50 protein-coding genes (2 of these 50 running past the window's edge) are annotated in these 57162 nt (G+C 60.0%); 22 read left to right on the top strand and 28 right to left on the bottom strand.

Annotated elements, in window-relative coordinates; translation table 11 throughout:
• Positions 1-670 carry the 5' portion of an HpcH/HpaI aldolase/citrate lyase family protein gene (locus ACM5SV_RS06850; protein ID WP_113546688.1) on the bottom strand. 251 nt of this gene lie to the left of the window's left edge, so only the first 670 of its 921 coding nucleotides appear in the window; the start codon lies at positions 668-670; its stop codon lies off the left edge, out of view.
• A gap of 138 nt (positions 671-808) precedes the next feature.
• Here ACM5SV_RS06850 and ACM5SV_RS06845 point away from each other — a divergent pair, with 138 nt between their 5' ends.
• From ACM5SV_RS06845 to leuD, 3 genes are all read left to right on the top strand, one after another.
• Positions 809-1042 carry a hypothetical protein gene (locus ACM5SV_RS06845; protein WP_012759501.1) on the top strand — a complete coding sequence of 78 codons (234 nt, stop codon included), beginning with the start codon at positions 809-811 and terminating at the stop codon, positions 1040-1042.
• Between the two features lie 112 nt (positions 1043-1154).
• Positions 1155-1577 (top strand): VOC family protein, encoded by a 423-nt coding sequence (locus tag ACM5SV_RS06840; RefSeq protein ID WP_012759502.1) that lies wholly within the window; start codon positions 1155-1157, stop codon positions 1575-1577.
• 134 nt (positions 1578-1711) lie between these two features.
• Positions 1712-2320 (top strand): 3-isopropylmalate dehydratase small subunit, encoded by a 609-nt coding sequence (gene leuD / locus ACM5SV_RS06835; protein ID WP_012759503.1) that lies wholly within the window; start codon positions 1712-1714, stop codon positions 2318-2320.
• Between the two features lie 60 nt (positions 2321-2380).
• On the opposite strand, the gene ACM5SV_RS06830 is transcribed toward leuD, so the two are convergent.
• The gene (locus ACM5SV_RS06830) at positions 2381-3313 is read right to left on the bottom strand and encodes a pyridoxal-phosphate dependent enzyme (RefSeq protein WP_222016914.1); all 933 of its coding nucleotides are present in this window, start codon (positions 3311-3313) and stop codon (positions 2381-2383) included.
• 165 nt (positions 3314-3478) lie between these two features.
• Between ACM5SV_RS06830 and leuB the strand changes: the two genes are divergently transcribed.
• Together leuB and lpxE are read left to right on the top strand one after the other, a co-directional pair.
• Positions 3479-4591, top strand: a complete 1113-nt coding sequence (leuB, locus tag ACM5SV_RS06825; RefSeq protein ID WP_017995561.1) for a 3-isopropylmalate dehydrogenase — start codon at positions 3479-3481, stop codon at positions 4589-4591.
• Positions 4592-4866: 275 nt separating this feature from the next.
• On the top strand, positions 4867-5601 hold the full coding sequence (gene lpxE / locus ACM5SV_RS06820) for a lipid A 1-phosphatase LpxE (protein ID WP_222016916.1): 735 nt from the start codon (positions 4867-4869) through the stop codon (positions 5599-5601).
• Between the two features lie 120 nt (positions 5602-5721).
• Here the strand turns inward: lpxE and ACM5SV_RS06815 are convergent, their stop codons facing one another.
• The 5 genes from ACM5SV_RS06815 to ACM5SV_RS06795 form a co-directional block, all read right to left on the bottom strand.
• Positions 5722-7608, bottom strand: coding sequence for an MFS transporter (locus ACM5SV_RS06815; RefSeq protein ID WP_222016918.1), 1887 nt, complete (start codon positions 7606-7608; stop codon positions 5722-5724).
• Positions 7609-7855: 247 nt separating this feature from the next.
• A complete protein-coding gene (locus tag ACM5SV_RS06810) occupies positions 7856-9163 on the bottom strand; it encodes an ABC transporter permease (RefSeq protein ID WP_222016920.1) in 1308 nt (435 codons plus the stop codon).
• A complete protein-coding gene (locus ACM5SV_RS06805) occupies positions 9160-9852 on the bottom strand; it encodes an ABC transporter ATP-binding protein (RefSeq protein ID WP_012759509.1) in 693 nt (230 codons plus the stop codon). The genes ACM5SV_RS06810 and ACM5SV_RS06805 overlap by 4 nt, the downstream gene beginning before the upstream one ends.
• A gap of 6 nt (positions 9853-9858) precedes the next feature.
• Positions 9859-10326: a hypothetical protein gene (locus ACM5SV_RS06800; RefSeq protein ID WP_222016923.1), complete on the bottom strand. Its 468-nt coding sequence runs from the start codon at positions 10324-10326 to the stop codon at positions 9859-9861.
• Positions 10327-10421: 95 nt separating this feature from the next.
• Positions 10422-12176, bottom strand: coding sequence for an alkaline phosphatase (locus ACM5SV_RS06795; RefSeq protein WP_222016926.1), 1755 nt, complete (start codon positions 12174-12176; stop codon positions 10422-10424).
• 68 nt (positions 12177-12244) lie between these two features.
• Here ACM5SV_RS06795 and ACM5SV_RS06790 point away from each other — a divergent pair, with 68 nt between their 5' ends.
• The 3 genes from ACM5SV_RS06790 (at position 12245) to ACM5SV_RS06780 (ending at position 14720) form a co-directional block, all read left to right on the top strand.
• A complete protein-coding gene (locus ACM5SV_RS06790; RefSeq protein WP_017995567.1) occupies positions 12245-12475 on the top strand; it encodes a hypothetical protein in 231 nt (76 codons plus the stop codon).
• 111 nt (positions 12476-12586) lie between these two features.
• Positions 12587-13621 (top strand): aspartate-semialdehyde dehydrogenase, encoded by a 1035-nt coding sequence (locus tag ACM5SV_RS06785; protein ID WP_012759513.1) that lies wholly within the window; start codon positions 12587-12589, stop codon positions 13619-13621.
• 277 nt (positions 13622-13898) lie between these two features.
• Positions 13899-14720: a lytic murein transglycosylase gene (locus tag ACM5SV_RS06780; protein WP_222016928.1), complete on the top strand. Its 822-nt coding sequence runs from the start codon at positions 13899-13901 to the stop codon at positions 14718-14720.
• A gap of 58 nt (positions 14721-14778) precedes the next feature.
• On the opposite strand, the gene ACM5SV_RS06775 is transcribed toward ACM5SV_RS06780, so the two are convergent.
• The 3 genes from ACM5SV_RS06775 to pdxY form a co-directional block, all read right to left on the bottom strand.
• The gene (locus ACM5SV_RS06775; RefSeq protein WP_221970053.1) at positions 14779-16386 is read right to left on the bottom strand and encodes a GGDEF domain-containing protein; all 1608 of its coding nucleotides are present in this window, start codon (positions 16384-16386) and stop codon (positions 14779-14781) included.
• Between the two features lie 96 nt (positions 16387-16482).
• On the bottom strand, positions 16483-17124 hold the full coding sequence (locus ACM5SV_RS06770) for a carbonic anhydrase (RefSeq protein WP_113546681.1): 642 nt from the start codon (positions 17122-17124) through the stop codon (positions 16483-16485).
• Positions 17125-17195: 71 nt separating this feature from the next.
• Positions 17196-18071 carry a pyridoxal kinase PdxY gene (gene pdxY / locus ACM5SV_RS06765; RefSeq protein ID WP_113546680.1) on the bottom strand — a complete coding sequence of 292 codons (876 nt, stop codon included), beginning with the start codon at positions 18069-18071 and terminating at the stop codon, positions 17196-17198.
• On the opposite strand from pdxY, the gene ACM5SV_RS06760 reads away from it, so the two are divergent.
• The 3 genes from ACM5SV_RS06760 (at position 18043) to ACM5SV_RS06750 (ending at position 24539) form a co-directional block, all read left to right on the top strand.
• Positions 18043-18252 (top strand): hypothetical protein, encoded by a 210-nt coding sequence (locus tag ACM5SV_RS06760; protein WP_260690371.1) that lies wholly within the window; start codon positions 18043-18045, stop codon positions 18250-18252. The two genes, pdxY and ACM5SV_RS06760, sit on opposite strands and share 29 nt — an antisense overlap.
• 95 nt (positions 18253-18347) lie before the next feature.
• Complete coding sequence (locus ACM5SV_RS06755; RefSeq protein WP_419425167.1) at positions 18348-23123, top strand: NAD-glutamate dehydrogenase; 4776 nt, start codon at positions 18348-18350, stop codon at positions 23121-23123.
• 27 nt (positions 23124-23150) lie between these two features.
• Complete coding sequence (locus ACM5SV_RS06750; protein WP_113546678.1) at positions 23151-24539, top strand: MFS transporter; 1389 nt, start codon at positions 23151-23153, stop codon at positions 24537-24539.
• Positions 24540-24591: 52 nt separating this feature from the next.
• Here the strand turns inward: ACM5SV_RS06750 and purH are convergent, their stop codons facing one another.
• From purH to htpX, 4 genes are all read right to left on the bottom strand, one after another.
• Positions 24592-26208, bottom strand: a complete 1617-nt coding sequence (gene purH / locus ACM5SV_RS06745; protein WP_113546677.1) for a bifunctional phosphoribosylaminoimidazolecarboxamide formyltransferase/IMP cyclohydrolase — start codon at positions 26206-26208, stop codon at positions 24592-24594.
• A 204-nt stretch (positions 26209-26412) separates the two neighbouring features.
• Complete coding sequence (locus ACM5SV_RS06740; protein WP_113546676.1) at positions 26413-28086, bottom strand: heparinase II/III family protein; 1674 nt, start codon at positions 28084-28086, stop codon at positions 26413-26415.
• A gap of 217 nt (positions 28087-28303) precedes the next feature.
• Positions 28304-29692 (bottom strand): RsmB/NOP family class I SAM-dependent RNA methyltransferase, encoded by a 1389-nt coding sequence (locus ACM5SV_RS06735; protein ID WP_041935602.1) that lies wholly within the window; start codon positions 29690-29692, stop codon positions 28304-28306.
• The gene (gene htpX / locus ACM5SV_RS06730) at positions 29683-30645 is read right to left on the bottom strand and encodes a zinc metalloprotease HtpX (protein ID WP_012759524.1); all 963 of its coding nucleotides are present in this window, start codon (positions 30643-30645) and stop codon (positions 29683-29685) included. Before htpX ends, ACM5SV_RS06735 begins: the two co-directional genes overlap by 10 nt.
• A gap of 110 nt (positions 30646-30755) precedes the next feature.
• Here htpX and ACM5SV_RS06725 point away from each other — a divergent pair, with 110 nt between their 5' ends.
• Positions 30756-30980, top strand: a complete 225-nt coding sequence (locus tag ACM5SV_RS06725) for a DUF1674 domain-containing protein (RefSeq protein WP_222016933.1) — start codon at positions 30756-30758, stop codon at positions 30978-30980.
• A gap of 247 nt (positions 30981-31227) precedes the next feature.
• On the opposite strand, the gene acs is transcribed toward ACM5SV_RS06725, so the two are convergent.
• Complete coding sequence (gene acs / locus ACM5SV_RS06720) at positions 31228-33183, bottom strand: acetate--CoA ligase (RefSeq protein ID WP_222016935.1); 1956 nt, start codon at positions 33181-33183, stop codon at positions 31228-31230.
• 231 nt (positions 33184-33414) lie between these two features.
• Between acs and ACM5SV_RS06715 the strand changes: the two genes are divergently transcribed.
• Complete coding sequence (locus ACM5SV_RS06715; protein WP_007632151.1) at positions 33415-34119, top strand: DUF1013 domain-containing protein; 705 nt, start codon at positions 33415-33417, stop codon at positions 34117-34119.
• Positions 34120-34198: 79 nt separating this feature from the next.
• Here ACM5SV_RS06715 and ACM5SV_RS06710 read toward each other — a convergent pair whose 3' ends face one another.
• From ACM5SV_RS06710 to ACM5SV_RS06700, 3 genes are all read right to left on the bottom strand, one after another.
• Positions 34199-35134, bottom strand: a complete 936-nt coding sequence (locus ACM5SV_RS06710; RefSeq protein WP_222016938.1) for a flagellin — start codon at positions 35132-35134, stop codon at positions 34199-34201.
• Between the two features lie 257 nt (positions 35135-35391).
• A complete protein-coding gene (locus ACM5SV_RS06705) occupies positions 35392-37302 on the bottom strand; it encodes a propionyl-CoA synthetase (protein WP_222016940.1) in 1911 nt (636 codons plus the stop codon).
• Between the two features lie 82 nt (positions 37303-37384).
• Positions 37385-38044 (bottom strand): YggS family pyridoxal phosphate-dependent enzyme, encoded by a 660-nt coding sequence (locus tag ACM5SV_RS06700; protein WP_222016941.1) that lies wholly within the window; start codon positions 38042-38044, stop codon positions 37385-37387.
• A gap of 200 nt (positions 38045-38244) precedes the next feature.
• Between ACM5SV_RS06700 and leuS the strand changes: the two genes are divergently transcribed.
• Genes leuS through holA form a run of 3 tightly spaced genes read left to right on the top strand, consistent with a single transcriptional unit; the run spans position 38245 to position 42437 of the window.
• Positions 38245-40875, top strand: coding sequence for a leucine--tRNA ligase (gene leuS / locus ACM5SV_RS06695; protein ID WP_222016943.1), 2631 nt, complete (start codon positions 38245-38247; stop codon positions 40873-40875).
• Positions 40865-41386 (top strand): LPS assembly lipoprotein LptE, encoded by a 522-nt coding sequence (gene lptE, locus ACM5SV_RS06690; protein ID WP_012759531.1) that lies wholly within the window; start codon positions 40865-40867, stop codon positions 41384-41386. Before leuS ends, lptE begins: the two co-directional genes overlap by 11 nt.
• 10 nt (positions 41387-41396) lie before the next feature.
• Positions 41397-42437, top strand: a complete 1041-nt coding sequence (holA, locus tag ACM5SV_RS06685) for a DNA polymerase III subunit delta (protein ID WP_222016945.1) — start codon at positions 41397-41399, stop codon at positions 42435-42437.
• Between the two features lie 176 nt (positions 42438-42613).
• Here holA and ACM5SV_RS06680 read toward each other — a convergent pair whose 3' ends face one another.
• The 8 genes from ACM5SV_RS06680 to hemE all read right to left on the bottom strand — a co-directional run bounded on the left by ACM5SV_RS06680 (position 42614) and on the right by hemE (position 51396).
• A complete protein-coding gene (locus ACM5SV_RS06680; protein ID WP_017995580.1) occupies positions 42614-43495 on the bottom strand; it encodes a ParB/RepB/Spo0J family partition protein in 882 nt (293 codons plus the stop codon).
• A 31-nt stretch (positions 43496-43526) separates the two neighbouring features.
• Positions 43527-44321: a ParA family protein gene (locus ACM5SV_RS06675; RefSeq protein WP_012759534.1), complete on the bottom strand. Its 795-nt coding sequence runs from the start codon at positions 44319-44321 to the stop codon at positions 43527-43529.
• 19 nt (positions 44322-44340) lie between these two features.
• Positions 44341-44958, bottom strand: coding sequence for a 16S rRNA (guanine(527)-N(7))-methyltransferase RsmG (gene rsmG, locus ACM5SV_RS06670; protein WP_017995581.1), 618 nt, complete (start codon positions 44956-44958; stop codon positions 44341-44343).
• 25 nt (positions 44959-44983) lie between these two features.
• Positions 44984-46861 (bottom strand): tRNA uridine-5-carboxymethylaminomethyl(34) synthesis enzyme MnmG, encoded by a 1878-nt coding sequence (mnmG, locus tag ACM5SV_RS06665; protein WP_222016947.1) that lies wholly within the window; start codon positions 46859-46861, stop codon positions 44984-44986.
• Positions 46862-46937: 76 nt separating this feature from the next.
• Complete coding sequence (mnmE, locus tag ACM5SV_RS06660; protein WP_017995583.1) at positions 46938-48257, bottom strand: tRNA uridine-5-carboxymethylaminomethyl(34) synthesis GTPase MnmE; 1320 nt, start codon at positions 48255-48257, stop codon at positions 46938-46940.
• Between the two features lie 105 nt (positions 48258-48362).
• A complete protein-coding gene (gene rho / locus ACM5SV_RS06655) occupies positions 48363-49628 on the bottom strand; it encodes a transcription termination factor Rho (protein WP_012759538.1) in 1266 nt (421 codons plus the stop codon).
• 197 nt (positions 49629-49825) lie between these two features.
• Entirely contained in the window at positions 49826-50362 is a 537-nt protein-coding gene (hemJ, locus tag ACM5SV_RS06650; RefSeq protein ID WP_029874613.1) for a protoporphyrinogen oxidase HemJ, read from the bottom strand.
• Between the two features lie 2 nt (positions 50363-50364).
• Positions 50365-51396 carry a uroporphyrinogen decarboxylase gene (hemE, locus tag ACM5SV_RS06645; RefSeq protein WP_017995585.1) on the bottom strand — a complete coding sequence of 344 codons (1032 nt, stop codon included), beginning with the start codon at positions 51394-51396 and terminating at the stop codon, positions 50365-50367.
• Between the two features lie 401 nt (positions 51397-51797).
• Here hemE and ACM5SV_RS06640 point away from each other — a divergent pair, with 401 nt between their 5' ends.
• The 5 genes from ACM5SV_RS06640 to dnaQ are packed head-to-tail and all read left to right on the top strand — an operon-like array spanning position 51798 to position 55428.
• Positions 51798-52619, top strand: coding sequence for a pyruvate, water dikinase regulatory protein (locus tag ACM5SV_RS06640; RefSeq protein ID WP_011649834.1), 822 nt, complete (start codon positions 51798-51800; stop codon positions 52617-52619).
• A gap of 33 nt (positions 52620-52652) precedes the next feature.
• Positions 52653-53252: a Maf-like protein gene (locus tag ACM5SV_RS06635; protein ID WP_017995586.1), complete on the top strand. Its 600-nt coding sequence runs from the start codon at positions 52653-52655 to the stop codon at positions 53250-53252.
• Positions 53245-54102 carry a shikimate dehydrogenase gene (locus ACM5SV_RS06630; protein ID WP_017995587.1) on the top strand — a complete coding sequence of 286 codons (858 nt, stop codon included), beginning with the start codon at positions 53245-53247 and terminating at the stop codon, positions 54100-54102. The genes ACM5SV_RS06635 and ACM5SV_RS06630 overlap by 8 nt, the downstream gene beginning before the upstream one ends.
• Positions 54102-54713, top strand: a complete 612-nt coding sequence (gene coaE / locus ACM5SV_RS06625; RefSeq protein ID WP_017995588.1) for a dephospho-CoA kinase — start codon at positions 54102-54104, stop codon at positions 54711-54713. The genes ACM5SV_RS06630 and coaE overlap by 1 nt, the downstream gene beginning before the upstream one ends.
• Positions 54706-55428: a DNA polymerase III subunit epsilon gene (gene dnaQ, locus ACM5SV_RS06620; protein ID WP_131612295.1), complete on the top strand. Its 723-nt coding sequence runs from the start codon at positions 54706-54708 to the stop codon at positions 55426-55428. The genes coaE and dnaQ overlap by 8 nt, the downstream gene beginning before the upstream one ends.
• Positions 55429-55494: 66 nt before the next feature.
• Here the strand turns inward: dnaQ and secB are convergent, their stop codons facing one another.
• Positions 55495-55977: a protein-export chaperone SecB gene (gene secB / locus ACM5SV_RS06615; protein ID WP_017995590.1), complete on the bottom strand. Its 483-nt coding sequence runs from the start codon at positions 55975-55977 to the stop codon at positions 55495-55497.
• 101 nt (positions 55978-56078) lie between these two features.
• Positions 56079-56585 carry an FxsA family protein gene (locus ACM5SV_RS06610; RefSeq protein ID WP_032996743.1) on the bottom strand — a complete coding sequence of 169 codons (507 nt, stop codon included), beginning with the start codon at positions 56583-56585 and terminating at the stop codon, positions 56079-56081.
• 132 nt (positions 56586-56717) lie between these two features.
• Here ACM5SV_RS06610 and ACM5SV_RS06605 point away from each other — a divergent pair, with 132 nt between their 5' ends.
• Positions 56718-57162, top strand: the 5' portion of a protein-coding gene (locus ACM5SV_RS06605; RefSeq protein WP_012759547.1) for a Tim44/TimA family putative adaptor protein. It continues 260 nt past the right edge of the window; the window shows 445 of its 705 coding nt (coding positions 1-445); the start codon lies at positions 56718-56720; its stop codon lies beyond the right edge, outside the window.

Raw genomic sequence — 57162 nt, 5'->3', positions numbered from 1 at the left:
AGCCCATGGCCCGGCCCTGCAGACATTCGGCATCAAAACCCTGTTCGTCCCTGAAATCGTTGAAGACGCTGTCGATCGCATCGAGCCCGTAGGCGCTGACAGCAAGGACGACCTGCATCAGCCACGGCACGAGATAGTTCCTCCCTGGCTGTGGAAGCACGCCGGTTTCCTTGCGCAGGTCGTTGAGCCCGACGACCAGGCAATCGAGCCGCGAGCCCGGCGTGCGCCCGGCTTCGGTGATAACAGCCGCATTGAGGATGCCGCGCGGCGTCTCGATCATCGCCCAGATGCGCAGATCTTCCGGCGCATCCGCCTCGGAGAGAAAGTCACTGAGCGCCATGACATCCTGCGGTTCGTCGACCTTCGGCAGCAGCACGGCATCAGGAGCAAGCGCCGTCACCAGCTCCATGTCCGCCAGGCCGAAATCGGTGGACAGGCTGTTGATACGGATGATCCGCTCCTTGCCTTCGAGCGGTCGAGCCGAAAAGAAATTCCTCAGGTTTTCCCGCGCTTCCGCCTTCTTTTCCGGCGCCACGGAATCCTCGAGATCGAAGATCACCGCATCGCAATCGACCGCATGGGTTTTTTCGAGGGCGCGGGGATTGATGGCAGGCACGCTCAGCACCGAACGGCGCAGGCGCATGGAGCGGGTCGTGGGGTTTCGGCTCATGGCGAATTAGTGCCAAGCTTTGAAAGCCGAAGCAAGCAGCCCACCCCAGAACATCTAGCAGAACAACAAAAAGCCATGCTTGCCTTGCAGAGAGGAAGGAGAAGGACCACATTCCTTTCCGAAGAAAGGTCTCTAACCATGCAGAACATTCGCTCCATCTTCCTCATGCTTGCCGGCGCCACCGTTTTCGTGGCCATGCTGCTTTTCACCTTTTCGGTGACGCTCGCCGTCGGCGGCATCCTGACCGTGCTCATGGTCGGACGTGCGCTTTCGATGAAGATGAAGCCCGTTCCGGTCCGCGCCAAGGCAAACAACGGTAAGCGTGAGATGCGCGTGTGGAACGACGGCCGCGGCACGATCATCGATCTCTGATCACCGGATTTTCCAAAAATTTTGACCGACACTGTCGGCTCCAGATTCCATCATGCGTCCTTGAAACAGCCAGGCATTCCGCCGGCTCGTGAAAAACGTATGGAGGACGAGCATGGATACGACGACAGAGAGCAACTCGACCAAGATGCCGCCGGTCAAGAATGGCCTGCTGCCTTATCTGACGGTCGATGGCGCGGTGAAAGCTGCGGAATTCTACAAGAAGGCTTTCGGCGCCGAAGAGGCATATCTCGTGCCGGTCGACGAGAGCGGCAGAACGATGCATGTGCATCTCTACATCAACGGCAGTTCCCTGATGTTGTCGGACGCCTATCCCGAATACGGCCATGCCTTCAAAGGCCATGAAGGCTTTGCCATCCAACTGGTGATCGATGATATCGATTTCTGGTGGGATCGCGCGGTTGCCGCCGGCGCCGAAGTCGTCATGCCGGTCGAACTGATGTTCTGGGGCGATCGCTATGGCCAGCTTCGTGATCCGTTCGGCGTCCTCTGGGGGTTGAACGCACCGTCCAAATAAGGGACAGGCCGCAATCGGCGGACCGCGCGAAACGTCGCGTGGCCGCCATCTGTGAAAGATTCTCCTTCATTTCGGCGAAAAACTGGATTAGATGCAAATTCAGAAAGTAGATTTGCTGAAATGGAGCATAGGTCATGGATAAATTCGTGAAGCTCACGGGCGTTGCAGCGCCGCTGCCGGTTGTCAACGTCGACACCGACATGATCATTCCGAAGGATTATCTGAAGACGATCAAGCGCACCGGCCTCGGCACCGGCCTCTTCGCGGAGGCTCGTTATAACGAAGACGGCTCAGAAAACCCGGATTTCGTGCTGAACAAGCCGGCCTATCGTGATGCCAAGATCCTCGTTGCCGGCGACAATTTCGGCTGCGGCTCCTCGCGCGAGCACGCGCCCTGGGCGCTTCTCGATTTCGGCATCCGCTGCGTCATCTCGACCAGCTTTGCCGATATTTTCTACAACAACTGTTTCAAGAACGGCATCCTGCCGATCAAGGTCAGCCAGGAAGATCTCGACAAGCTGATGGACGACGCCTCGCGCGGCTCCAACGCCGTCCTGACCGTCGATCTTGAGAATCTTGAGATCACCGGCCCCGATGGTGGTTTGATCAAGTTCGATCTCGACGAGTTCAAGCGTCACTGCCTGCTGAACGGCCTCGATGACATCGGCCTGACGCTGGAAAAGGGCAAGGCGATCGACAGCTTCGAAAAGAAGAACGCTGCTTCGCACCCCTGGGCAGCCTGAACCTATCCAATCGGTTACCGATCAAGCCGGGCCTTTCGCCCGGCTTTTTCTTTGGTTGGGTCAAAGAAATTTTTCTTTCCAGCCCCTGAGTTTTTCGAGCGACACGCCGATGCCGCCGCAGACTTCGATAAGCGGATTATCGAAGCGCTGAAGCAGCCCGGCATGTACATCGGCAACCGCAAGGGCCGCACCGCAAGCCGGCTCGACCAGAATGCGCTGCGCATCAGCAAATTTCAGGCAGGCGGCAACGGCATCGGCGTCGCTGACGACAACACTTTCGATCGGATGCTGCTTCGGCAAGTCGAAGACATGCTGCGCCACCTGCCGCGCCCCGAGCGAATTGGCAATCGAAGTAATGGCGGGAAGGGCGATACGCTCATTCGCCTTGAGGCTGGCGTTCAGCGAGGCCGCCCCCTCCGTTTCGACGGCGATAACAGGCACATCGGAAAGCCCGTTGCGCTTCAATCCCTCGACAATGCCGGCAAGGAGCCCGCCGCCACCGACGCTGGTGATGACGCAATCGAATTTTGCCCCCTTCGCCACCACCTCGTCGATCAGCGTGGCATGGCCATCCCACAGAAGCGGATGGTCGAAGGGGTGAACATAGGTTGCCTTGCGGCTCCGGGCGAGTTCGACTGCATGAGCATTGGCCTCATCGAAAACCGAACCATGAACGAGGACATTCGCACCCGTTGCGGCAATCGTCTGCCGGACATCGGCCGCCGTCGTCTCCGGCACGACGATCGTGACCGGCACACCGAGCGCCCGGCCGGCATAAGCCGCGGCAATGCCGGCATTGCCGCCGGAAGCGCAGAAGATCTCGCGCGCCCCATTTTCCACCTCGTGCTGGCAAAGCCGGCCGACGCCGCGCAGCTTGAAGCTGCCGGAAGGCTGCAGAGCATCGAGCTTCAGCCAGAGAGGTTTGCCGCTGGCGCTATAGCCAGGTGCCGTCTGAACCAAGGGCGTGTCGAGATGGAGAGGTACGAAAGGCATGGGAACCATCCAGGATAAAGATAGGGTAACCGTTTAATCCGTTTGCGGACGCAGGAGCAACCGTCACTGCTCAGAGCGAAGCGTACCGATTCACCGCTTCTGTCGCTTGAAATGCCCAATTCCGGGGTCTAAGAAACCGCAACTTGTTTTTCCCAGGAGGGTTTCATGACAGCGCGCAATCTTTTCCTGCTGCCGGGTGACGGCATCGGTCCCGAGGCCATGGGCGAGGTCCGCAAGATCATCGCCTATATGAACGAGGCGATGAATGCCGGTTTTGTCACCGACGAAGGCCTTGTCGGCGGTTGCGCCTATGATGCGCATGGCGCTGCGATCTCGGAAGCCGACATGCAGAAGGCGATTGCCGCCGATGCCGTTCTGTTCGGCGCCGTCGGCGGTCCGAAATGGGATAGCGTGCCTTATGAAGTACGCCCGGAAGCCGGCCTGCTACGCCTGCGCAAGGATCTCCAGCTCTTCGCTAACCTGCGCCCCGCCATCTGCTATCCGGCCCTTGCTGCGGCCTCGTCGCTGAAGCCGGAGCTGGTCGAAGGCCTCGATATCCTCATCATCCGCGAGCTGACGGGCGGCGTCTATTTCGGCGAACCGAAGGAGATCATCGACCTCGGCAACGGCCAGAAGCGCGGCATCGACACGCAGGTCTATGATACCTACGAGATCGAGCGCATCGCCGGAGTCGCCTTCGAAATGGCCCGCACGCGGCAGAATCGCGTTTGCTCCATGGAAAAGCGCAACGTCATGAAGTCGGGCGTGCTCTGGAACCAGGTGGTGACCGAAACGCATAAGTCGAAATACTCCGACGTCCAGCTCGAGCACATGCTGGCCGATGCCGGCGGCATGCAGCTGGTGCGCCAGCCCAAGCAGTTCGACGTGATCGTCACCGACAATCTCTTCGGCGACATGCTCTCCGACGTCGCCGCCATGCTGACCGGCTCGCTCGGCATGCTGCCATCGGCCTCGCTCGGCGCACCCGACGGCAAGACCGGCAAACGCAAGGCGCTATACGAGCCGGTGCACGGTTCTGCCCCTGACATCGCCGGCAAGGGCATCGCCAATCCGATCGCCATGATCGCCTCCTTCGCCATGTGCCTGCGTTACTCCTTCAATCTGGTGAAGGAAGCCGACGATCTGGAAAAGGCGATCGCCAACGTGCTCGACAAGGGCATCCGCACCGGTGACATCATGGCCGATGGCGCAAGGCAGGTCGGTACCATCGAGATGGGCGATGCGATCCTCGCCGAGTTCAAGACGCTTTCCGCCTGATATTTCACGTGAAACAGTTCCGGCCCTTCGCAGGATTCTTGCGGAGGGCTTTTTTCTCCGGAGTGCGAGCCGTATCGGCTTGGTCAAATTATCCCAAGCAGACTATTCTCGGCCACAATCTCGTGTATTTTTGCGCCGGATTTTAACGAGCGCATAACTTCGACATTGGAAACAATCTTCCAATGGATTATGCGCCAATTCAAAGTGATAGAGCGTCCTTAGCACGTCCTGTTGGACGCGCGGCGCTCTAGAACAAAATTCGAACGGACGACGGAATGCGGGCATTTTTGGCTTCCCTCAACCGGCGCTGGCACCGGAGCAATGCCGGCATGCCGCCTTTGCGCTGGCAGACCTGCCTCTTCATCACGCTGAATGCCGTAATCCTTTCCATGCTGCTCTTCGATGCACCGATCGGCGCCAGCAAGGCTCCTGCACCGGTGAAGCACCTCGGCGAAATGCTGACCGGTTTCGGTGATTCCGCCTGGCTGATCTACTCCAGCATCCTGCTGTTCTTTCAGGGCCGGGCAGGCTACAAGCTTGTGAAGACAGCGCGCTCCAAGGCGCAGGCGCTCTATGTCAGCTGGATCGGCGCTTATCTCTTCATCACGGTCGTCTTCTCCGGGCTTCTCGCCAATCTGCTGAAGCGGGCGATCGGCAGGGCACGTCCCGATCATTTCCATGACTACGGTATGTTATCCTTCACGCCCTTTTCGGGCCATTCCGCTTTCGAAAGTTTCCCGTCCGGCCATTCCACCACGGTCGGCGCCTTCTTCGCCGCCTTCGCCCTGCTGTTTCCACGCTACCGTGTTGCCTTCATAGCCTGCGCCATCTGGCTCGCCATGACGCGTGTCATGGTCGGCGCCCATTATCCGAGCGACGTCATCGCCGGCCTTGCCTTCGGCGCCTGGTTCTCGCTGCTGACGGCGATCGTCTTTGCCCGCTGCGGCTTGCTCTTCAAGCTGGCGCCGGATGGCTGGCCGCTCTCGAAGCGGCTGTTTCGCACTGCATGATTCAAAATGTTACAGCGTCCTTTGCGTCCGAAAAGACGCGCGGCGCTGTAATATGCAAAAGCCCGGCGCCTTGTGAGCGCCGGGCCTTTTTTCTAAGCAAGGATTGGCTCAATCCGCCGCTCAATCCATGGCGTGGATATCCCTGTTCTTCGTTTCCGGCAGGAAGATCAAGCCGATCACCAGCGTGATCGTCGCAAAGACGATCGGGTACCAGAGACCGTAGTAGATATCGCCTGCGGCAGCGCTCATCGCGAAGGCCGTCGCCGGAAGCAGGCCGCCGAACCAGCCGTTGCCAATGTGATAGGGCAGCGACATGCCGGTATAGCGGATGCGGGTCGGGAAAAGCTCGACCAGCAGAGCGGCGATCGGGCCGTAGACCATCGTCACATAGAAGACAAGGACGAACAGCACGGCGATCGTGCCGATCCAGTTAACGCGAGCCGGATCGGCGACCATGGCGAAGGTGCCGCCATTGGCGATATTGTAGACCGTCATGTCGGTGACGCCATTGGCCTCATCCGCGGTCAGCAGCTTGGTCTCGACCAGCTTGGCCGCAGGCACGGTTTCCTTCTCGCCGGCGCGCACGGCATCGGCGTTGAGCGACAGTTCGGGATTGGCTGCGATGAAGGCGTCGAGCTTGGCATCCGGCACCTTGACGGCGCCGCGGTTCAGCGGATAGCCGGCATCGTGGAGCGCGATGTTGACGCTCTTTTCGAAGGCGGCGGTCATCCCCTTCGTCTTGTCGCCGGCAGCGACGACGTCGAAGCTTGGGATCGTCGCGTTGCCGACCTTCACCGTTGCCGGCTGTCCGGCGGTACCGGGCACAACGTCGTAAGGCACCGAGTTCCTGGTCAGGAACGCCGTTGCCACGTCGCAGGAACTGGTGAACTTCGTCGTCCCGGTCGGGTTGAACTGGAACCTGCAATCAGCCGGATCGGCCGTCACCGTTGCCCGAATCGAAGCCTGCGCTTCGGCAAGCGCCGGGTTCGCCGTCCAGGTCATCGCCTTGAACAGCGGATTATAGGTCACCGCCGCAATGAAAAGACCTGCCATGATGATCGGCTTGCGGCCAATCTTGTCGGAGAGACCGCCGAAGATGACGAAGAAGGGCGTGCCGAGGAGAAGTGCGATGGCCACCATGACATTGGCCGAAAACAGGTCCACCTTCAGCACGTTCTGCAGGAAGAACAGCGCATAGAACTGGCCGCCGTACCAGACGACCGCCTGGCCCATGGTGGCGCCGAGCAGCGCGATGATCGCGATCTTGGCATTTTTCCACGTCCCGAAGGCCTCGGTCAGCGGCGCCTTGGAGCCTTTGCCTTCTGCCTTCATCCGCTGGAACGCCGGCGATTCGTTCATCCTCAGGCGGATCCAGACGGAAATGCCGAGCAGGACGACCGAGACCAGGAACGGAATGCGCCAGCCCCAAGCGGCAAACTGAGCCGCACCCATCAGATATTGAACCAGGACGATGACGATCAGCGACAGGAACAGGCCGAGCGTTGCCGTCGTCTGGATCCACGAGGTGAAGTAGCCGCGGCGCCCGTTCGGCGCATGTTCGGCGACATAGGTTGCCGCGCCGCCATATTCACCGCCCAGCGCCAGACCTTGGAGCAGACGGAGCGCGATCAGGATGATCGGGGCTGCGATACCGATCGTGGCGGCACCCGGCAGGATGCCGACGAGGAAGGTCGACAGGCCCATGATCATGATCGTCATCAGGAAGGTGTATTTACGGCCGACGAGATCGCCGAGACGGCCGAACACCAGCGCGCCGAAGGGGCGGACCAGGAAGCCGGCGGCAAAGGCGAGCAACGTGAAGATGTTGCGCGTTGCCTCGGGATATTGGGTGAAATAGGTCGCGCCGATATAGGTGGCGAGCGAACCATAGAGATAGAAATCGTACCATTCGAAAACGGTGCCGAGCGAAGAGGCGAAGATGACCTTCTTCTCCTCACCGGTCATCGGACCGGCCTTTGCGCCGTCGATGCTTGCGACATTTGCCATTGTCTGTCCTCCACAGAGTGATGATCACGCGCGCGACCTACTCTCCTCAAAGCATACCCCTGGCCGCGACACGCCTGACGGGAGTGTGCCAGAAACGACAGATCAAAAAGAGAGAGGCTTTCGGATTATGACTTTAGTCTAAGAATGACGCGCGGTTCTCACGCACATCAGGCCCGCCGCCGCCCGTGAGGATTGCGCTGCCGGAGATTTCGAAGCGGGTTTCACCGCGGTTTGCGATGTGGACCCGTTACGCTCTCAGCGCCTGCGCCGGCGATTGCCGATAAGCGAGCACTGCCGGCAGCGCAGCGAGAATTGTGGCAAAGGCAAGCAGCACTGCCGCAAGCCAGGCGTCTTCACGGGCGAAGCCGACCGGCATCGCGACCCCGCTCGTTTGCGAAAACATGCCGGACAAGATGAGAGCCGCGGCATAACCGAGTACGAATCCGAGGGCGATGCCGACCGCCATCAGGAAGAAGAATTCTAGCCAGACGATGCCGAAAATCGCCCCGCGCGGGGCGCCGAAGGCCCTCAGCGCGCCGATCTGCCGACGGCGCTGGCCGATATGGATGACCGTGACCAGCACCAGCGAGGCTGCGACGAGAGCCTGCGCGCCGGAGGCGACCGCGACGAGGATCTGTTTGGCGTCGCCGAGCGTGGCGTAGAGATTGGTCAGCACCTCGCCGGGAAAAGCGGCGACGGTATTGCCGCTACGATAGTCCCGCCGCAGCTTGTAGGCATCGGCAATCGTCTTCGGCTTGACCAGAATGGCGGGAAGGCCTGGAGCGCCCGCAGTCCAGCTCTCATCAAGCGCGGAATCCGGATCGGCCTCGCCGTGATGCTCATGCCCATCGTGGTCAGCGCCGGCTTTCTCAGGCGCATGAGCAGGTTCAGCGTTATCCGTTCCGGACGCCGCTTCATGCTCGTGCTCACCGTCTTCCGCATGTTCCTCCGCCTCCATGCCATGGATGTGCCAGACGGCCTGGATGGGAACGACAATCGCCCGGTCCCAGGCGGTGCCGGTCGGCCGCAAGCGGCCGGCGATATGATAGACAAGCTCTGTATGGGTCTCTCCGCCCTCTTCCCGCGACCCGTGCATCGGCTTGATCTCGCCGCCGAGCGACAGCTTGACGGCCGCGCCGATCACGGCTTCGCCCTCGTGTGAGAAAATCTCGCCTTCGGCCAAGCCGCCGGACAGGTTCTGCGCCAGCATGGTCGTCGTGCCGACGATCGGATAGCCGGAGAAGGAATCGCCAAAGCCGATCGGAGCTGCCCAATCGACCCGTGGATCCGCGGCAAGCTTGCCCAGCACTTCGCCTGGCATCAGCGGCAAAGGCGAGGGCTGCAGGAAGACGGAGGACAGCACGAGCTGCGTCTCGCTGCCGCCGGCGCCGATGACAAGATCGAACTTGTCGGCAGCGCGTGCGCTGCCGAGACGAAGCGCCCGCTCCTGCAGGACGACAGAAACGCCAAGCGCGGTCGCAAGCGCCACCAGCAGCACGACCACCAGCGATCCCACCCAGAGGCGACGAAGATCGGAAAGGATGAAGCGGATCATGCAGCTTCTCCCGCCGTTGCCGCGGAATCTTCGCGGATCCGGCCGGAACCGAAGGTGATGCGCCGGTCGAGGCGGCTGGCCAAGCGGTGGTCGTGTGAAATGACGATCAGCGTGCTGCCTTCGGCAATGGCCAGATCGAGGATGAGATCGCCGACCGCCTCGCCGCTTTGGGCATCGAGGCTTGCGGTCGGCTCGTCGGCGATGATGACGCCGGGCTTGCGCAGCAGTGCTCGGCCGATCGCCACGCGCTGCATCTCGCCGCGCGACATGGTTTCGATTTTCTGGCCGGGGCGGGAAAGACCGACCGTGCTCAAAAGCGCATGCGCCCGCTCGATGACATCAGCCGTGGCAGCGCCGGCAAGCCGCGCCGGCAGGAGTACGTTCTCCAGCGCCGACAGGCCGGCAAAGAGATGAAACTCCTGCATGACCAGGCCGATATTGGCGGCACGGAACCGGTCGCGCCGGCTTTCTGAAAAACCCGCGATATCCTCGCCGTTCCAGCGGATGCGGCCTTGCCGTGTCCGCTCCAGCCCGGCAACAATATTGACGAAGGTGCTCTTTCCGGAGCCGGACGCGCCTGTAATGGCGACCCTGCTGCCGGCATCGATCGACAGGCGGCCGATCGCCAGTGCCGGCGAGGACAGGCCCGGGAAGGCAACGGTCAGGTTTTCGATATCGAGAGCGAGCATATCGGTTTAGACGACGGAATATTCGGCCTGGCGGATCCGCAGCAGGCTGACGAAGCCTGTCTCCGGATCCGTCCACGAACCGTATTCAAGCGTCCCACGCACTTCGATCGTCTGGCGCGACTGCACGAAGGTCTGCTTCTCGCCGAGATAGACGACGACGATATTGTCCGGCCAGTCCGCATCCGAGGAACAGAAGGGGCAGAGCGACATCGGCACCTCGGTGAGCACGAAGAACTGGGCCTCGGCTTTCAATGGCGGCGCCATGAAACCTTTCATGCTGATCCCTTCGCCGGCAAGGTGCTTCACCTTGTCGGAGAATTCGAGGCCGAGCACGCCGAACTTGCCGTAAAGTTCATCGAAGCTGATCAAGGAATCCGCAGCAGAACTCGGGCGCGCAACAGCGGCCAAGGCCAGCGTGCCGATGGTGCCGATCAGGCCGCGGCGGCTGAGATACAGCGAAGGGAGCTTTTCCATGGCGATCTCCAAGAATGAAATCCCGGCCGCTGAACGGCCGGGACTTGATCGATAAAAGAGGCCAGGCCGGCAACAGGCCTGGCCGGATCGGCAGATCAGTTCGTCTGCTCGGCGCCGAGAGCGAAGGTGTCGGCGAGCACGCGATAGACGTCGCTCTGTTCCATGTAACCATGGAAGCCTTCGGCGCCCGGACCAGCCGATTGCAGAACGACGTCATCGACGGCGTGGACGCCACTATCGCCGCTCTTCGGAATATTGCCCTGAACGAAGACCGCGCCGGGAACATCCTTATACTGCTCGTTGGCGACATATTCCTTCTGTTCGTTCTGGACAGCCGGAACGAACGGACCATCGAGCTTCGGACGGAAGGTCTCGTAGTGATCGGGGCCATTGTTGGCACTCAGGAACAGGCGGCGGCTGACGTCGACCTTATCGGGATAGCCGTCGCCGTTTTCGTCCTTGTAGTTCGGGAAGCCGGCTTCGGCATAGGTCCCGACCTTTTCGCGCATGTCCGTGCCCGGCTTTTCATCATCGACAGTACCGATGATGGATACGCCGTGCGTATGGTCGCCGGTGACGACGATCAGCGTCTCCGGATGGGCCTTCTGGAATTCGCGGGCAACGCCGATGGCCTGGTCGAATTCGATGGTTTCGTAGACGGCACGATCCCAATCGAGCGGATGGGACATTTTGTCGATCGAGGAGCCTTCGACCATCAAGAAGAAGCCATCAGGATTCTTCGAGAGGCGGTCGAGCGCAACCTTGGTCATGGCGACGAGGCCCGGCTGGTTCGGGAACTTGTCGACGGTGCCCTTCTTCAGGAACTCGCGATCAAGCGTGACGTCCATATTGCCGGTGTGGAAGAGACCGAGGAGATTGCCTTCAGCCGATGCATTGGCTGCGAGCTCGTTCTTGTCGGTGGCAAGCTTATAGCCGGCATCCTGAAACTGCTTGATGTAGTCCTGATTGTCCTTGCGCTTGGAACCGGCGACTTCCTTGCCGAGGAAATAGGCCGAGCCGCCGCCAAGGAGGACTTCCGGCTTGACGCCAAGCAGCATGCCGACGACGTCGGCCTTGTCGTTGCGGTTGCGGGTGTGAGCAACGACCGCAGCCGGCGTGGCGTCTTCGACCTCGGCCGTTGCAACGATACCGATCGACTTCTTGGTCAGGCGGCGAACGGCTTCTGCGAAGGTTTCAACACGCGGATCATCGAGGGAGGCCGGCGTACGGTCCGCGTAAACGCCGATCGCGTTGACGGCCGTCTTGTGACCCGTCATGTAGGCCGACATGGTGTTGGCTGAGTCCGTATCGACGGCATTCGTCGCCGACGTGCCGATAAAAGCCATACGCTCGAGATCGTCCATATTCAGGCGGCTATTCGCCTTACCTTCGGTCATGCCCTTGGACATGATGCGGGCAGCGGTGCGATGCGCAACGGAAAGCCCGTCACCCAGCAGGAAGATGATGTTCTTGGCCTTCGGCCGGGCGGCTGTTTCGTAAACTTTCCAGGTGACGGACTTCGTTTCGTCGCCGGCAGCGACTTCGATCTTGTAGTCGCCCGGAGCCGAAATCTTCAGGCCGCGCAGCAGGATAGCGGAGCCGAGAGCCTTGTCGTCCTTGCCCTTTTCCAGTTCGACGAACTGCGCCTCGCCCCCAAGCACGGTCTTGTAGTCCTGGCCATTGACCGTGATCTTCACGTCTTCGGGCTTGACCTGCTTGTTGAGCTCGACCTTGAAATCGAACGGCGAACCGGCAAGGATCGTCGCGCGATCAAGCGGATAGACCGTCGTCGCCTGAGCGGCGCCCGCAAGGATGATGGTGGCCGCAAAGACGGCAAGAAGCGTACGCATGGAAAACCCCCGTTTTCGTTGCAGACATTAACAACCGCGCCGGGATACCCCCCGAGGATGACAGCGGCATGACAAAACGTCGCAGCATTGCGGCCGCCGCTTCGCCTGCCGGCTCTGAGCGCAAAAACCTTGACTCCTGTGGAAAACCTTCTAAGAGCAACTTCGGAAAAGGAATCTCCATGGTTCGCGACGAACACGCCATTGCCGAATGCAATGACCGGGCACGGGTTGCCGGGGTGGACATTGCCGTTCCGGTTTCTGCCAAAACCAAGGCCAAAACGACGACGAAAACCGTCTGACGTCTCTGGCCTGCCGCTCTCTCCCCGGCTCGGCTGGGGACAGGAAGACGCGATTAATCGCGCCTTTCCCCTCACCGGACAAGAGGAGAGAAGAGAAAGAGAGCTTGAGAAATGGGTTTCAAAGTAGCAGTTGCGGGAGCGACCGGAAATGTTGGCCGGGAGATGCTCAATATCCTCTCCGAGCGAGGCTTCCCCGCCGATGAGGTCGTGGCACTCGCCTCCTCGCGTTCGCAGGGCACCGAGGTTTCCTACGGTGACCGGACGCTGAAGGTTTCCAATCTGGAGAATTACGATTTCTCCGATACCGACATCTGCCTGATGTCGGCCGGCGGCGAGGTCTCCAAGAAGTTCTCGCCGAAGATCGGCCAGCAGGGCTGCATCGTCATCGACAATTCCTCGGCCTGGCGCTACGACGCCGACGTGCCGCTGATCGTGCCGGAAGTGAACCCGGATGCTATCAGCCAGTTCACCAAGCGCAACATCATCGCCAATCCGAATTGCTCGACCGCCCAGCTGGTGGTGGCGTTGAAGCCGCTGCACGACTTTGCCAAGATCAAGCGCGTCGTCATCTCGACCTACCAGTCGGTCTCCGGCGCCGGCAAGGACGGTATGGACGAGCTCTTCAATCAGACGCGCGCCGTCTTCGTCGCCGATCCGATCGAGAACAAGAAGTTCACCAAGCGTATTGCCTTTAATGTCATCCCGCACATCGACGTCTTCATGGAGGACGGCTACACCAAGGAAGAATGGAAGGTGCTGGCCGAGACGAAGAAGATGCTCGACCCGAAGATCAAGGTGACCTGCACCGCAGTGCGTGTGCCGGTTTTCATCGGTCATTCGGAATCGGTCAACATCGAATTCGAAAACGAGATCACTGCCGACCAGGCCCGCGACATCCTGCGCGACGCACCGGGTTGCCTCGTCATCGACAAGCGCGAGGATGGCGGCTACATCACGCCTTATGAATCGGCTGGCGAGGATGCGACCTACATCTCGCGGATCCGCGAGGATGCGACGGTCGAAAACGGCCTCAACATCTGGGTAGTTTCCGACAATCTGCGCAAGGGCGCTGCGTTGAACGCCATCCAGATCGCCGAGCTGCTCGTCAATCGTGGTCTCGTCAAGCCGCGCAAGCAGGCTGCCTGATACCATTTGTAAACCATAATATGCTAAAGCCCTGCTGATGATGAAGGCAGGGCTTTTTGCCGAATTGTGGACGCTTCTGTCCATAAGCGCTTGCTGAAAAAGGTGATCGTGACAAGATCGCCTTCGGCTGGCATTCTGCCCGGCATCAAGCCAAAGCATGCCGTCCAAAACCGTGCAGCGGTTCGGGACAGCGACACGAACAGAATGAAGACTTTGAGCGCGTCGCATGGCCTCGATCGGCCGCGGCGCGCTTCAGCAGACCGGAGCGGGGTTTCTCATGCGCATGACAACATTTTTTCTGGCGGCGTTTACGGCGGCGGGCGTCCTCCACGCGTTGCCGGCAGCGGCCCAGGGCGCTCAATGCGGTAACAATAGCACCGGTTTCGGTGCATGGGTCGCCGACTTCAAGCAGGAAGCGGCGGCAAACGGCGTCAGCCGCTCGGTCCTCGACCGCGCCTTCGCCAACGTCAATTACAACAAACCGACGATCGCCGCCGACCGCGGCCAGAAGAGCTTCAAGCTCTCCTTCGACGCTTTTATGCAGAAGCGCGGCGGTGCCACGGTCATCTCCCGCGGCCGCAGCATGAAGGCAGCCAATAAGGCGCTTTTTGCCTCGATCGAGCGCCGTTTCGGCGTTCCGGCCGGCCCGCTGGTTGCCATCTGGGGCATGGAGACCGGTTTCGGCAGCTATATGGGCAACCAGCATACGCTGTCGGCTGTTTCGACCCTTGCCTATGACTGCCGTCGCTCGGACTATTTCACCGACCAGCTCTATGCAGCACTCCAGCTCGTCTCCGAGGGTTATCTGAGCCCACAGGCCAAGGGCGCTGCCCATGGTGAAATCGGCCAGACGCAGTTTCTGCCGCGTAATGTCGTGCGCTTCGGCGCCGACGGCGACGGCGACGGCCGCGTCGACATGGTCGGTTCCCGCGCCGATGCACTGGCCTCAACGGCGAATTTCCTCAAGGGCCACGGCTGGCGCGACGGCGCCGGCTATCAGCCTGGAGAGCCTAATTTCGTCGCCATCCAGGGCTGGAACGCTGCCAGCGTCTACCAGCAGGCGATCGCCTATATCGGTCAGCAGATCGACGGCAAATAAGCTCGACTGAATACGCCAAAACGCCGCTGCGATATGCGGCGTTTTTCATATGCGGGAATCAAAGCCCCCCGCCGGACGCCGCCTTGCGTCGCTCCTCCTGCACCGGGGCCTGGATGATTGGTCCCGAGACGACACAATTGCGGCCGGAGGCCTTGGCGGCGTAAAGCGCCAGGTCGGAGCGTTTGACCAGATCCTCGAAGTTCCGGTTGGTGGCTTCATTTGCCCGTCCGGCGCATCCGAAACTTGCCGTCACCTTGAGAACATCGCCGCTCGGCAGGGGGATTTCCGCCGCCTCGATCGCCAGCCGCACACGCTCGGCAACGATTGCAGCATCGTCAGGCGTCGAATCCGGCAGAAGCGCCAGGAACTCCTCGCCGCCATGGCGCACCAAGAGATCGAAGGAACGAAAATTCTCACGCGCGACGCCCGCGACATGCCGGAGCACGGCATCGCCGGCATCATGCCCGTGAACGTCGTTGATCTTCTTGAAATGATCGAGGTCGAACAGCACGACGGAAATCCAGCGCGATCCGTGCTCGGCCTGTGTGAGAAGTGCGGATGCGGCGACCTCGAAGCCGCGCCTGTTGTAAAGCCCGGTCAGAAGATCGGTCTGGGCGGCGCTGCGCAGCTCGCCGACCAGCGTCTCCCGATCCTGGGTCAGTCGGTCGATCAGGCGAAGGCCCTTTGCCGCCAGCAGCAGCACCAATGTGGCGAGAATCAGCAGGCCGGCACACAGCGCCAGGATCCGCGTCAGGTGTATGTGCGAGCGCGTCGACAGGTTTTCGCCGGTCTCATGAATATCTTGTGCGGCCTCGATCATCCTCTGCTGCAGGAAGCTCATGCGCTCGCTCTGCGCGGCGGCCCAGACGTCATGCACCGCGCCCGTCGGCCGCGCTCCGGCGAGAATGGCATCGGTGATCGCATTCGCCTTTACCTGGCTGGCGCTGCCGAGATAAGCGACGATGTTGCGCACGACCGGCGCGGAGGAATGGAAGACCATGTGATCCATGCCCTCGCCGAGCATGACCTTGCCCTGCACGAAGAGCTCCACCGGCAATCTGGCGGAAACCCCCTGGTTGAGATAACGGGTGCCGATCCCGGTGATCAGCCTTTCGCCGTAATAGGTCAGCAGGATGCCCATCAGCTGGTTGGATTTCTCAAGCAGCACCGGATCGCTGATCAGCGGTGAAAGCGCATCGACGACGGCAAGCTGCTTGAGAGCCGCATACCAGTAAATGGAACCGGGGTCGCTGCCGGCATAACGGCCCTGGTCGACGGCGCTGCGTGCAGCGACGATGCGGCTGTAGGCAAGGCTGAGAATCGATAATTCGCCGACGAGCCCTTCGTCGAGCGCATCGCGGGAGGGCAGGCTGGCATAAAAAGCGCGGCGTTCGCGATCGAGCGTCACCCGGCTTTGCTGCATGTCGATAGCAGTCATGTCGCTGGGATCTGCGAGGTAGCGGCGGGTGGCGCCAATTTCAGTCAGAATCTCCGTGGCGGCGATCGACCCGCCACGAGCAAGCACATCGGCGAACTGCCGGTCCTTTTCGAGGTTCCAGTATTGGTTGACCGAAGAACGTATGACGACGACGCCTTCAATGAGCATGAAGACGAAGGGCAGCAGAATGGCGGCCAGAATAACCTTCTTGATGGTTTCGAACTTCATCGCCAATCGCCATGGTGATCAAAACGTCGGTCGTGCACGACCAATTGACGGCGAGCTTAACAACAATCCTTAAAAAAGTGATAAACCGGCATGTCCCTAGATTTCGGGACGAATGAAGTCGCGTGTCTCGGCGTCCATGACCCAGAGTTCGCCGGTCGAAATGTCGAACCAGGCACCGTGGAGATGAAGTTTTCCCGCTTCCTCGAGAGCCTTGATGTCGGGAAAGCTTCTGAGATTGTTGATCGAATTGCGGATGGAGACACGCTCCAGCGCCGTCTGCCGCTCGGCCGCCGTCATCACGTCGTTGCTCTGGATTTGCTCGGCGGCGGGTTTGACCAGCGACATCCAGCGGCCGATGAAATCGCCGGGCGACAATGGCTCGGCATTCGGATCGAGTGCTGAGCGGATGCCGCCGCAGCGGCCATGGCCCATCACGACGATATCCGAGACCTTCAGCACCTGCACGGCAAATTCGAGTGCGGCCGACGTCGAATGAAAATGGCCGTCCGGCTCGTAGGGCGGTACCATGTTGGCGACGTTGCGGATGACGAAGAGCTCGCCCGGGCCGGCATCGAAGATCAACTCCGGTGCCGCGCGAGAATCCGAACAGGCAATGACAAGCGTATGGGGACTTTGACCATTTTCGGCCAGCTGCCGATACCTGTCGCGGGCGTCGGCATAACGCCCGTTCATAAAGTTGCGATAGCCGTCCAGAAGGGGATTTGGAAAACGCTGCATGCTTCTGGATTAGCGCGCGCCGAAGACAAGATCAACTGCTGCACCGCAAAATGAACATATTGGCAGATGCATCATTTTTTCCGCCGCTGCGCCGGGTGCACGAGGCGGCGCATCTGCACCATGGCCATCGGCGTCGAAAGGCTGGAAGCATCGCTGGCCAGCATCAACTCGTTGCTGCCGCGCTTAACGGCACGCGCAAGCACCTCGAAGACGCTGGCGGTGGCAAGCTGCAGCGCCTTTTCGTCCTCGATCCCGGAAAGCAGGCGCGACAGGAAGACGGCGGCGATGAGGTCGCCGAGACCATTCGGCGGGTTTTCGACGACGCGATGCTCGGCAAGAAGGGCGTGACGGCCGGAAAGATAGAGATTGCCGGTACCGCCCGCCATCATCGGCACCGCCGAAGTGACGAGCATGCGCGCTGGTCCGAGCGCGAGCGCCGCCTCCATGATCGCGCTGTTGTCTTCAAGGGCTGCCCCCGAAAGCCATGCGAGCTCGTAGCGGTTCGGCGTCGCGAGCGAGGCGAGCGGAATGAGATGATCACGAATGGCCTCTGCGGTCGCTTCCGGCACGTAAAGGCCGCCGAGATCGCCCATCACGGGATCGCAGACATAGAGCAGATCGGGATTGTTTTGCCTCAGCGCAGCGATCAACCGGGCGACGGAGCGCGCCTGGGCAGCATTGCCGAAATAGCCCGAAAGTACCGCCTTGACTTCGCCGATCCAGGGTGCGCGGATCAGATCGTCGATCGCCGCGTCGAAATCCGTTTCCGCAAAAGTCAGCCGCGTCGAGCGGCCGTGGCCGGGATGCCAGGGCAGCACGATGGTCGGCAGGGCCCAGACCGGATGACCGAGCGTCTCCAGCGCAAAGACCGCTGCCCGGTTTCCGACCGAGCCACGCACCACATGGCTGGAGATGACGATGACTGCGCCCGCTGCATTTTCCGACATGATATCCAAGATCCGAATGATGACCGCGTTTGATGATCTTTTTGACGCCACGCTGTCAACCATTCTTCATGCGAGCGTGGAAATGTTCGCCGGAACGAAAAATCGGAAGACGGGACTTTCGCTTTCGTTTGGCGAAGAAAGCGGAAAATCTCTTACGATTTCTCGTTTCCGGCGCCAATAAAGCGTCAAAACAATCCTTCGGACCGCTCTTTTAGAGATTTTTTCGAAGAATCTTCTGCTAGCTTGCGAAAAATCAGACATTGAGGGAGGCGATCCATGGCTGCCAGAAACAACCCGAAACGGGAAAAGCAGATCGAAAGCGCGCGCAAGATCGCCAAAGCGACAGGCGAGGCGCATCTCGATCCGGAAATTCTCTTCGGCCGGGCAAGCAATGACGATCTCGAACTCTATACGCCGGAAATGCTGGCGCTCTCCGCGGTGCATTCGGCAAAGGAACTCGACGCCTGGAACGGCAAGGCGCCCCGCGTCAGCATCCACACCATTGCCGATGTGACGCCCGGTGGCATCGCCGTCTCGGTGCTTTCAGTCACCGACCGGAACATGCCTTTTCTGTTTGAATCGGTCATGGGCGAAGTGACGAGCACCTATCGTGACCTGTTCATGGCCGTGCATCCCATCCTGGTCATGGAAAAGGGCAAGGCGCCGGCGACTTATTCCGCCGATCACTCGAGCGATCCGGCCAACCGCGTCAGCCATATCCAGCTTCACATTGCTCCCCTCAATTCCACCCAGGCCGCCGATCTCGCCAAACGCATCGAAAAAGTCCTCGAACAGGTCCGTCTGTCGGTTTCCGACTGGAAGCCGATGCTTTCCAAGATCGACGGCGTGATCGCCGAGCTTGCGGCCAATGGCGCCAGCCGAAAGAAGGCCGATCGCGACGAAGCCGTCGCTTTCCTGACCTGGCTGCGCGATGAGAATTTCACGTTCCTCGGCATGCGTGAATACGTCTATTCCGGCAAGGGGACCGATGCCAGGGTCGAACGCGACAAGGGTGCTGGCCTCGGCATCCTCTCCAATCCCGATGTTCTGGTGCTGCGCACCGGCAAGGACGCCGTGACGACGACACCTGAAATCCTTGCCTTCCTCGACGGCCCGGACTTCCTGATCGTCACCAAGGCGAACGTGAAATCGATCGTCCATCGCCGGGCCTATATGGATTATGTCGGCGTCAAGCGCTTCGACGCGGAGGGCAACGTCACCGGCGAACTGCGCATCGTCGGCCTTTTCACCTCGACCGCCTATACCTCGCTCGCCTCGGAAATCCCGCTGCTGCGCTCCAAGATCGAGAAGGTGAAAGAACATTTCGGCTTCGACCCGATGAGCCATTCCGGCCGCATGCTCGACAACACGCTGGAATCCTATCCGCGCGACGACCTTTTCCAGATCGACACGACGCTGCTTGCAAGTTTCGCCGAACAGATCAACGACTTGGCCGATCGGCCGCGCGTCCGCGTCCTGCCGCGCATCGACCATTTCGACCGCTTCGTCTCGGTGATCATCTACGTGCCGCGCGAGGAGTATGACTCGATCGTCCGCGAACGGATCGGCACCTATCTGAAGACTGTCTATGACGGCCGTGTCTCGGCCTATTATCCGGCTTTCCCGGAAGGCGGCGTGGCGCGCGTGCATTTCATCATCGGCCGCTCGGGCGGCAAGACGCCACGCATTCCGCAGGCAAAGCTCGAGCAGGTGATCCGCGAAATCACCGCCCGCTGGGACGACCGTTTCGAGGCGCTGGCAGGCGCCAAGGCGCCGAAGATATCCGTCGACCAAGCCTTCCAGGATTCCTTCACTCCGGAGGAAACCGTGGCTGACCTCGCCGATATCGGTGCCTGCGCCGCCGGCGAACCACTGCGCATCCAGTTCTACCATCGTCAGGAAGAACAGGGCCGCACCCTTTCCTTGAAGATCTTCCACGCCGGCGGCCAGCTGGCGCTGTCGCGCCGCGTGCCGCTTCTCGAGAATCTCGGCTTCAACGTCGTCAGTGAACGCACTTTCGACATCGGGGTGCCGGCCGCCGATGGAGAAAAGAAACTCGTCGTGCTGCACGACATGGAGCTCGAGGCCCGCAATGGCGGTGAGATCGATCTGCAGCGTTACGGCGCCGCCCTCGAGGAAGGCTTCGTCGCCGCCTTCGCCGGCACGATCGACAATGACAGCTTCAACCGGCTGATCCTTTCGGCCGGGCTCTCGGCGCGCGAGACGAACGTGCTGCGCGCCTACGCGCGTTATCTCCGCCAGGCCGGCATCGCCTATTCGCAGGATTATATCGCGACGACGCTCGACAAATATCCCGGTGTCGCCGCCGCTATCTTTCGTCTCTTCCATGACACGCTCGACACCAGGCTTTCGGAGAAGATCCGCGTCAAGAAGCTTGCCGAACTGCACCAGGCGATCGAGGCCGAGCTTGCCAACGTGCCGAGCCTCGACGACGACCGTATCCTGCGCCGCTACGTCAACATCGTCGATGCGACGCTGCGCACCAATTATTTCCAGAAGCACCCGGATGGTTCGCCGAAACCGATGCTGGCCTTCAAGCTTGATCCGCATCTGGTCGACGGGCTGCCGCAGCCGAAACCCTTCCGCGAGATGTTCGTCTACGGCGTCGAGGTGGAAGGCGTGCACCTGCGCTTCGGCAAAGTGGCGCGCGGCGGCCTGCGCTGGTCGGATCGCGCCGAGGATTACCGCACCGAGGTGCTCGGCCTCGTCAAGGCGCAGCAGGTCAAGAACGCTGTCATCGTGCCGGTCGGCGCCAAGGGCGGTTTCTATCCGAAGAAGCTCCCTGTCGGCGGCAGCCGTGACGAGATCTTCAACGCCGGCCGCGAGGCCTACAAGACCTACATCCGCACGCTGCTTTCGATCACCGACAATATATTAGGCGCCGATATCGTGCCGCCGAAGGATACGGTCAGGCTCGACGGTGATGACCCTTATTTCGTCGTCGCGGCCGACAAGGGCACTGCGACCTTCTCCGACACCGCCAATGCACTGGCGCAGGAAGCCGGCTTCTGGCTGGACGACGCCTTTGCCTCCGGCGGCTCGGCCGGTTACGACCACAAGAAGATGGGCATCACTGCCCGCGGCGCCTGGGAAACCGCAAAACGCCATTTCCGCGAGATGGACATCGATATCCAGACGACGCCCTTCACTGTCGCCGGCGTCGGCGACATGTCCGGCGACGTCTTCGGCAACGGCATGCTGCTCTCTCCGAAGATCCGGCTCATTGCCGCCTTCGATCACCGCGACATTATCATCGATCCCGACCCCGATATGGAAAAGACACTGACTGAGCGCCAGCGGCTCTTCGACCTGCCGCGTTCAAGCTGGCAGGATTTCGACAAGAGCGTACTGTCGAAGGGTGCAATGATCATTTCGCGCGCAGCGAAATCGGTGACGCTGACGCCGGAAGCGGTTGCCGCGATCGGCATCGACAAGGCCGTGGCCACGCCCTTCGAGATCATGACGGCGATCCTGAAGAGCCCGGTCGATCTGCTCTGGTTCGGCGGCATCGGCACCTATGTGAAAGCGCCGTCCGAAACCGATGCCGAAGTCGGCGACCGCGCCAACGACCCGATTCGCGTCGCGGCGACAGAGGTGCGCGCCAAGGTGATCGGCGAGGGCGCAAACCTCGGCGTCACCCAGAAGGGCCGCATCGCCTATGGTCTCAAGGGCGGGCGCTGCAATTCCGACGCCATCGACAACTCGGCCGGCGTCAACACCTCGGACGTCGAGGTCAATATCAAGATCGCGTTGGCAGCCGCCATGCATGACGGACGCCTGACGCGTGCGAAGCGCGACCAGCTTCTTTCTTCGATGACCGGCGAAGTGGCGACCTTGGTGCTGCGCAACAACTACCTGCAGTCGCTGGCGATCTCACTGACAGAACGCAAGGGCACAGCAAACGGTCTGCAGCTTGGCCGCTTCATGACTGTGCTTGAGGGCGCCGGCCAGCTGAACCGCAAAGTCGAGACGCTGCCGGACGACCAGACCCTGGCCGAACGCTATACAGCCGGCAAGCCGCTGACGCGGCCGGAAATCGGCGTGCTGGTATCCTATGCCAAGATCGTACTCTTCGACGCGCTGGCCGCAAGCGATCTGCCGGACGATCCCTACTTCATCGCCACGCTTTTGAATTATTTCCCTGTGAAGATGCAGAAGTCGAATGCCGGCGATATCACCAGCCACCGCCTGAAGCGCGAAATCGTCGCGACCGTGCTTGCCAACGAAGCGATCAACCGTGGCGGACCAAGCTTCACCGTCGCCATGATGGACGCGACGGCAGCTTCGGCACCGGAAGTGGTGCGCGCCGCAATCGTTGCCCGCGACGGTTTCGACCTGACCCGCCTCTGGGCCGAGACGGACGCCCTGGACGGCAAGATAGCAGGCGAGATGCAGAACCGCATCTACGAGGAGATCGGCCACAGCTTTGTCGTGCTGACGCGCCTGCTGCTGAAGACGGGCATGACCAAGGCCGATATGGCGGAAGTGATTAGCCGGCTGCAGGCGGCCCTGAAGAAGCTGAAAACCGCCTTCGCCGGACAGGTGGCCGGCGAGGTCGCCGTGCGCCAGGCGGAGTACAGCCAGGCGGGCCTGCCCGAAAAACTTGCGGCCGAGATCGCCAGCCTCCCGATCTTCGCACTGGTGCCGGAGATCATGCAGATCGCAGAACGCACTGGTGAACCGCTGGTGCGCGCCGCCGAGAACTACATCGCCGTGTCGCAGACCTTCCGTATCGGCAGGCTGCTGGCGGCGGGCGGGCGGATCCTCACCTCAGACCATTACGAGAATCTGGCGCTTGCCCGCAGCATCGACCAAATCGCCAGCGCAAGGCGCGACATCGTCATCTCGGCCCTTTCCGATCACGGCAAGGAGAAGCTTCCCGTTCAAGCCTGGCATGCGCAGGATCGCATCCGCATCAACCGCATCCTCGAGGAGCTTTCAAGCCTCAGCGACGGCGGCGATCCCAATCTCGCGCGTATTACCGTTGCTGCAGGTATCCTGACCGATCTTGCGCGCGACCGGGCGAGGTGAGACAGTCCGCGTCAAAACAAGGAGCGGATGTTGAATCGCATTGACTGGACAGGAACGCAACCGCCGAAGGCCACGGAGAAGGGCATCTGGGGGTGGATGTTCTTCGACTGGGCAGCACAGCCCTTCTTTACCGTGGTCACAACCTTTATCTTCGGCCCCTATTTCGTTTCCCGCCTGACCGATGACCCGGTTTCCGCGCAGACGACGTGGAGCAACATGGCGACGATCTCCTCTGTGATCATCGCCCTGCTCTCACCCGTTCTCGGTTCGATCGCCGACCAGTCCGGCGCACGCAAACCTTGGATCGGCTTCTTCGCGATCATCAAGATCGCCAGCCTCTCCTGCCTGTGGTTTGCCGCACCCGGTTCGCCTATTGTCTATCCCGTCATTTTCATGATCCTCGCCTCGATCTCGGCCGAGTTTTCGATCGTCTTCAATGATTCGATGATGCCGCGCCTGGTCAGCAAGCACGAAGTCGGCAAGCTTTCCAACACCGCCTGGGGGCTCGGTTACCTCGGCGGCATCATTGTGCTCATTGCCGTCGTGACGCTTTTGGCGGCGAGCCCCGAGACCGGCAAGACCATCCTCGGTCTCGATCCGCTATTCGGCCTCGATCCTCAGACCGGTCAGGATGCACGCATCACCGGGCCGATCTCGGCCGTCTGGTATCTGATCTTCATCCTGCCGATGTTCTTCTTTACGCCGGATGTCGGCAGGGGTCTTCCCTTCGGCACCGCCGTCCGCTCCGGCTTGCGGGAACTCAGAAACACGCTTGGCGAACTCAGAGAACGCCGCGGCATCCTGACATTCCTCATCGCCCGCATGATTTATCAGGACGGCGTCAACGGCCTGCTGATCCTTGGCGGTATCTTCGCGGCCGGCATGTTCGGCTGGGCGACGATCGAGATCGGTATCTACGGCATCATCCTGAATGTTGTCGCGATCTTCGGCTGCCTGATCGCCGGCCGCGTCGACAAGAGCGTCGGTTCGAAGGTGACCGTCGTCATCAGCCTCACCATGCTGCTTCTCGCCACCATCGGCATCATCTCGACAGGACCGGGTTACACCCTATTCGGACTGATGCCACTGCCGACGGCCGATTCCGGCGGCCTTTTCGGTACTGCCGCGGAAAAGGCCTATATCCTCTATGGTTTGCTGATCGGGCTCGCCTTCGGGCCGGTGCAGGCCTCGTCGCGCTCCTATCTCGCCCGCAGCGTCAGCCCGGAGGAAGCCGGCCGCTACTTCGGCATCTACGCGCTTTCGGGCCGCGCCACCAGTTTCATGGCGACGCTGCTCTTCTCTCTGGTGACCTATATGAGCGGATCACCGCGGCTCGGGATGGCAACGCTGATCCTCTTTCTTGCCGGCGGACTGGTGCTCCTGTTCCGTACACCCTATCCAGCCGACCGGGCATAGGAACGAGCCCGATCAAGCCGGAGATGAGCGCGTGACCGCGCCCAACCCTCATTCAGTGCCGGAAATGGCGCATCCCGGTAAAGACCATCGCAACGCCGTGTTCATTGGCTGCATCGATGACCTCCTGGTCGCGCATCGAACCGCCCGGCTGGATAACCGCCGTCGCCCCCGCGGCGATCATCGACAGAAGACCGTCGGCAAAAGGCAGGAAGGCTTCGGAGGCGACCGCCGAGCCATGCGTCATCGGCACTGCGAGGCCGAGCGCCTTGGCAGCCTCTTCGGCCTTCAGCGCGGCAATGCGGGCGGAATCGACCCGGCTCATCTGGCCGGCGCCGATGCCAGCGGTCTGGCCGTCCTTGGCATAGACCACGGCGTTCGACTTCACATGTTTGCCGACCTTGAAGGCGAACTTCATGTCATCAAGTTCCTGCGCCGTCGGCGCACGCCTGGTGACGACCTTGAGTTCCAGATCCTCGACCATGCCGTTGTCGCGGCTCTGGACGAGCAGGCCCCCGGAAACGGTCTTTGCCGTCAGGCCCGCGGCACGCGGATCGGGCAGGCCACCGGCAGACAATAGTCGCAGGTTCGGTTTGCGGGCGACGATCGCCTTCGCCTCCTCCGTGACATCCGGCGCGATGATCACTTCGGTGAACAGCTTGACGATCTCTTCGGCCGTTTCGGCATCCAGCGTTTGGTTGAGCGCGATGATACCGCCGAAGGCGGAAACGGAATCGCAGGCGAGCGCCCGCCGATAGGCCTCGACCAGGCTCGATCCGGTGGCGACGCCGCAGGGATTGGCATGCTTGATGATCGCGCAGGCTGGCGCCCTCTCAGGCAGGAACTCGGCGACCAGCTCGTAGGCCGCATCCGTATCGTTGATATTGTTGTAGGAGAGCTGCTTGCCCTGGAGAAGAGCGGCCGTCGAAACACCCGGACGCTTCTCGCCGGTTACGTAGAAGGCGGCCTTCTGGTGCGGGTTTTCGCCGTAGCGCATCTCTTCCTTCAGCGCGCCGCCGATGACCCGGTGGCGCGGCGTGTCGATCGACAGCGCCTCAGCAAACCAATTGGAGATCATTGCATCATAGGCGGCGGTGCGGGCATAGGCTTTGGCAGCCATACGCTGGCGGAAGGCATAGGCGGTCTTGCCGTCATCTGCGGAAAGCTGCTCCAGCAGCTCGGCATAATCGGCCGGATCGGTCAAGGTTGTCACATAGGCATGGTTCTTGGCCGATGCGCGGATCATCGCCGGGCCGCCAATGTCGATATTCTCGACGGTCGTCGGATAATCGCCGCCGGCTGCGCGCACCTGCTCGAAGGGATAGAGGTTGATGACTGCGAGGTCGATGCCCTCGATGCCATGCGTTTTCATCGCTTCCTGGTGTTCGCTGTCGTCACGGATCGCCAGCAGGCCGCCATGCACCGTCGGATGCAACGTCTTCACACGCCCGTCCATGATCTCCGGAAAACCGGTGATTTCGGAGACATCGGTGACGGCAAGACCGGCCGCAGCGATCGCTTTATAGGTGCCGCCGGTCGAGAGCAGGCGCACACCTCTGGCAGACAAGGCGTGGGCGAGGTCGACGATCCCGGTCTTGTTGAAGACGGAGATGAGCGCGGTCTTGATTTCGACCTTGTCGGGGGCGGGGATCTTCTTGGAAATGACGGCCATGAAACCTTCTCCGTTCGGGCTTCGGGAGGACATCCGCAAGGGATGTTCGCATGCTGGCGTCGCGTTAGCACAGGTTTGCCGCCGCGCAAACAGGCCTCAGAGCAGATGTCGAAAGCACGAGCCTTTTTTGGACGGCATCGTACTCTACTCCCTTGATGTGGATGCGATCCCATTCTCGGGCCACTCGCCCAAAACCATTCGCCTTTAGGTTTTGCGGGACAAAAACCAGCGGATTTCCGTCTTCTCGGCAAGATCGAAATCGATCTCGATCTGGTCCGAACCGCAGATGCCGGAGCTGTCGGCAAAAAAGATGTCCTCGGCGATCAGCACTTCATTGCCAGGGGCGGAAAACAGCCAGCTTTCGCCATCAGGCGCCGTCAGCAGCACGGACTCGCCATCACTCTGATGCAGGACGATCGAAGGATGGATATGAAAACGGGCGACCGCCTTCAACAGTTCGTCATGCTCATATCCTTCGCGGACGACAAGCCGGTCGCGGCCGGTCACGATCGAGCCTGCGGCATTGAGTGTCAGCTCACGCTCGTGCAGCACCCCGAACACCCTGACATAACCGTCATGGCTGAGCTTGATGCCGTCGCGTCCGTCCTCCGTTTCGGCACGCTCAACGGTGATTGTCCTCACCGGTTCGGTGATTGCGTGGTTAAGGAAGGGCGAGGGCGAAAAACGGCTGGACGACGTGTCATTGAGGATAACGGTCGAATGCGCCGCCGTCGTGCGCGCCATCTGGACATAACGGTGCCCGGCAAATTTCGGCGAACCGGAATTGACGATGAAGCGATGGCGTCCGGACGACATCTCGAAGGAGAGGCTGCCGGCATGGACGGTCCGAAGCGCGCCTCCAGAAGGCGGCGTGCCGGTATCGGCAATGATCACCGTCTTTCCCCCGGAAAGCCGCTGATAGCGCGAATGCGGCAAAGCCTTGAACGGCTGGCCGGCGGTCTCGTCATATCGCAGCACCGACATCAGCTCGTTTGCGAGCGTCGAGGTCGCCCCGTTGAAGAGCGCCAGGTCCCCGTCCTGATGGCGAAAGAACCGCAATGCCGGATAGATGCGGTCTATGCCGGAGATCAGCTTCTGCGGCAGGTCATGGCCGAGATTGACATAGGTCTGCCGGAGCGGCAGCAGATCGAGCAGCAATTCCAGCCCGACGCGCGGATTGCGCGACACATGGCCGCCATCCGGCAGAATCTGGCTATCGAATTCGCGGTCGAGCGCCTGCGCCGCCCTTCTGAGCGTAGAGGCGCGGGTCGGCATGGCGACGGAAGCCATGGCGAGCGCGATACGCAACCGAAACAGCTCCAAGCCGCCGAGGGTAAACGGCGCCATGCGGCGCAGGAACCTCACCTGGAACGCCAGCGACTTCATGAAGCGACGATAGAAGCCGCGGTCGGCATTCTGCAGCACCACCGGCGAATGCGACAGCCAGGCGATAACGCGTTGCGCGGTGACGTCGGTCTCCCAGGCAATCCCCTCCATGCGACCGGCATGGATGGAAAGCCAGCTGTCGACGATCGCGCGGGCGGCAGCCGAACTACGCTCCGTCTTGTTCGCCCGCATGTGACGCAGCCAGCCGAAGCTGTGAAGACGGGTCGCAAAGGGCCGTGAGGGCAGGGTGAAGGTGAAGGGCGACTTTCCGTTCGTTTCCAGCATGCGCCCGGCCAGGAGAAACCGTCCGTTGAGGATTTCGTCGGCCACATGCGGATCGATACTACGGAGATCGGTCGGCGCCACGATCAGACGCTCGGGCACCTTGATCGAATGGCGAAAGAGCTTCAGGCGCAGCAACGCGACGCGGCGCAAGGCGCGCCGCCAAGCCTCCCGAACATACATGCTCGCAAAACGCCGACCGGACTGCATATTCTATTGTCTATTGACCCTCGTGGTTAAGAATAGGTGAAAAGCGGCCGATTTCATCGCCCGCAATGAATTAATTCGTGACAAGGTTCGAATATACGCAAATTAGCGTGTTTTACCTGAAGTCATGCGGGCGGTTTTGGAGAGAACGGCATGCGTGATACGAGGCTATGCAGCACCTCGTATAGGCCAGATCGCCGCGAGCGCTAAAACCTTGCAATCAGGCCACGCGCCGCAGCACAGCCGCATAGAAGCCGTCGAGGCCGGAGGCAATGCCTTCGGGCATTTTCAGCATAGTGGGAAGCGTGCGGAATTCGCCGAGCGGCGTGATCGCCGCCTCAAGGCCGGGCCAGTCACTGGCGCCGATCGGAACGCGCTCGACCGCATCCGTATCGGAAAGAACGCGGGCGACGACGTCCTCACCCTCGACAGGATCGAGCGAACAATTCGAAAAAACCAGTGTACCACCCGGCTTCAGCAATGTCAGCGCATGACGCAGCAGCCGTTCCTGCAGCGCCGCCAGCCTGGCGATATCCTCAGGTCCCTTGGTCCACAACACGTCAGGGTGCCGGCGTGTCGTGCCGGTGGAAGAGCAGGGAGCATCGAGCAGGATCGCATCGAAACGTTCCGCCGGCTCGAATGTCGTCAGATCTGCCGCAATCGTCTCCGCCTTGAGGCCGAGCCGGTCGAGATTCGAGCGCAGCCGTCTCAGCCGGCTTTCCGACTGGTCGAGTGCGGTGACTGCGCCGCCGGCAAGGATGAGCTGCGCCGTCTTGCCGCCGGGCGCAGCACAGAGATCGGCGGTACGTTTGCCCAAGAGATCGCCAAAAAGCTTCGCCGGGATGCTTGCCGCTGCATCCTGCACCCACCACGCGCCCTCATCGAAGCCTTCGACCGAAGGAATGCTGCCGTCGAAGGCGGCGAGCCGCACACTGCCCGTGGGCAGGACGACACCATTCAGCCGCTTCGCCCAATCTTCAGGGTCGGACTTGACGGTCAGATCGATTGCCGCCGGTTCGAGCTGGGATTCCGAAATCGCCAGCGCCGCGTCCCGGCCATAGGCCTTTTCCAGCCTGGCGATGAACCAGGCCGGCATCGGCGCGACCTTGCCGATTTGATCAAGCACCTGCTCCTTCTCGCGGCCGAGCCGGCGGAGTATGGCATTGACCAGCTTGGCGAAACGGCGGTTGCGTGGATCCAGATTGGCCTGCTCGACGGCAAGATCGACAGCCGAATGATCCGGCACGTCGAGATAGAGGATCTGCGCCGCCCCGATTGCGAGCACGTGATGCAGCGCCCTTGCGCCCTCCGGCAGCGGCGAATCCAGCAGCCCTGCAATCGCGGCATCGATGCGCGGCAGGTGGCGCAGCGTCGTGTTCAGGATGGCGCGAACGAGCGCCCTGTCGCTTTCGCCGAGCGCCCTATAGGCCGGATTGCCGTGTTCGTGATCGAGAGCGCCATCGAGCGGCAGCTTGCGATCGACGACGGCAGCAAGAATTTTTGCCGCCGCGGCCCGGGCCTGCAGGCCAGGCTTATCAGGCGCAGGTCGCTCAGTAGAGGGCTTATGCTTGCGGAATGGCTTCTTCGTGCCGTTTGAATTCAAGACCACGGACCTTTTGGCGGTTGCGAACCACCGCGACCAAGACCCGTATCCGGAACAGAGCGCGATTTGCGCGACGGATTAGCAGCACGAGCCGGCGACGTCGAGACATTCATGCCGCTTTGCGCCATGTCGTGCAGCGCAGCGATGCGGTTTTCCGTATTCGGATGCGTGGAAAACAGATTGTCCATGCGCTCGCCGGAGAGCGGATTGATGATGAACATATGCGCCGTTGCCGGATTGCGCTCGGCGTCTTCGTTCGGCACGTGGGCAGCGCCGCGCGCGATCTTGCCGAGCGCCGAAGCGAGCCAGAGCGGATTGCCGCAGATCTCGGCGCCGCGGCGGTCGGCCGAATATTCGCGCGTGCGGCTGATCGCCATCTGCACCAGCATGGCGGCAAGCGGCGCCACGATCATCGCGACGATGACGCCGACGAAGCCAAGGGGATTGCTGTTGTTCTCACGGTTGCCGCCGAAGAAGAAGGCGAAGTTGCCGAGCATGGAGATCGCACCGGCAAGCGTTGCCGTAATCGTCATCGTCAGCGTGTCGCGGTTCTGAATGTGGGCCAGTTCATGCGCCATCACGCCTGCGACCTCCTCGGCAGACAAGGCGCTGAGCAGGCCGGTCGAGGCAGCGACGGCGGCATTGTCGGGATTGCGGCCGGTGGCGAAGGCATTCGGCTGAGGGCTGTCGTAGAGATAGACCTTCGGCATCGGCAGGCCGGCATTGCGGGCGAGATCGCGCACGATCCGGAAGAATTCCGGCGCGTTGCGCTCGTCGACCTCCTGCGCGCGATAGGCCGAAAGCACCATGCGGTCGGAATTCCAGTAGGAGAAGAAATTCATGCCGGCGGCAATGACGAATGCGATCATCATGCCGGCCCGGCCGCCGATCAGGAAGCCGACAAACATGAAAAGCGCCGTCATGAAGGCAAGCAACATGGCAGTGCGGACGAGGTTCATGGCGGATCTCCATCTCCGATTTCGGCGTCACAAGCTTTCAATCCCGGCACCGGCGCATTATGATTTGGTTATTCACCAGCCATTTTCAATATTTTCCGGCAGGAGAGGCCATGCAGGACGCCGATAACGACAATAGCGAAACGCCGACGGCTGAGGGATCCGAGCCGCCGCGCAAGATGCTATCCCCGGCTGCCAGGCGCGCCCTTGCCGAAGCCGAGGAGCGGCGGACGACCCAGAAGCCGTTGGAGCTGCCGCCGGAAATCGGCGGCCGCGGCGGAGCCGAGCCGGCGCGTTTCGGCGACTACGAGATCAATGGCAGGGCGATTGATTTCTAAGCAATTTTCTCTGGTCGGAACCCGGATGTGCGCCATGCGCTGGAGGATATAACAGCCCGCTCGCCGAGAATCCGGCTAATGAACATTTCTGGCGACAAATATTTGGCCGCATCCGGCGAATGTTACTCTGACAGACGGACGTGATCTTTCTCGTGGCTTCGACCGTGAACGGGGGCCGCAAGCCACGCATCAATGCGTAGAAGTGAAGTGAGCCGCCCTCGGACGCGGGCCGGAGCGGCTCGATAAATCAAGCGGTCGCCTTGTTCTGCCGGTTGGCGATCAGATCGTCGACGACTGCCGGATCGGCAAGCGTCGAAGTGTCGCCGAGAGCGCCGAAATCGTCTTCGGCAATCTTGCGCAGGATGCGGCGCATGATCTTGCCGGAGCGTGTCTTCGGCAGGCCGGGCGCAAACTGGATCTTGTCAGGCGCAGCAATCGGGCCGATTTCACCCCGCACATGTTTTACCAGTTCCTGGCGAAGCGTATCCGATCCCTCATGACCGGCCATCAGCGTCACGTAGCAATAGATGCCCTGGCCCTTGATCGGATGCGGATAACCGACGACCGCGGCTTCCGAAACCAGATTGTGCGAGACGAGAGCGGATTCCACCTCCGCTGTACCGAGCCGGTGGCCGGAGACGTTCAGCACGTCGTCGACCCGGCCGGTGATCCAGTAATAACCGTCCGCATCGCGCCGGCAGCCATCGCCGGTGAAATACTTGCCCTTGTAGGTAGAAAAATAGGTCTGGATGAAGCGCTCGTGATCGCCATAGACCGTGCGCATCTGGCCCGGCCAGCTGTCGGTGATGCAAAGATTGCCGTCGGCCGGACCTTCCAGCACCTTGCCCTCATTGTCGACCAGCTGCGGCTTGACGCCGAAGAACGGCGTCGTCGCCGAGCCGGGCTTCAGGTCGGTGGCGCCGGGCAGCGGCGTGATCATGTGACCGCCGGTTTCCGTCTGCCACCACGTATCGATGACAGGGCATCGCTTGTCGCCGACGACATTGTAATACCACTCCCAGGCCTCGGGATTGATCGGCTCGCCGACCGTGCCGAGCAGGCGCAGCGAAGAACGCGAGGAGCGCGTGACGAAGTCGTCGCCGGCACCCATCAACGAGCGGATCGCCGTCGGCGCCGTATAGAAGATATTGACCTTGTGCTTGTCGATGACTTCCCAGAAACGACCCTGATCCGGGAAGTTCGGCACGCCCTCGAACATCAGCGTCGTTGCGCAGTTCGCAAGCGGCCCATAGAGGATATAGGAATGGCCGGTCACCCAGCCGACATCGGCTGTACACCAGTAAACGTCGCCGTGGTGATAATCGAAGACATACTCATGCGTCATCGCTGCATAGACGAGATAACCCCCCGTCGTGTGCAGCACGCCCTTTGGCTTGCCGGTCGAGCCGGACGTATAAAGAATGAAGAGCGGATCTTCCGCCTTCATCTTCACCGGCGGGCATTCCGCCTTCACGGTGGCGATCTCCTGGTGATGCCAGAGATCGCGACCCGGCGCCCAGCCGGTCTTGCCACCGGTGCGGCGAACGACCAGAACCTTCTCCACGATCACGTGCTGGCGTGCCGCAATGTCAATTGCGGTATCGGTATTGTTCTTCAACGGCACCGGCTTGCCACCGCGCAGGCCTTCGTCGCAGGTGATGACGAAGGTGGATTCGCAGTCGACGATGCGCCCGGCCAGCGCCTCGGGCGAGAAACCGCCGAAGACGACCGAATGCACCGCGCCGATGCGGGCGCAGGCGAGCATCGCATAAGCCGCTTCCGGGATCATCGGCATATAGATGGTGACGCGATCGCCCTTCTTGACGCCGTGCTTCTTCAACACATTCGCCATCCGGCAGACGTGCTCGTAGAGTTCGTTATAGGTGACCTTCTTGTCGATATAGGGGTTGTCGCCTTCCCAAATGATCGCCACTTGGTCGCCATTCGTTTTCAGATGACGGTCGATGCAGTTGTAGGAGACGTTTGTCTGACCGTCCTCGAACCACTTGATCGAAACCTTGCCGGTAAAGGATGTGTTCTTGACCTTGGTATAGGGCTTGAACCAGTCGATCCGCTTGCCGTGCTTGCCCCAGAACTTGTCCGGGTTCTCGACGCTTTCCTCGTACCATTTCAGGTACTTTTCCTTATCGATCAGGGCGCGCGCCTTCACCGGCTTCGTGACCGGATAGATCTTCTCCGACATGCAACTCCTCCTCATGGGACATGCGACGGGCCGCGTGAGCTAGGAAGGCCCGGACTTGAAATCACGGCAATTCATAGCAGTTCGCATCGCCACGGCAATTAGACAAAGGTCATTTCATTTCGGAAGAATTGCAATTCTGCGACAGTGCGGTTATATAGCGCCATATTTCCCGGACATTGTGGTGACAATCCACGGACCGCGACCGGCGCGGACGATAGAAGGACTATATCCATGGCTCAAACACTGCTCATGCCGAAGGCGACAGCCATCTGGCTCGTCGACAATACGGCACTGTCTTTCGATCAGATCGCGCAGTTCTGCAAACTACATCCGCTCGAAGTCAAGGCGATCGCCGACGGCGAAGCGGCGCAGGGCATCAAGGGCCTCGACCCGATCTCGACAGGACAGCTTTCCCGCGACGAGATTGCCCGCGCCGAGGCCAATCCGAACCACAAGCTGAAGCTTTCCGAACCGAAGGTGCGGGTGCCGGAATCCAAGCGCCGCGGTCCGCGTTATACGCCGGTTTCCAAGCGTCAGGACCGCCCGAACGCCATTCTCTGGCTCGTTCGCAACCATCCGGAACTGAAGGACGCGCAGATTTCCCGCCTCGTCGGCACAACGAAGTCGACCATCGAGCAAATCCGCGAGCGCACCCACTGGAACTCCGCCAACCTGGCGCCGATGGATCCGGTCACGCTCGGCCTCTGCAGCCAGATCGATCTCGACATGGAAGTGGAAAAGGCCTCCAAGGGCCGTCCGCTGCCGACCGCTGCCGAGCTTGGCGCGACGCTGCAATCGGCACAGGAAACCGAACGCCTGACCCCGAGCTACGAGCGCGAGGAGGAAAAGGAAAAGGAAATCGACGCCGATGCCGTCTTCCGCAAGTTGAGCTCGCTGCGCTCGGCCCCGAAGGACGAGGACGACGATCAGTACTGAGATATCAGCGATCTCATGAAAAACCCCGCCGGTATGAGCTGACCGGCGGGGTTTTTTGTTGCAGATGGCCTGTTTCCGATTAGCTGCGGAACAGGGTGAGGATGTTCTGCGCCGAGCTATTGGCGATCGAGAGCGACTGGATGGCGAGCTGCTGCTGCGTCTGCAACGCAGAGAGCCTGCTCGATTCCTCTTCCATATCGGCATCGACCAGGCGTCCGACGCCGGAGTCGATCGAATCGTGAAGACCGCTGACGAAAGTTTCCTGCAACTGGATACGGGTCGAGATCGAGCCCAATGCCGAGCCGGCGGCGGTCATAGCGCCGAGAACCAGTTCGACGCCTGTCAGGGCTGCGTCAAGCTGACCCTGGGTGAAACCGGTGATGTCGAGATCATATATTGACGCCATGACGATGACGGTGCTGCCATAGGTTCCGTTGAAGGCCGTGCCGATGATACCGCTTGATGTCTCGATCGCACCGGTGCTCGTCATGCCGAAAAGCACGTTTCCAAGCGAGCCCGAATCGAGCACATAATCCGTCATCTTGACGGAGACGGCATTGCTGCCGTCGCGGACGAAAGACGAGACGACGCTCTTCGTGCCGGAGGCGCCGGCAACCCAGTTTTCGCCGGAGAAGGACGCCGATTGAGCGATGCTGAGCAGCTGCTCCTGCAGCTGGTCGAGTTCTTGCTGGATCTTCGTCTTGTCGACGCCCTTTTCGGTGGCGGCGACAATCTTGGCCTTGATGTCGCTGACGACATCGAGCGCGCTGTCCATAGCCGAATAGGCCGTGTCGACCTTGGCCGCGCCGAGACCGAGCGCGTCGGAGACGGCCGAAAGCGCCTTGTTGTCAGAACGCATGGTCGTAGCAATCGACCAGTAAGCGGCATTGTCAGCCGCCTTTTCGACACGATAACCCGATGAAACGCGACTCTGGGTGTCCTTGAGGCTATCGTTTACGCCGCGCAAAGTCTGCAGCGCTGCCATAGCAGCGTTGTTGGTAAGGATGCTTGTCATGATCCGTTCCACAATCGTTGAGAAAGGGGCAATCCGGACTACAGCGCCGCGCGTCTTTCAGACGCGCAAAGGACGCTGTAGCACTTCTACTGCTGCATAATTTTGCCCCTTAAATCGATTCCGATTTAAGGAATTATGCAGTAGGCCGGTAACGGCGACCGCGTCATGCAAAGCCTGCTATGCAAGCCATTGCCGTTAACAAATGCTTGCATCAACATGGTTAACAATTCCTCAATTAGGCTTACCGAAAGTTTAATTCACATCGGCAAGGAGCCTAAACCGCGCCCACGCAGCACCTCGGCAATTTCCTCTAAAATCGTTGGATCATCAATGGTTGCAGGCATTTTCCAGGGTATGCCGTCGGCGATTTTCTGCATCGTACCGCGCAGGATTTTGCCGGAGCGTGTCTTCGGCAACCGGTTAACGGTGATGGCGGTCTTGAAGGCGGCGACAGGTCCAATCGAATCACGAATCATCGCCACGATCTCTGATTCGATCACCGTCGCGTCACGGGAAACATGTCGTTTCAGCACCAGGAAACCGCAGGGAGCCTGACCCTTCAGCACATCGATCACGCCGATAACAGCACATTCGGCGACATCGGGATGACGCGCACAGACCTCCTCCATCGCGCCGGTCGAGAGCCGATGACCGGCGCAATTGATGATGTCGTCGGTGCGCGACATGATGAAGAGATAGCCGTCTTCGTCGACATAGCCGGCATCGGCCGTCTTATAGTAACCGGGAAACTCATCGAGATAGGCCGAGCGAAAACGGTCGTCCGCGTTCCAGAGGGTCGGCAGACAGCCGGGCGGCAGGGGCAGCTTGACGACGATATTGCCGAGCGTTCCCGCCTCGATCGGATGACCGGCATCATCGAGCACCGCAATATCGTAGCCGGGCATCGGCAGCGCCGGCGAACCGTGCTTGATGGGCAGGGCGCCGAGACCGAGCGGATTTGCGGCGATCGGCCAGCCGGTCTCCGTCTGCCACCAGTGATCGATGACGGGTATGCCAAGCATGCGCTCGGCCCATTTCAACGTCTCCGGATCCGCTCTTTCGCCAGCCAGAAACAGTGCGCGCAAATCCGGCATGGGATATTGGTGCATCAGTTCACCATCGCCGTCCTCCCGCCTGATGGCGCGGAATGCCGTCGGCGCCGTGAACAGTACCCGCACCTGATATTCTGAAACGATGCGCCAGAATGTGCCTGCATCCGGAGTGCCGACCGGTTTTCCCTCGAAGATCAGCGTGGTTACGCCTGATAGCAGCGAGGCATAGACGATATAGGAATGCCCGACGACCCAGCCGATATCCGAAGCCGTCCAGAAGACCTCGCCGGGCCTCAAGCCGTAGATATTCCGCATCGACCAGTTGAGCGCGACCATATGGCCGCCATTGTCGCGCACGACGCCCTTTGGTTGGCCCGTCGTGCCCGAGGTGTAGAGGATATAGAGCGGATCGGTCGCCTTGACGGAGACACAGGCGATCTCAGCGCCACGATGCTGCGCCACCGCGATCTCGAAATCCTGATCGCGGCCGCTGACGAGATCTGCCTGAAGCTCGGGCCGCTGCAACACCAGACAGCGCTCCGGCTTCGAACGCGCGATCGCAATCGCTTGGTCGACCAGGGGCTTGTAGGCGACGATGCGACTAGGCTCGAGCCCGCAGCTCGCGGCGATCACCAGCTTCGCACCGCAATCGTCGATGCGCGCTGCAAGTTCGCTGGCGGCAAATCCGCCGAAAACGACGGAGTGAACCGCACCGATGCGAGCGCAGGCGAGCATCGAAAAGACCGCCTGCGGCACCATCGGCATATAAAGGATCACGCGATCGCCTTTGCCGATGCCGCGCTCGACCAGCGCTGCTGCAATGGCCATCACCTCCCGAAGTACCTCATCATAGGTGAAACGGCGCTTCTCGCCGTTCATTGCGCTGTCGAAGATGACCGCCGTCTCGCCGCCGCGGCCGGCAGCCACATGCCGGTCCAGGCAATTGTGGCATGTATTGGTTTCCGCGTCTGAGAACCAACGGCCATAGACGCCCTCATTGGGTGAAAAAATCCGCTCTGGCGGCTTGAACCAGTCGATGTCACTGGCCGCTTCGCGCCAGAAGGCTTCGGGATCGCGTTTCCAGGCCGCATAGACCTGATGATAGCCGTTCCGCATCTGCTCCTCCCCAGGACATGCAAACCTCGATATCAATCTAGGCGGCATTAAGGGGAACAGGAAGCCCGACCAAAGCAGCGTTTCAGCGCGTGCCGAAAATCGCTGACCCTACACGCACGCTGGTGGCGCCAAAGGCGATCGCCGTCCCGTAGTCGCCCGACATGCCCATGGAAAGTTTTTCGACGCCGCATTTGAGCGCAAGCTTTGCCAGTAGGGCGAAATGCGGCCCAGGATTTTCCTCGGCCGGCGGAATGCACATCAAACCTTCGATCGAAAGGCCGAGTTCGTCGCGGCAGAGAGCGACGAAGGCTGGCGTGTCGTCAGGAGCGATGCCGGCCTTCTGCGGTTCGAGCCCGGTATTGACCTGGACATAGAGCCGCAGCGTCTTGGCTTGCCGCTTCATCTCCTCGGCAAGTGCGCGGGCGATCTTTTCCCGATCCACCGTCTCGATGACGTCGAAAAGCACCACCGCATCTGCCGCCTTGTTTGATTGCAGCGGTCCGATCAGATGCAGCGCGATATCCTGATGCTCGGCCTTCAGCGCCGGCCACTTGCCCTGGCTTTCCTGCACCCGGTTCTCGCCGAAGACACGCTGCCCGGCTTCGATAGCCGGGCGGATCGCGTCCGCCTCGAAGGTCTTCGACACCGCGACGAGCTGAACGGAACCCGCCGGACGACCTGCTTCGCGTTCCGCAGCGGCGATCCGCGACCGCACGTCGTTTAAGCGCTCTTGAAGTTCCATCTATCTGCCTCGGCATATCCGCATGAAAGGATCGGCAATGCCTAACGAGCCAATCTGTGCTTGCCAAGTCCCGCCTTGGCGAAATCGCCTGGTCACGATCAAGATCGGACACTTGCAGCACCTGCAAAACTTGACGCTACGGTGGTTTCATGGTGAAGGTCTCGACCAACCTCCCCTGATGTTCCGGAAATACGAATACCATGGCCACCGAACGTTATAATCCGCGCGATGCCGAGCCCCGCTGGCAGCAGAAATGGAATGAAGACAAGGTCTTCGAGACCGACAATGCCGATCCGCGCGAAAAATATTACGTCCTCGAAATGTTCCCCTATCCGTCGGGGCGCATCCATATGGGTCATGTCCGCAATTACGCCATGGGCGATGTCGTGGCCCGCTACAAACGCGCCCGCGGCTACAACGTGCTGCATCCGATGGGTTGGGATGCTTTCGGCATGCCGGCGGAGAATGCCGCGATGGAGCGCGGCGTGCATCCCGCCTCCTGGACCTATCAGAATATCGGCTCGATGAAGGCGCAGCTGAAGGCCATGGGGCTTTCGTTGGACTGGAGCCGCGAATTCGCCACCTGCGACGTCGAATATTACCAGCACCAGCAGCATCTCTTCGTGGATTTCCTGGAGAAGGGCCTGGTCTATCGCAAGCAGTCGAAGGTCAACTGGGATCCTGTCGATAACACTGTGCTGGCCAACGAGCAGGTGATCGATGGCCGCGGCTGGCGTTCCGGTGCGCTCGTCGAACAGCGCGAACTGACGCAATGGTTCTTCAAGATCACCGACTTCAGCCAGGATCTGCTGGACGCGCTGGATACGCTCGACCAGTGGCCGGAAAAAGTGCGGCTGATGCAGAAGAACTGGATCGGCCGTTCGGAAGGCCTGACGATCCGCTGGGAGATCGTACCGGAAACGGCGCCTGCCGGTGAGAGCGAAGTGACGGTCTATACTACCCGGCCGGACACGCTGTTCGGCGCTTCCTTCCTGGCAATCGCCGCCGATCATCCGCTGGCGAAGGATGCCGCTGCAAAGAACCCTGATATCGAGGCCTTCTGCGACGAATGCCGCCGCGCCGGGACCTCGCTCGCAGCACTCGAGACCGCTGAAAAGAAGGGCATGGATACCGGTATCCGCGTCAGGCACCCGCTCGATCCTTCCTGGGAGCTGCCGGTTTATATCGCCAATTTCGTCCTGATGGATTATGGCACGGGCGCGATCTTCGGCTGCCCCTCGGGTGACCAGCGTGACCTTGATTTTGCTCGCAAATATGGCCTTCCGGTCGTGGCCGTCGTCATGCCCAGGGATGGCGATGCCGCAAGCTTCTCCGTCGGCGACACCGCCTATGACGGTGATGGCGTGATGATCAACTCACGCTTCCTCGACGGCAAGACCACCGACGAAGCCTTCAACATCGTTGCCGATCGGCTATCTGCCGCTTCGCTCGGCAATGCGCCGCAGGGCGAGCGCAAGGTCAATTTCCGCCTGCGCGACTGGGGCATTTCCCGCCAGCGTTATTGGGGCTGCCCGATCCCGGTCATCCATTGCGATGATTGCGGTGTCGTGCCGGTGCCGAAGGCGGACCTGCCGGTCAAGCTGCCCGACGACGTCACCTTCGACCAGCCCGGCAATCCGCTCGACCGCCATCCGACATGGCGTCATGTCTCCTGCCCGAATTGCGGCAAGGATGCTCGCCGCGAGACGGATACGATGGACACCTTCGTCGATTCGAGCTGGTATTTCACCCGCTTTACCGCGCCCTGGGAAGAAAGGCCGACCGATCCGGAGGCGGCGAACCGCTGGCTGCCGGTCGACCAGTATATCGGCGGCATCGAGCACGCGATCCTACACCTGCTCTATTCGCGCTTCTTTACCCGCGCCATGCGCGAGACCGGTCACGTCGCGGCCACCGAACCTTTCAAGGGTCTCTTCACCCAGGGCATGGTGGTCCACGAAACCTATAGCCGCAGCGCCGGCGCCAGCCGCGAATGGGTGGCACCCGCCGATATCCGCATCGACGAACTCGACGGCAAACGACGGGCTTTCCTGCTGACGTCGGGCGAGGAAGTCGCGATCGGCTCGATCGAGAAGATGTCGAAATCGAAAAAGAATGTCGTCGATCCCGACGATATCATCGCCTCCTACGGCGCAGATACCGCCCGTTTCTTCGTTCTGTCCGACTCTCCGCCCGAGCGTGACGTCATCTGGTCCGAGGCAGGCGTCGAGGGCGCCCATCGCTTTACCCAGCGGCTGTGGCGCCTGATTTCCGAAGCCGCGGACGCGCTCTCCGCCGTCGCACCTGCGCCGGCTGCCGATGGGGAAGCGTTGCCAATCTCGCAGGCCGCCCACAAGACGCTGAAGGCTGTCGAGAACGACTATGACAAACTCTGGTTCAACAAGGCCGTTGCCCGAATTTATGAACTCGTGAACGCGCTGGCCGCACCGATGACGAGGGTTGCCGCAGGCGAGGGTAATGCCACCTATCGCGCGGCGGTGCGCGATGCCGCCGAGATCCTGATCCAACTCGTCTCTCCGATGACACCGCATCTGGCTGAGGAATGCTGGGCTGCGCTCGGCAATGAAGGCCTGCTTGCCCGGACAAACTGGCCGCGGTACGACGAAACACTCGTCATCGAAAACGATGTGGTCCTGCCGGTACAGATCAACGGCAAGAAACGCGCTGAATTGACAATTTCTCGCGATGCAGATCAGAATGCCGTCACCGACGCCGTGCTGAATCTGGATGCGGTGAAGAGCGCGTTGAACGGACAGGCACCGAAGAAGATCATCGTGGTTCCCCAAAGGATTGTAAACATTGTCGTCTGATATCGCTTGCAAGCTGGCCCGCAATGCCGGCATCGCCATGATCCTTGCCTCCGCGGCTTTTCTCTCGGCCTGCCAGGTCCGTCCGCTCTATTCAGAGAGTTCAGGTGTGGTTGAAAAACTTTCTTCGGTCGGCTTTTCCGAGGCAGGCAGCCGGGTCGAGCAGCAGGTTCGCAATCGCCTGATCTTCCTTGCGTCACGCGGTGCAGGCGAAGCGGTAAACCCGCAATATCTGGTCGAAATACACGCCACGTCGGCTGTAGCCGATACGCTGCTGGCCGAATCCTCTGACACGTCGAAGGCCGGCCGTGTGACCGTCAACGTCAGTTACACGCTGCGTGCCACGGCCGACAATCATGTCATCAAGGCCGGCAGCCGCCAGGCCACGGCGCTGGTGGATTTCTCCGAGCAGGAATTTGCCAAGCAGCGGGCGATCCGCGATGCTCAGAACCGCGCGGCCGATCAGACGGCGGAATTCGTGGGAGCCGATATCGCCGCCGCCCTCAGCCGCTGAGGGCGGAGATGTGGCAGAGATAAAATCCCACGAATTCGAGAGTTTTCTGCAGAAATCGGCGCGGAACTATCGGATTTTCGTCATCTACGGGCCGGATCGCGGCCTTGTTTCCGAACGGGCAAGCCAGCTTGCCGGTAAGAGCGTTGTTGCTCTCGATGATCCCTTCTCGCTGACGAAACTCGATATTGGCGACCTCCAGAAAGACCCGGGTCGATTGGTCGACGAGGTCCAATCCATCGGGCTGTTCGGCGGTGAGAAACTGATTTGGATCCGCGGCGCCGCCAACGAGAAATACCTCGTTGATTCCCTGGCGCTGCTGGCCGAAAAACCACTCGAAGCAGCCTATCTGATCGTCGAGGCCGGCGACCTGAAGAAGGGTTCCCTGCTGCGCAAGACTGCGGAATCCGCCCGTTCTGTCATGACGATCCCGTCCTACGCCGATGACAGCCGCGCCCTGAATGGCTTGATCGATACGGAGCTCGGTGCAGAGAAGCTCGGCATTACGCCGGCCGCGCGCCAAGCACTGATCGCCTTGATCGGCGGTGACAGGATCGCTTCCCGCAACGAGGTGCGCAAGCTCGCTCTTTACTGCCGGGGTTTCGATACCGTCGAAGAACATCACGTTACCGAAATAATCGGTGACGCCAGCGCCATCTCGGTTGACGACGCGGTCGACGCTATCCTCGGGGGCGATCTAAACGCCTTTCTGCACGCCATGCAAAAAATCAGCAGCTCGAAAACCGCGATCTTTCTCGTTCTGCAGGCATGCCTGAAACAATTCCAGCTTCTCGATTCGATGCGCGCCGAAATGGATGAAAAGCGGCTGCAGACACCTCAGATTATGCAGACGATGGGGCGGCATCTGCATTTCCGGCGCAAGCCGATCATCGAACAGGCGCTACGCCAATGGACCGCGGAAAGCATCGCCCGTGAATGCAATCGGCTGCAGGCCGCTATTCTGCAAAGCCGACGGCGACAGGTGCTGGAGGACAGCGTTGCGATGCAAACGCTTCTCTCCACCACCCTTCAATCCGGCCGGAAATCCGGCTGATCAGCGCATCGGTCCAAAATCAGAACCGATCTTCGGAAAGCAAAGATGCAAGGGATTAGACGTCCTACGGCGTTCTAGAGCAATTCCGGCAAAAGTGCGGAGCGGTTTTTCATCCGGAATTCCGTGAAAACAAAGAGATAGAATATTTCCGTGATTCGGAGAAAAACGAAAACGCTCTAGCGCCTCTCAAGCAAACGGCAGATTTCCTCGAGCTGCTCTAACGACTTATAGGAAATTTTGATCTGGCCGCCGCTTGCCTTGTGATTGATCGCAACATCAAGGCCGAGTGCATCGGAAAGTGTCCGTTCCAGCGCCAGCGTGTCGGAATCTTTCTGATCTCGCTGCAACGTCGCCCGCAGTGGCTCCGATTGGGCCTTGATATTGTTTTGCGCCAGCTTCTCGGCATCACGCACCGACATGCCCTTGGCAACGATCGTGCGGGCAAGACTTGCCGGGTCGGATGTCGAAACCAGGGCGCGTGCGTGCCCAGCTGATAGGCTGCCGGAGGCAAGCAGATCGCGAACCGGATCAGGCAGCTTCAACAGACGCAACGAGTTGGCAACGTGGCTGCGGCTTTTGCCGATGATTTCGCCGAGGTCGTTCTGGGTGTAACCATATTCAGCGATAAGCTGCTCGTAGCCCAACGCCTCTTCGAGGGCATTGAGATCCGCGCGTTGCACGTTCTCGACAATGGCGATTTCCAGCGCCGTCTTGTCATCCACATCACGGACAATGACAGCAATCTCGATCAACCCGGCAAGCTGAGCCGCGCGCCAACGTCGTTCGCCGGCGATGATCTCATATCGATCCCGCGACATCGTCCGCACAACGATGGGCTGAACAATGCCGTGTTGACGAATGGAACTTGCGAGATCGTGCAGTTCCGAGTCATCGAAGAACCGACGAGGATTGCGGGGATTGCGGCTGACGAACTCGATCGGGATCATTCTGTCGGCGCTGATAACCCGCTCGGCTTCGACCGGGACGGGCTGATCCATTTCACCAATCAGCGCCGCAAGGCCGCGGCCCAATCGCCTCTTTGATACATCGTCATTCATGATCTACACTCACCTACACCCCTAAATGATATCACGCGGCCAATCTTTGGCGCTCTCGCTGGATGACCTCAGAGGCCAGCTGCAGATAGGCCTGGCTGCCCGCGCACTTCAAGTCATAGAGAATAGCCGGCTTACCGTAGGACGGAGCCTCGGAAACCCGGACGTTGCGCGGAATTAACGTGTGATAAACCTTGTCGCCGAGATGCGTGCGCACGTCATTGACAACCTGTTGGGCAAGATTGTTGCGCGCATCGAACATCGTCAAGACGATACCCTGAATATCCAGACGCGGGTTAACAGTCCGCCGAACCTGGCTGACGGTCTCAAGCAACTGACTCAATCCCTCAAGCGCAAAGAATTCGCATTGCAGCGGAACGAGGACCGAATGGGCCGCTGCCATGGCATTCATCGTCAGCAGATTGAACGATGGCGGGCAATCCAGAAGAATATAAGAAAACGCCATCGCTTCGGGCGAAGACAGCGCTTTCCGCAACTTGAACACCCGATCGCTCTGCTGCGAGATTTCCATCTCGATGCCAAGAAGATCCATCGTCGACGGGACAATAAACAGATTAGGAACCGCTGTTTCGAGAGTCACCTCGGGGATTCCACGATCACCAATCATCAGATCGTAGGAGGACAGCTTGCGATCACGACGATCAATACCCAGGCCGGTGCTGGCATTGCCTTGCGGGTCGAGATCGACAATCAAGACGCGCTCGCCGATAGCAGCAAGCGCCGTTGCCAGGTTGATTGCTGTGGTCGTCTTGCCAACGCCACCCTTCTGATTTGCGATGGTGATAATCCGATGTCGTTCGCCAGCCATTGCCGCAATATCCGATCTGTTAAACCAAGCGCCGGAGATTTGATACTTCCAAAATAACAGATTCCTGCTCGACGGCGCTCTTATGTTCTAACAGATCGAATTCCCACCGACCACGTGCTTTGTTGACTTCTCTCAGGTAATCCCGGCCTTTGTGAAAAAAGCCTCGACAATTTTCCTTGCCAAGCATCCAGGGGGCTGAATACTCGATAAGCCCATCAAGATCGGCAAGGGCGCGCGCTGAAATCGCATCACATTCGCCAACCTCCGCATAAGCGTCTTCGATTCGCAGGATATGAACGCTGCCGCGCGCATTTGTCTCCCGCAACGCTGTCCGCAGAAACGCCGCCTTTTTATGGTTGCTTTCAACCAGATGGACCCATCCGTCCTTCAGCTCGGCCAGAAAAATCGCCGTGATAACACCGGGAAAACCGCCGCCACTACCGAGGTCGACCCAGCTTATCGCTTGAGGATTGATCTGGAAAACTTGGCTGCTATCGGCGATGTGTCGATGCCATAGATCATCGAGTGTCGACGGCGCCACCAGATTAATTGCTTTTGCCCACTTCTGAAACAGCACTGCAAAGTGTTGCAGCCGTTCCTGTGTTTCACGTGAAACACGCAAACCGTTTAATTCCATTCTGAAAGACTCTCAAATCTTGTAATCAAGCGCTATGACGCTCGGCAGAGGATAGGCGACGCAAATGCACAAGCAGCAATGCCACCGCTGCCGGCGTCATTCCTTCAACGATAGCGGCCTGCGCAATGCTGAAAGGGCGAGCAGCGCTAAGTTTTAGCTTTAGCTCGTTTGAGAGACCGGACAGTGCGTCATAGTTGAAATCAGGCGGAATCTGCCGCTGCTCGTCGCGTTGCTGGTCGACAATCGCCGCGGCTTGTCGATCCAGATAAACCGAATAACCGGCCTCAATTTCCAACGCTTCGGCGATCTTCGGTCCAATCACGCCGAGCTTCTCCGGCCAAACATGCCGGAGCGCGACGAAATCATAATTCGGATAGGACAGTAAATCATACGCGGTTCGGCGCTGGCCATCGAGATTGATATTCAAGCCAGCGCGGCGCGCCTCATTCGGTGTAAGCGCCAGCGACTGCAACAGCGCCCGACTGGAGTCGATCTCCGCCCGATAGGATGTGAATCGCTGCACTCGCGCGTCACTGACGCACCCGAGCCGCATGGCCAGCGGCGTCAAGCGCATATCGGCGTTATCAGCCCGCAACGTCAGCCGATACTCCGCACGCGATGTAAACATTCGATACGGTTCCGTAACGCCGCGTGACGTGAGATCGTCGATCATGACGCCAATATAAGAATTCGTCCGGCTAAAATGGAACGGATGCGAATCGCTGCTTCGCAATGCAGCATTCAGCCCGGCTGCCAGCCCCTGCGCGGCCGCCTCTTCGTAGCCGGTAGTGCCATTGATTTGGCCTGCGAGAAAGAGGCCTCTCAGCCGTTTAACCTCCAGCGATGGAGTCAGCTCTCTCGGATCGACATGATCATATTCGATCGCATAGCCCGGTTGCAGTATTCTTGCCGCTTCCAGGCCGGGAATCGTTTTGATGAAGGCTGCCTGCACCTCCGCCGGCAGGGAGGTGGAAATCCCGTTCGGATAAACCGTGTCATCGTCCAGTCCCTCTGGCTCGAGAAAGACCTGATGTCCATCCCGCTCTCCGAATTTCACCAGCTTGTCTTCGATCGACGGGCAATAACGAGGTCCGACCCCTTCGATCTGCCCGGAATACATGGCCGAGCGCATAATGTTGTCGACAATGATGCGGTGGGTCGCTTCAGTCGTCCTGGTGACCCCGCATTCGATCTGTGGCGTGGTAATCGTGTCTGTCATAAAGGAGAAGGGGACAAGCTCCTCGTCAGCCCCCTGTCGACCGACGGATTGCCAGTCGATCGTTTTTCCGTCCAGCCGGGCGGGAGTGCCGGTCTTCAGACGTCCAAGCCGCAGTCCCAGCCGGGCGAGGGTGGCAGACAATCCGATCGACGGCGCTTCACCGACGCGCCCGGCCGGCGTCTTTTCCGACCCTATATGAATAAGACCGCGCAGAAAGGTTCCAGTAGTCAAAACCACGGCCGGCGCTTTCAGGGTTCGACCATCCTTCATCATCACGCCAGCGATACAGCCATCGACAACGTCCAGATCAAAGGCGTCGCCTTCGATAATATCCAGGTCAGGCGTCGCTTCGATCGCCGCCAACATTGCCAGGCGATAAAGCTTTCGATCGGCCTGCGTCCGTGGTCCTCGGACAGCCGCACCTTTCTTCTTGTTGAGTATCCTGAATTGAATGCCTGCAACATCGGCGACGCGACCCATCAGGCCATCCATCGCATCGATCTCCCGAACAAGATGGCCCTTGCCCAAGCCGCCAATCGCCGGATTACAGGACATTACCCCGATCGTGTCCCGCCTATGCGTAATGAGGGCGGTTTTTGCCCCGAGGCGCGCAGCTGCGCTGGCAGCCTCCGAGCCCGCATGGCCGCCACCGATCACAATTACATCGAAAACATTATCCGTCATTCAGGCACTCCACATGCGGCGGACGTTTCACGTGAAACCATTTAGGGCGTTTTAGTGCCCCAAGGTTTCACGTGAATCATTTACCGATACAAAACTCTGAGAAGATCACGCTGAGCAACTGCTCAACATCGACTCGTCCAGTAATCCTGCCCAAATACTCAGCGGCAATTCGCAGCTGCTCAGTCCGCAGTTCGAGATTCATATCTGCCTGCGATATCGCCGCATCGAGCGCCGCTAAACATTTCGCCAGAGAATCCTTATGCCGTTGCCGGCTGGGGATTGCCATAGACAGACCAGCAAAACGTTTGTCGATGATGTCGCCAATCAATCGTCGCAATTCCGGCAGACCGTCACCGGTCGTTGTCGAAATCTGCAAGTCGTACCGATCCTCGGCAATGCCGATGAGATCCTTCTTCGTCCCGACAGTAACATGTGGAGAGGCTTGCTCCAAGTCGTCGGGAACCAGAGGATTAGTCATGTCAACCAGCAACAGGACAAGGTCGGCATCACTAAGCGCCGCGCGCGCGCGCCGCACCCCTTCCATTTCGACCCTGTCGTCCGCCTCGCGAAGTCCCGCAGTGTCATAGAGCTTGATCAGGTAACCATCAATATCGAGATCAACCTGCAGGACATCGCGGGTGGTTCCGGCAATCTCCGTCACGATTGCCACGTCTCGGCGCGCCAAAGTGTTCAACAGGCTCGATTTCCCAGCATTCGGAGCGCCGGCTATAACCACCTTGAAACCGTCCCTGATAATCTCCCCGGCCGAAGCTGTTGCCAGGTGATTCTCGATATCGCTGCGAAGCTTCGCCATATCGGCCCAGACCACATCCGATACCGAGCTAGGAACATCATCCTCGTCGGGGAAATCAAGCTCCGCCTCGATCAGCGCCCGGGCGCGCGTAAATCGTTCCGCCCACGAATCGTAAATTGCGGACAGTCCGCCTGCGCTATGTTCGACCGCAAGGCGTCTCTGCATCTCGGTTTCCGCCCCGATGAGGTCGGCCAGACCCTCCACCTCGACGAGGTCAAGTTTGCCGTTCTCGAAAGCCCGGCGAGAGAATTCACCCTCGACCGCCATCCGAACACCCGGAATATCGCCAAGTGCGTGAAACAGCGCCGCAAGTACCGCTTTGCTGCCGTGGATCTGCAGCTCGGCAACATCCTCGCCGGTAAACGAATTCGGAGCAGGAAAAAACAGCACCAACCCGCTATCGATCGGCTGATTGTTACGAGTCCGAATCGTTCTGTGAGATGCATGCCGGGCTGCCGGAACGGATCCGGCGAGGCTCACCAATATGTCGCTGGTCAGCGGCCCGCTGATTCGAACGACCGAGACACCCGAAGGCAGGGCACCGCTCGATAGCGCATATATGGTATCATTCAACATGGCCATATCGCCTGGTTCATCGGTTGGAATCGAAATCGATTCCTCTCAAATAGAAAAGCTGGAGGCGTCATGACGATGCCTCCAGCTTTAAGGGGTGAATCCGGCTAAGGATTATGTGTTCATCGATTCGAAGAAGTCGGAATTGTTCTTCGTCTGCTTGAGCTTGTCGATCAGGAATTCGACCGCATCGGTCGTGCCCATTGGAGCAAGGATGCGGCGGAGCACGAAGATCTTCTGCAGATCCTGGCGCGGAACCAGCAGGTCCTCCTTGCGAGTACCGGACTTCAGAATATCCATGGCCGGGAAGATACGCTTATCGGCGACCTTGCGATCGAGGACGATTTCCGAGTTGCCCGTGCCCTTGAATTCTTCGAAGATCACTTCGTCCATGCGGCTGCCGGTATCGATCAGCGCGGTCGCGATGATCGTCAAAGAGCCGCCTTCCTCGATGTTACGGGCCGCGCCGAAGAAGCGCTTCGGCCGCTGCAGAGCGTTGGCGTCCACACCGCCGGTCAGGACCTTGCCTGACGAGGGAACGACCGTGTTATAGGCACGGCCCAAGCGCGTGATCGAATCGAGCAGGATGACAACGTCGCGTCCGTGTTCGACAAGGCGCTTGGCTTTCTCGATGACCATCTCGGCTACCTGCACGTGACGGACGGCTGGTTCGTCGAAGGTGGAGGAGATAACCTCGCCGCGAACCGAGCGCTGCATGTCGGTCACTTCTTCGGGGCGTTCATCGATCAGCAGGACGATCAGATAGCACTCCGGATGGTTGGCGGTGATCGAATGCGCGATGTTCTGCAACAACACGGTTTTACCGGTACGCGGCGGCGCGACGATCAATCCACGCTGGCCCTTGCCAAGCGGCGCCACCAGGTCGATTACACGTGGCGACAGATCCTTGGTGGTCGGAATATCGAGTTCCATCTTGAAGCGCTCGTTCGGATAGAGCGGCGTCAGATTGTCGAAATGGACCTTGTGCCGGATCTGTTCCGGATCGTCGAAATTGATGGTGTTGACCTTGAGCAGCGCGAAATAGCGTTCGCCTTCCTTCGGTCCACGGATCGGGCCTTCGACCGTATCGCCGGTTTTCAGCGAGAAACGGCGGATCTGCGACGGGGAGATATAAATATCATCCGGGCCCGGCAGGTAGTTCGCATTGGGCGACCGCAGGAAGCCGAAACCGTCCTGCAGCACTTCGACGACGCCTTCGCCGATGATTTCGACATCCTGGCTGGCAAGCATCTTGAGGATCGCAAACATCAGCTCCTGCTTGCGCATCGTGCTTGCGTTCTCGACCTCGAGCGATTCGGCAAATGCCAGCAGATCCGTCGGGGATTTACTCTTAAGTTCCTGAAGCTTCATTTCAGCCATGAAGTGACCAATACTCTTTTTAATTTCAAAGGGGAAAGGCGATGTTGGGTCGTATTCGGTACCGCGAAAGGGCTCGCAGACGACTGAACTCTACACACATGCCACGTAGATGAGATGCGCGGAAAATAGCGACTCGCAATCGCTGCCGCAAGAGGGCTGCTTAAAATGAAGCAAATTTAACCTGAGGACGATTTTCCTCAGAACGGCTTCACCACGACGAGGATGACGATCAGGATCATCAGCACTGTCGGGGCCTCGTTCATGAACCGCCAATAACGCGCCGAGCGGCGATTTTCATCCCGCTCGAACGCTCCGACGGCGCGGCTGAAGAACATATGAACAGCGGTCAGCAATACGACGAGACCGATCTTGGCATGCAGCCAGCCGCCCTGGAATCCATAAACCGACCAGGCGAGATAGAGGCCGAAAATCCACGTCAACATCATCGCCGGAGTCATGATGATTCGAAGCAGCCGGCGCTCCATTACCTTGAAGGTTTCCGACTGCACCGAACCCGGCTCCGCATCGGTGTGATAGATGAACAGCCGCGGCATATAGAACAGCCCGGCCATCCACGAAATGACTGCGATGATGTGTAGCGCCTTGATCCAGAGGTAGAGATTATCGGGGTTCCACGCAAAAAGCCCGATCGCCATCAGCGCAAAGAAGGCCAGCGCAAAATGAGCCCGGCGCCGGGCGTAAGCGCCAGATCTGCGATCGGTCTGTTTTTCCATCGTCACGCCCCGCCTCGCACACGATCCACCAGCAGACGCACATGCTCGGGGTCGGCCTGCGGTGTAATGCCGTGACCGAGATTGAAAATCAGCGGACCATTGCCGAGATGCTGCAGGATATCGTCGATGCCGTCTTCCAGCGCCCGGCCGCCGGCAACAACACGCATCGGATCGAGGTTGCCCTGAACCGGTCCATCCTTTTGAAGTTCGGCGGCAAAGGCCAGCGGGACCGACCAGTCGAGGCCGATTGCATCTGCGCCCGTCTTCTGGCGATAGGTTTTCAGCTGATAGCCGGCGCCCTTGGCAAAAGCGATGATGCGAGCATGTGGCCGTTGCGACTTGACGGAAGCGATCATCCGCGCAACCGGCCTGACCGCAAACGCTTCAAACTCCTTCTCGCCAAGAACACCAGCCCAGGAATCGAAGATCTGCACGGCATCGGCGCCGGCATCGATCTGGGCGACGAGATAATCGGCCGATACGTCGGCAAGCAGCATCAGCAGATGCTCGAAGGCGCGGGGATGCCTGTAGGCGAAGAGACGGGCAGGGGCCTGATCCGGCGTGCCGTGACCGGCGATCATGTAGGTCGCAACAGTCCATGGCGCGCCGCAGAAGCCGAGCAGCGTCGTCTCGACTGGCAACTCCTCGCGCAGCCGCCGCACTGTTTCCAGAACCGGCCTGAGATAGTCGACAACCTCTTCGCCATTCAATCTGCCGATACCAGCTTCATCGATCGGATCCATCTCCGGACCATGACCCTCGGTGAACCGGACGTTCCGCTTCATTGCATCGGGAATGACCAGAATATCGGAAAACAGAATAGCCGCATCGAAGCCATAGCGGCGGATCGGCTGCAATGTCACTTCGACGGCATGGTCAGGCGTGTAGCAGAGATCGAGAAAACTCCCTGCCTTTGCCCGCGTCTCCCGATATTCCGGGAGATAACGTCCTGCCTGTCTCATCAGCCAGAGAGGAGGAGGGGAGAGACTTTCGCCACTCAAAACCCTCATGATCTTTCGGCGCGTATCGCTCAAGCGCTTCTTCCCTATAATAAAACAAAGATATTTTAAAAGGTTTCTATTTCTTAGAGTCGGTGACTATCAAGGATTAAAATCCATCCACCGCCGATGCCATTTGTCGCGCGCCCGCAAAACAACATCGGAAAGATTTGTCGATCTCGTCCAAATTTCGGGGAGAAGCCGAATCGGGAAATGATTCCAAATCCTTCCGGATCGGCAATTTTTCTCATAGCTGTGGACAGGCTGTGGACGAGCTTTCAAGAAGCCCACCCCTTCCCCATCGTCCACAGGGCCAACCGAAACCGTTCGGCAAAATCCGAAATGTGGATAAGCAGGCATGTTTTCCCTTGCCGGAGACTGCCTCGCCGCCGTAGCTCTGTTTCATCCAGTGTTTTCAACAGGCAGCGGAAAATAGCGTGGAGAACAGAACGAACTTCTTTCATCTGCATCTGATTTCTGACTCAACGGGAGAGACTCTGATCTCCGCCGGGCGCGCCGCGTCGGCGCAGTTCAGATCAGCGCAGCCGATTGAACATGTCTATCCGCTGATCCGCAATCGCAAGCAGCTGCTGCCGGTTCTGCAGGCGATCGATGACGCCCCCGGCATCGTACTCTACACCATTGTCGACCGGGAGCTTGCGAGCCTGATCGATGAGCGCTGCATCGAGATGGGTGTCGCCTCGGTGAATGTGCTGGAGCCAGTGATGAATGCCTTCCAGATCTATCTCGGCGCTCCATCGCGCCGTCGGGTCGGAGCTCAGCATGTGATGAATGCCGGCTACTTCGCCCGCATCGAAGCGCTGAATTTCACCATGGATCACGATGACGGCCAGATGCCCGACGATTACAACGACGCCGATGTCGTGATCATCGGCATCAGCCGTACGTCGAAAACACCCACCAGCATCTACCTCGCCAACCGAGGTATCAAGACGGCGAACATTCCGATCGTCTATGGCGTGCCATTGCCGGAGAGCCTCTTCGTCGCGAGTAAACCGCTGATCGTCTGCCTGATCGCCACCACCGACCGCATTTCCCAGGTGCGGGAAAATCGTGTGCTCGGGGTGACGCAGGGATTCGATCGCGAACACTACACCGATCGCGCCGCGATTTCGGAGGAACTGAAATATGCCCGCTCGCTTTGCGCCCGTCATAACTGGCCGCTGATCGACGTCACCCGCCGCTCAATCGAGGAAACAGCAGCGGCGATCGTTGCCCTGCGGCCGAAGCTGCGCTAAGCGCTGGCGAAAAACTGGCACGCCGAGGAACCCATGACGCCGAAACTCATCCTTGCATCGTCGAGCCCCTATCGCCGGATGCTGATGGAAAATGCCGGTCTGTCCTTCGAGGCGCATGCCGCAAGGATCGATGAACGGGCCGTCGAAGCGCCGCTGGAAAAAGCCGGCACCAAGCCTGATGCCGTGGCCCTCGTCCTGGCCAGGGCCAAGGCCGAAGAAGTCAGCAGCCGTTTTCCGGATAGCCTGGTCATCGGTTCGGATCAAACGATGTCGCTCGGCGACAGCGTCTTCCACAAGCCGAAGGACATGACCGACGCCGCTAGCCATCTTCAAGCCCTTTCGGGGGTCACCCATCGATTGAACAGCGCCGTTGCGATTGTGAGCGCCGGCGTGGTCTTGTGGGAACATCTTGCGCATGCGGAGCTGACGATGCGGCCGCTGACGATGGAGTTCATCACCAGACATCTGGCGCGGGTTGGTGAACGGGCGCTTTCCAGCGTCGGCGCCTATCAATTGGAGGGGGAGGGCATCCAGCTCTTCGAAAAGATCGAGGGTGATTATTTCACCATTCTCGGCTTGCCGATGCTGCCGCTCCTAAAAAAATTGCGAGAACTCGGAGCAGTCGATGGGTGATTCACGTGAAACATTCGGGCCGAAAGCATTTGTCACGGGCTTTCCTATCAAGCATTCGCGCTCGCCGTTGATCCACGGATATTGGCTGAAGACGCTCGGCCTGCCGGGCAGCTACCGCGCTCATGAAGTGGCGCCCGAGGCCTTTGCCGATTTCATTCACTCGCTGAAGGACGGCAGTTCCGGCTTTGCCGGAGGCAACGTCACCATTCCGCACAAGGAATTGGCGTTCCGGCTCGCCGACAAACCGGACGCGCTGTCGCGCGAGCTCGGCGCCGCGAACACTCTCTGGCTGGAGGATGGCGCTCTGCATGCAACGAATACCGACGGTCGCGGATTCATCGCCAATCTCGACGAATGTCATCCGGGCTGGGACCGGCATGGCACGGCCGTCGTCTTTGGCGCCGGCGGCGCCAGCCGGGCGATCATCCAGGCAATCCGTGATCGCGGTTTCAAGGAGATCCACGTCGTCAACCGTACGGTCGAACGCGCGCGTGAACTTGCGGATCGCTTTGGTCCGCGTGTTCAGGCCCATCCGGCTGGAGCGCTCGCCGACGTGATGAAAGGTGCGGGCCTCTTCATCAACACCACCTCGCTCGGCATGGACGGCGAGGCGGCGCCGCAACTCGATTTCTCGCCTCTTGCAGCCGATGCCGTCGTCACCGATATCGTCTATGTGCCCTTGAAGACGCCAATCCTGGCACAGGCGGAAGAGCAAGGATTTCCCATCGTCGATGGTCTCGGCATGCTCTTGCACCAGGCCGTGCCCGGATTTGAGCAATGGTTCGGCCGGCGTCCCATCGTCGACGCGGCGCTACGCGCGCTCATCATCGCGGATATGGAAGCACACTGATGCTGAAGATCGGTCTCACCGGCTCCATCGGAATGGGAAAATCGACGGCGGCAAAGCTCTTCGCCGATGCTGGAATCCCGGTGAACGATTCGGATGCCGTGGTCCACGATCTCTATGCCGGCGAGGCTGCACCCCTGGTGAATGCAGCCTTCCCCGGTACAATGAAGGATGGAGCAGTCGACCGGCATGAACTCGGCCGCCAGCTCGCTCTTCATCCTGGCGGCTTCAAACGCCTGGAAGCGATCGTCCATCCGCTGGTTCGCAGACGCGAGAGGGAATTTCTGGAGCAACAGCGCGCCGCCGGCGCCGACATGGTATTGCTCGATATCCCATTACTTTTCGAAACCAGCGCCGAGGCAAGAGTGGACGTCATCGTCGTGGTCAGCACTGATCCACAGATTCAGCGCCAAAGGGTGCTTGCGCGCGAAGGCATGACCGAGGAAAAATTCGACATGATTCTCTCTCGCCAGACGCCGGACACGGAAAAACGGCGGCGGGCCGATTATCTGATCGACACCAGTCACAGTATCGCGACGACGAGAGAACGGGTGTTCGAAATCGTCGCCGACCTGAAAACGCGGATTGCCAAGGGAGATTTCCGGAATGCGTGAGATCATCTTCGATACGGAAACAACCGGCCTCGACAACCGCGCCGACCGCATCATCGAAATCGGTGGCATCGAGCTCTTCAATCATTTCCCCACCGGCAACACGATCCATATCTTCATCAATCCTGGAGATCAGAAGGTTCATCCGGATGCGCTCGCCGTGCACGGCATCACCGATGAATTCCTGAAGGACAAGCAGCCTTTTGGGGAGGTTGCCGAACAAATCCTTACCTTCTTCGGCGACGCGAAGTGGATTGCCCATAACGCCACCTTCGATATGGGCTTCATCAACGCGGAATTAGCGCGGATCGGTTTGCCGCCAATCCTGCCGGAACGGGTGCTCGACACCCTGTCGATGGCGCGGCGCAAACACCCGATGGGACCGAATTCGCTCGATGCGCTCTGCCGACGCTACGGCATCGATAATTCGCACCGCACCAAACACGGCGCGTTACTCGACTCCGAATTGCTCGCCGAAGTCTATATCGAGATGATCGGTGGCAGACAGGCAGCCCTCGGCCTCGGCATGGTTGGCAGGTCCAACCAAGCAGCTCGCGGCGACATGGCGATGGAAGACGACGTGGTGATTGCCGCAGTGCTTGAGCGGCCCCGGCCGCTCGCCCCGCGCCTGAGCCAAACCGAGGAGCAGGCACATGAGGCTCTCGTCGCCAAGCTCGGTGAAAAAAGCGTCTGGGCGAAATACGCCAACCTCGATTAAACCGGTCCTCAATTGAAAATGCCCGGGACCAGCCCGGGCATCCGCATTTCAGACAAGCAAGACCGGTCAGTTCGGAACGGCCTGAACCTTGGCGCGGGCCTGTTCCTCGGCAACGCGCTGAGCGAACATCTGCGTGAAGTCGATCGGGTCGATCATCAGCGGCGGGAAACCACCGTTGCGGGTGACGTCGGCGATGATCTGACGGGCGAAGGGGAAGAGCATACGCGGGCACTCGATGAAGAGAACCGGCAGCATGTGTTCCTGCGGGAAACCGGCAACGCGGAAGACGCCGCCATAGGTGAGTTCGGTATGGAAAACCGTCTTGTCGCCGTCCTTGGCCTCAGCATTCAGCGACAGCACGACATCGAAATCCGTATCGGAAAGCGGGTTGGCGTTGACGTTTACATTGATGTTGATCGTCGGCGCCTTGTCGCGGGCCTGCAGCGAACGCGGCGCACCCGGATTTTCGAAGGACAGATCCTTGGTATATTGCGCAAGGATCGAAAGGGTGGGGTTGGTCGCACCGTTGCTGTTGTTATCGTCTGCCATTGGCTTTTCCTCGAGGGGCATGGGAATGGTGCCGCCATCTAACATTTCAGGGAAGGGCTTACAACCCTGGGCGCTTGGCGCGGTTGATCAGCCGCAGTGCCTCAATCGCCGAGATGTTTGCCGGACCACGGTGAGTTGCGATCCGGCTCTCTATGATAGTCCTCTTCGTCGAGATCGACCACCTTCGAGTTCGGCTTGCGGTCGCGGAAATCGGCTTGCGGGCCCGAGGAAGAGGCGCCCTTAGCATTGACGACGACGAAGCGTTTGGCGATCGCCCGCCAGACGAGATCGCGCACCGGCGGAATAAGAATGAGGATCGCGATTATATCGGACAGGAAGCCGGGAATGATCAGCAGCAGCGAGGCGATGACGTTCATCGCCGGCCGCAGCAGGTCGCGGCCCGGCATCACCCCGTTTCGTCCTTCGCTCGACATGCGGCGCAAAATACCGATGCCTTGCCGGCGCAGCAGAATCACGCCGAGGACGAAACCGAGCATGACGAGCGCCAGCGTCAGCCACAATCCGATAGCCCGGCCGACGACGACGAAACCGGCAATTTCGGCGAGCGGCAGCAGCAGAATGAAGGCTGGCAGGATCGAAAAACGCATGTCGGTCATGTCCCGGGCTCGCCGGTCTCCTCTTGGCGCCGGCGAAGATGCCAGCCATCATTTGAATCATCTGTATAGGCAGACTATATGGGAGTACAAATCAGAGATGTTAACGGGCGGCTGCGATACGATATGAGTTCGAACGACTTCATCACATTATTTTTCCTGGTGGCGGCTGTGCTGATTTTCTTTCAGCTCCGCTCCGTGCTCGGGCGCCGTACAGGAAATGAGAAGCCGCCGCGCGATCTCTATACGCCGCGGGATGCGGCTCCGGCCGAAGCCGCCGATGCCGGCAAGGTAGTGACGCTGCCGCGGCGTGATGCGACGACGGAGGACGAGGATCGCTTCGCCGCCATCGATGCTTTCGCGGCACCCGGAACGCCGCTCAACGAATCGCTGCGCGCGCTGAACAAGGCCGATCCCGCCTTCACCCCGAAGGAGTTTCTGAACGGCGCCCGCATGGCTTACGAGATGATCGTCATGGCCTACGCCGATGGCGACCGGAAAACGCTGAAGAACTTGCTGTCCCGCGAAGTCTATGACGGGTTCGATGCGGCGATCGGCGAGCGCGAAGCCC

It is taken from the genome of Rhizobium sp. CRRU65, from assembly GCF_048551595.1.
In the GTDB taxonomy this organism is placed as follows: Bacteria; Pseudomonadota; Alphaproteobacteria; order Rhizobiales; family Rhizobiaceae; genus Rhizobium; species Rhizobium leguminosarum_J.
The sequence above is the reverse complement of the archived record's forward strand: the minus strand, read 5'-3'. Positions and strand labels throughout refer to the sequence as shown.

Bases quoted from the DNA above. Each gene is read 5' to 3' on its own strand.
- ACM5SV_RS06845 (WP_012759501.1), top strand. From the start codon at position 809: ATGCAGAACATTCGCTCCATCTTCCTCATGCTTGCCGGCGCCACCGTT.
- ACM5SV_RS06840 (WP_012759502.1), top strand. From the start codon at position 1,155: ATGGATACGACGACAGAGAGCAACTCGACCAAGATGCCGCCGGTCAAG.
- leuD (WP_012759503.1), top strand. From the start codon at position 1,712: ATGGATAAATTCGTGAAGCTCACGGGCGTTGCAGCGCCGCTGCCGGTT.
- ACM5SV_RS06830 (WP_222016914.1), bottom strand. From the start codon at position 3,313: ATGCCTTTCGTACCTCTCCATCTCGACACGCCCTTGGTTCAGACGGCA.
- leuB (WP_017995561.1), top strand. From the start codon at position 3,479: ATGACAGCGCGCAATCTTTTCCTGCTGCCGGGTGACGGCATCGGTCCC.
- lpxE (WP_222016916.1), top strand. From the start codon at position 4,867: ATGCGGGCATTTTTGGCTTCCCTCAACCGGCGCTGGCACCGGAGCAAT.
- ACM5SV_RS06815 (WP_222016918.1), bottom strand. From the start codon at position 7,608: ATGGCAAATGTCGCAAGCATCGACGGCGCAAAGGCCGGTCCGATGACC.
- ACM5SV_RS06810 (WP_222016920.1), bottom strand. From the start codon at position 9,163: ATGATCCGCTTCATCCTTTCCGATCTTCGTCGCCTCTGGGTGGGATCG.
- ACM5SV_RS06805 (WP_012759509.1), bottom strand. From the start codon at position 9,852: ATGCTCGCTCTCGATATCGAAAACCTGACCGTTGCCTTCCCGGGCCTG.
- ACM5SV_RS06800 (WP_222016923.1), bottom strand. From the start codon at position 10,326: ATGGAAAAGCTCCCTTCGCTGTATCTCAGCCGCCGCGGCCTGATCGGC.
- ACM5SV_RS06795 (WP_222016926.1), bottom strand. From the start codon at position 12,176: ATGCGTACGCTTCTTGCCGTCTTTGCGGCCACCATCATCCTTGCGGGC.
- ACM5SV_RS06790 (WP_017995567.1), top strand. From the start codon at position 12,245: ATGACAAAACGTCGCAGCATTGCGGCCGCCGCTTCGCCTGCCGGCTCT.
- ACM5SV_RS06785 (WP_012759513.1), top strand. From the start codon at position 12,587: ATGGGTTTCAAAGTAGCAGTTGCGGGAGCGACCGGAAATGTTGGCCGG.
- ACM5SV_RS06780 (WP_222016928.1), top strand. From the start codon at position 13,899: ATGCGCATGACAACATTTTTTCTGGCGGCGTTTACGGCGGCGGGCGTC.
- ACM5SV_RS06775 (WP_221970053.1), bottom strand. From the start codon at position 16,386: ATGAAGTTCGAAACCATCAAGAAGGTTATTCTGGCCGCCATTCTGCTG.
- ACM5SV_RS06770 (WP_113546681.1), bottom strand. From the start codon at position 17,124: ATGCAGCGTTTTCCAAATCCCCTTCTGGACGGCTATCGCAACTTTATG.
- ACM5SV_RS06760 (WP_260690371.1), top strand. From the start codon at position 18,043: ATGACTGCGCCCGCTGCATTTTCCGACATGATATCCAAGATCCGAATG.
- pdxY (WP_113546680.1), bottom strand. From the start codon at position 18,071: ATGTCGGAAAATGCAGCGGGCGCAGTCATCGTCATCTCCAGCCATGTG.
- ACM5SV_RS06755 (WP_419425167.1), top strand. From the start codon at position 18,348: ATGGCTGCCAGAAACAACCCGAAACGGGAAAAGCAGATCGAAAGCGCG.
- ACM5SV_RS06750 (WP_113546678.1), top strand. From the start codon at position 23,151: ATGTTGAATCGCATTGACTGGACAGGAACGCAACCGCCGAAGGCCACG.
- purH (WP_113546677.1), bottom strand. From the start codon at position 26,208: ATGGCCGTCATTTCCAAGAAGATCCCCGCCCCCGACAAGGTCGAAATC.
- ACM5SV_RS06740 (WP_113546676.1), bottom strand. From the start codon at position 28,086: ATGCAGTCCGGTCGGCGTTTTGCGAGCATGTATGTTCGGGAGGCTTGG.
- htpX (WP_012759524.1), bottom strand. From the start codon at position 30,645: ATGAACCTCGTCCGCACTGCCATGTTGCTTGCCTTCATGACGGCGCTT.
- ACM5SV_RS06725 (WP_222016933.1), top strand. From the start codon at position 30,756: ATGCAGGACGCCGATAACGACAATAGCGAAACGCCGACGGCTGAGGGA.
- acs (WP_222016935.1), bottom strand. From the start codon at position 33,183: ATGTCGGAGAAGATCTATCCGGTCACGAAGCCGGTGAAGGCGCGCGCC.
- ACM5SV_RS06715 (WP_007632151.1), top strand. From the start codon at position 33,415: ATGGCTCAAACACTGCTCATGCCGAAGGCGACAGCCATCTGGCTCGTC.
- ACM5SV_RS06710 (WP_222016938.1), bottom strand. From the start codon at position 35,134: ATGACAAGCATCCTTACCAACAACGCTGCTATGGCAGCGCTGCAGACT.
- ACM5SV_RS06705 (WP_222016940.1), bottom strand. From the start codon at position 37,302: ATGCGGAACGGCTATCATCAGGTCTATGCGGCCTGGAAACGCGATCCC.
- ACM5SV_RS06700 (WP_222016941.1), bottom strand. From the start codon at position 38,044: ATGGAACTTCAAGAGCGCTTAAACGACGTGCGGTCGCGGATCGCCGCT.
- leuS (WP_222016943.1), top strand. From the start codon at position 38,245: ATGGCCACCGAACGTTATAATCCGCGCGATGCCGAGCCCCGCTGGCAG.
- ACM5SV_RS06680 (WP_017995580.1), bottom strand. From the start codon at position 43,495: ATGAATGACGATGTATCAAAGAGGCGATTGGGCCGCGGCCTTGCGGCG.
- ACM5SV_RS06675 (WP_012759534.1), bottom strand. From the start codon at position 44,321: ATGGCTGGCGAACGACATCGGATTATCACCATCGCAAATCAGAAGGGT.
- rsmG (WP_017995581.1), bottom strand. From the start codon at position 44,958: ATGGAATTAAACGGTTTGCGTGTTTCACGTGAAACACAGGAACGGCTG.
- mnmG (WP_222016947.1), bottom strand. From the start codon at position 46,861: ATGACGGATAATGTTTTCGATGTAATTGTGATCGGTGGCGGCCATGCG.
- mnmE (WP_017995583.1), bottom strand. From the start codon at position 48,257: ATGGCCATGTTGAATGATACCATATATGCGCTATCGAGCGGTGCCCTG.
- rho (WP_012759538.1), bottom strand. From the start codon at position 49,628: ATGGCTGAAATGAAGCTTCAGGAACTTAAGAGTAAATCCCCGACGGAT.
- hemJ (WP_029874613.1), bottom strand. From the start codon at position 50,362: ATGGAAAAACAGACCGATCGCAGATCTGGCGCTTACGCCCGGCGCCGG.
- ACM5SV_RS06635 (WP_017995586.1), top strand. From the start codon at position 52,653: ATGACGCCGAAACTCATCCTTGCATCGTCGAGCCCCTATCGCCGGATG.
- ACM5SV_RS06630 (WP_017995587.1), top strand. From the start codon at position 53,245: ATGGGTGATTCACGTGAAACATTCGGGCCGAAAGCATTTGTCACGGGC.
- coaE (WP_017995588.1), top strand. From the start codon at position 54,102: ATGCTGAAGATCGGTCTCACCGGCTCCATCGGAATGGGAAAATCGACG.
- dnaQ (WP_131612295.1), top strand. From the start codon at position 54,706: ATGCGTGAGATCATCTTCGATACGGAAACAACCGGCCTCGACAACCGC.
- secB (WP_017995590.1), bottom strand. From the start codon at position 55,977: ATGGCAGACGATAACAACAGCAACGGTGCGACCAACCCCACCCTTTCG.
- ACM5SV_RS06610 (WP_032996743.1), bottom strand. From the start codon at position 56,585: ATGCGTTTTTCGATCCTGCCAGCCTTCATTCTGCTGCTGCCGCTCGCC.